The following is a 50907-nucleotide window of genomic DNA, read 5'->3' as shown; positions in this document are numbered from 1 at the left end:
CTTTCAATGAAGTTCCCACGATAAAGAAGCCGCGAAAAATGAACTTGAGCCAGCGAAACTTACTAACGAGGAGACTTGCGTGACGTTGCAGCTAATTAACCGACGTACTTTCTACGTACGATGGTCATTTTGATGGCAACTTTCACGGGACGAACAGGTGTGTAGCTCGAACGCAGAAAAAAGATAAACGGATATTTTAACCCTTTGAATCTTATGCAATATAACGCCGCGTTAAGTGGTGAGCAACGCTACCACCTTACCTAAACCATTGTGCCGTAAACACTAAAACTGAATCAAACCGAAAATGCCGAGCGTTGGGAATCCGTCTTAAACGCTTTGTTAGGGCGAAACTCCTAGCGCTTTTCGAGCATTTGAACCGATAACCGATAGGCAACTTTCAGCATTTTCTCGTAAGCCTGATAACTTTTGAGTGTCAATCGAGCTTGTTTCTACACGAAAAAGCTCATTTGTAAAACTTAATACAGCTTGATAAGAATGATCATCAAGCAAGATTGCACTTGAATGCGCATGCTTTTGCAACTTTATGATTGCTTCGTTAAAGGCTGATTTCTGAGAGTTATATGAAGCACTATCATGCTCAACTCCATCAAGCTCAACATCCAGAACCATATCTGCATAGATTATGACCATGCTAAGCAGTTCTGATATTTCGGTATAGCAATGTAGTTTTTTATCCCACCACTTTTCAGACTTAAACTTCCTCATAGCTAATTTTACCGAAATATACGATGCTGTTATTGCAATAAACAAAGAGGATAGCAAATCCAGTAAAATGCTATCTAAATCACCGAAAGTCATTAATTCTCCTTAGCCCTAACGCTATCTAGACTGAACTTTGCAAGCTTAATTCCTGATACCGCGCCGCATTTCACTAATCAGCCTTAGCGACTCAACCTGTAAATGTTCTGATGCATCAATAGCATAACGCGAACACATTAGCTCATTCTCGTAATTATACTGTTAATATCGTCATAGTTTCGAATATTAGAAATTTTCATTAGGCTGATCATAAACACAGGACCATAATATAGCATTTCTGATACAAAATCTTGGTGGCATTTGGGCTTAATGTTCACTAAGAAACTGCCTCACTAGCGCCCTAGTCCATGTTTTACTATTTGGGCTCTCTCGCCCAAGTTCATTCAACTTTTCAGCAATTTGTTGATGGTATAAGCCCTTCTCATCCCAACGTTTAATCAGTTCAAACGTACTCATATCATTTATGGTTTCTGAGTTGTTATCCGCTTGTGTGCGCACACCTAGCCGAGCATCGTTTTCAAGCTGTGCGCACACATCATCATCGATAGCCTCATTGGCTACTTTTTCGCGACATGCTTGTTTCACCCAACTTGAAAAGTTAACATTTTCTGGCTTCACGCCCTCTATCTCATTCACAAGTTCGTGTTCAAACCGGATGTTTTTCTTGATCGACTTTCTATTGGTGTTTGTATTCAAAACAATGATGATTTTTTGCATGGGCGCACACTTAGAATGAATGACGGGGAAAGTGTGCGCACAAAGCCATGGATTGTGCGCACCGTTTTTTGAGGTCCTAGTGGATGATGGTTTTAATCGACGTGTCGATACGAGATTCAAGTGCAGCGAGGATCCAAATTGAGTCGCGAGCCGACGGATTATTTAAACATTGATGGAGCACACTAATCACACCATCTGCAACGTAGGAAGCAAACTGGTGTTCTCTTTCCTGTTTAGTGGGCATGAGCTTAGCTCTCTCACATATCAAGGCATAAACATCATCTTTGAATTCATCAATATCACGATGAGTTAAGGTTTTAAATGACGAACGCTGCATCACATCAAAACACAAGCTGGTGCAGTGAATGGCTAATGGTGAATACTTCATAACTGTCCTCCATTATTCAAAAATGCGGCAAATGCACTTCCATCTTGCCTTGTCAGGTTTGGAACATAACGGGAGTACACTCGAAACAACATGGTTGTCGTAGTGTGTCCCATTTGGTTAGCAATCCACTCGGGAGACTCTCCAGAGGCAAGCAATAACGTTGCGAAGGTATGCCGAGTCTGATAAGGATTACGATCTCGTAGTTTGGCTTTTTTAAGCGTCGGGTACCAAATGGTCCGTGAGACGACGGCATAATTCAATGGTTTGCGTTTCGCATTGGTAAACACATACTTGTCTTTTAAATAGGCCGTTTTCTTATGTGTTTTTAAAGCATCGACAACGCTATCCGTCAGGCTGATCACTCGGTATGAGCCCTCCGTTTTTAACCCCGACAATTCCCCCCTAACTAAGCTTTGACGAACAGTGACGGTTTTATTGGTCAAATCAACGTCATCCCACATCAACCCATCAATTTCACCTGTACGAAGACCTGTAAAAAATCGGGTAATGTAATAGCTGCGAAAGTTATCAGGGACTTCGCTCAAGAAATGATTCACTTCCACAACCGAAAATGGGTCCACTTCTGTACGCCCTACTTTTAAGGCTTTGATATTCTTCCACGGTGAGGTAAAGTCATATCGATCGGCGGCTTCATTAAGCAATACCCTTAGGGGTGTCATGATGTGATTAATGCGTGATGGGCTAAGAAAGCTACCTTTTCGTCCCGGTACTTTGGCGAGGATGGAACGAAACTGTAGGATTTGCCCCTTATTGATGGCGCTGATCTTCTTATTCCCGAATGAAGGGAGCAAATACTTATTCAGAACGCCTTCTACGTCTTCATAATGACCTTTACTCCATTCTATTTTCATTTCTGCTAACCAAGTTTGAGCGAACTCTTCAAACCTTGGTGAGTCTGGTGCATTGAAGTAAGCTTTAGCACTACCCTCACGATGCTTTATCTCTTCAAATCGTTTAGCTGCCTTACTTTGGGGGAAGTATTTTTTATAGTCGAACGAATCAAGTATAATTTCTGCTTCAATGCGCTTAAGTAACTTTTCTAAACGCTTAGTATTTACCGCATTATTAACCAATTGAGTATGTTCACGACAACGCTGACCTTTATATCTGAATTGCAAAACTAATTTCCCATTTCGCACATTGAGTACACCCATAACAAGCTCCTATTGCCCTAAGATCAATGATTGGCTAGAAATGCCAACAAGCATTTCCTCTTCGACTCGTTCCCATATAAAAAGAATTTTTCTTCCTCCAAATGGACGAATGTAATGAATCCCCTCAAATAAAACCGAATCTTTAAGTTGTTCCCTGATAACTCGCGCGTCATATTTTATTCGCACAGAAAGTTCTGCGGTTGTCAGATAGGTATTATCCATCGTACAATCTCCTATAAACATTATTAACTTACCAATGAACTAAATGTTCTCCTGTAGATTACAATGTAGCATAAAAATGACCTTTTACAACCATTTTTTACCTGCAGCAGGACATTTTAAGCAGGAGAAGAACATGTTGAAGTGCCACCTTTCTAAAATAATGGGAGAAAAGCGGCTTAAAATTGCGGATGTTGCTAGGGATACGGGTGTAAATAGAGGGACAATTACACGCTTATATAATGAAACAGCAACACGTGTAGAACTTGATGTAATAGATAGTCTTTGTGAGTACTTGAATATAGAAGTTGGAGAGTTACTGGAAAGGCAAAAAATTGAAACAGATTAGTTTTTCTCATATTGGGCTGAGGATTTTGGATTTTCAGCTCCATTAAGCGCAATATTAACCAAAAACAAAAGTAGCCACCGTTTTGGCCACAAGATGGCCACCGATGGTTTCTACAAAAGAAAAAATCGGAAAAATAATACGTCAGACACACAAAAACACGCAGCTAAGCGTTTCTTTTTAAAGATTTTTTGGATTGTAAAACAGAAGGGAGCAATTGGAGCGTGCAGCGGGAATCGAACCCGCATCATCAGCTTGGAAGGCTGAGGTAATAGCCATTATACGATGCACGCACATCGCGTTGGAACGAGATAGATAATGCCACATCTAACTGAAAAGAAAACCTTTTTTTTCATATTTATGTTTAAGTGCGCATTTGTTATTCGTAACGTCGTTTTTTTAGACAAAATAGTAACTATTTCTTTAATTACGTATTTCTAGAACGTAGCGATTCTTCCCTTCTTGCTTCGCTTGATACATCAACTTATCAGCAGCATCGATATTAATTACCTTCGGCGCACAAGAATAGAAAGCACAACCAACGCTGATACTAATGTTAAGGTTTTCATTCTCAACCTCGATCGGCATATGAAAAACGTTGTGACACAAAGCGTCAGCGACTATTTCAGCGTCACTGCACGCAATCCCCCTCAGGTATAAGGCAAACTCCTCTCCTCCGATTCTCGCAAATAACGTACCTTCAGGTAATCCGTTACCGCTCCGTCTTGCAACTTCTTTTATCACCTCATCACCGCACATATGGCCATAAGAATCATTAATCACTTTAAAGTTATCAATATCGAAAACCATCACCACAGCACTTTGACCCGTATTTTCGATTTGCTCTAACTGTTGCATAAAATATCTGCGGTTACTGATTCCTGTTAGTGAATCTGTATATGTCATCCTTAACAAGTTCTCATTCGCGGATTCCAATTCGGCTGTCCTAGCCCTAACTGTTTTTCGAAGTTGAACAATATAAACACTCGACATCACGATGATAAACACCGCAATACCTGGAAAAAGATAAGGAGGATAAACGGTTTCTATATGCATCCAATGATTTAATATTTGCTCTTTTGTTTCAATGCCTAATAAGCCATATGAGTTGTTTATCGATTCGAGTAACTCAAGATTTCCTTCGGCAACCGCAGGACGAAGTTGAACTGAATGTATGTGCATCACGGGTGCATATTTTGAAGGCATGCTGGCGGTATGTGTGTAGAAACTTGCCACCTGAAGATCGGTGATAAATGCATCGACCTCTTCGTCAAAAGCTGCGTACATCAAATCTCTGTTTGTAGCAAATTCGACTAATTTAAGCTGTGGAAATTGTTGGGATACGTAATAGCCATAAAAGCCATCCCGTACAACGCCGACACCTCTACCGCCTCCGTTTTCAAGAAAAGCATCAACGCCTTGCTTCAATAAGCTTTGCTTAAGAAAGATTTGACTGTTAACCGTTAAAAACTCATCGCCATAATCAAGGAATTTGTCCCTTGGTTCAGACCAAGCAAGGCCGCCATGAATATCCACCTCTCCATTTTTGACCAGCTCGATAGATCGACTCCAATCAGTCAAAACGAACTCTACTCGACGTCCTGTTTTATTTGAATAGGCTTTCCAAAAATCAATAAGAATACCTTTTGGTTCTCCGTTAGAGTCTAAATATGAAAATGGTTTCCAAGCTTTAGAGTTACTGACAGTAAGGGGAGGTAAATCCGATTGTGAAGGCTCATGCGCATAGATTGCGGATGAAAACGAAAAGAATATGCCTGAAATAGCCCAAAAGATGAATCGGCATGTCGTGTTATTCATAATATTATTGATGCCTTGTCATTTAACAGTACGGATTATTGTTTATTGTTTTGCACATCAGATGGTTATTTTCCATAACATCACTGAAAATATCCAAGTCGCCATTTATTTTCCGGCTAAATATACTCTCATTAGACAAATTCTGATATTGAAAGTCAAAAATTAGACATGGGCATCATTCTACTCCTCGTTTTAACACTTTAGCTCTGTTACATTTGCGCCATTGTTATCCAGCTCATAAATGACCATGCCCTCCCAATATCGAATCAATAAAATCGTGGAGATTGGCGACACACTTCACCGCAGTGGTTGTGCCTCTTATAAGGTAGAAAAATACACTCAGCATTATGCGAAAAAACATGGTGTTGATGTAATGATACAAGCGACACCTACAACGATTAATTACCAGTTTCCAGATGACAATAATGCCGTGGTTCTCAAACGACTAAAGCCTGCATCTATCAATTTGAGTTTGTTAGCAAATACGATCATTCGGATCAATACACCAAGTAACGAGCCGCTTCCTGAACCCACAGGCTATCCTAAATGGATTATTGCACTTGCTAACATGGGGATCCCCCCTGCTTATTTACTTCTAATAGGTAGCACGATGGAAGCCGTAGCTTTTTCTATCGTACTGGGCTTCTTAGTATGGCTTTGCCAGCAAATATGCCACTCCAGAAGAGCTATTGCAGCTGAGTTTATTGCCGCGCTAGTGACGGGGATTTTTGTCGCCTTTTTGGCAAGTACAGGCTTACCCATTCCCATTTGGGCTTTATGTATTGCGTCTGTTGTATTGTTTGTTCCCGGCCTTTCAATCGCGAATGCTTTAGAGTGTCTAGCTTTTAATGATTTAGTATCTGGCACCAGCTTGCTCGGACAGTGCGCGCTTTCCTTGATTAAATTGTTTGTCGGTATCGTCATGGGGCTAAACATTGGCGAAGCAATATGGGGACAAGCCGTATCAATCTCTTATACCAATGCGGTTCCAACTTGGTTGCACGTCTTAGGATTGCCGATTATTTCGATATGTATTGGCATTATTTTTAATGCGAGAACCAAAGATATTGTTCTTGGACTCCCAGTGGCCGTGCTAGGAATGTGGGGGCCATTCTATTTAGGGTTTGATAGCGGTTGGATTGTCGGAACTTGGGTTACAACAGTATTGATCACCCTATATGGCACTTGGATTGCTAAAAAAATGGACCTCACAGGTTCTATTTATATCGTTCAAGGCATTATCATACTTGTCCCTGGTAGCCGAGTTTTGGTGAGCGCAAGTCAATCTGTATTTGAGCAGTCTATCCTGCCAATTCCAAGTATCGGACTCTCTGCACTGTTTATGTTCTCTGCCATTGTTGCCGGACAAATCACAGCTTACTCTATATATTCACCAAAAATAGAACGGTAGCCGCAGCCAAAAACACCTTTTTATTTTATAGACACGATCAAATAAGTAATTACTGTCGATCAACTTCAATAAAAAAGCCCTATTCGAAAATAACATTACGCTACTTTTGAATAGGGCTCTTTGCCACTATGCTTAGCCTTCCTGACAAAACTGCCTTTCCCTTTTTTGGCTTTCACAACTCTTACAGTAAATAGTTTACTCGTTACGATTGCTTTTAATGCATTGTCTTTCACAACACCTCGCTGATGTTCAACCTCAAGATTTGAAGGGTCTATCACCGCTTGCTGCCTGTTATATGATTCTGCTCTTTTTTTCTTTTTCAAAATGAACCTCCATCGGTCATATTTCGGTTCGAATTTTGCTTAAAAAAGACGCAAGTGTCAAACTCAAAATTTCAACTCGATATAATAAAAACTTTGGCTTGTCACAAAACAGTCATTCCATTGCAACATTGAGATAAGTAGATGAATCTAAACGAGACAAAGAGCAAGTAACGATAAAAAACTCGACTCAAAACCAGACTATTTCGTTGACTTAGAGGTAAATTGATTTAGACTTTGACTCGGCTAGAAAGAAAGTTTTTTGTTTATATACATTTCGTTGGATTACTTGTAACTCAACCTCCGTGTTATACGCAATAGCAGCTACTTTTCCACGCTATCGGCGCCATAATCGGCCAAACACATAAATATATTTAGGATTTAACTATGTCTAACACAGTTACTGGTACAGTAAAATGGTTCAACGAAACTAAAGGCTTCGGCTTCATTCAACAAGAAAACGGCCCAGATGTTTTCGCTCACTTCTCTGCAATCACTGGCGACGGTTTCAAAACGCTAATCGAAGGTCAGAAAGTTGAGTTCACTGTATCTCAAGGTCAAAAAGGCCCTCAAGCTGACAGCATTAAAGTACTTTAATTCGTACTCTAATTATTCTAAATAGCTGGCTATATGCTGGCTATTTTTTTGCCCGCTAAACACTGATTTCATGTACTATCCCCTTCTATTCTCTCATTAAGACAAACACATGGCGCTAAAACCGACGATTTACAAATTCCGCGTATCACTCACCGATATGAACCGTGACTATTACGACTCGCTCAACATGACCATAGCTCAGCATCCATCTGAAAATGATGAGCGAATGATGGCTCGAGTTCTCGCATTTTGTCTCAATGCATCTCCTGATCTACAGTTTACTAAAGGATTATCAAGCGTTGAGGAGCCTGATTTATGGGAGAAAACACTCGACGGCCAAACCGCCGTATGGATTGACGTAGGCGAACCCGATCCTGAACGCATCAAGAAATCAACTCGCCAAGCCAAAGCAGTAAAAATCTATAGCTTTAATACAAAATCTAATGTTTGGTGGGAACAGAACAAAGGCAAGATTTCACAATATGATGCTAATGTTACTCGTTTTGACAATGCTGGTATCGTTGATATGGCAAAAATGATTGAACGTACATTAGACATTTCCGTCATGCTTTCTGGAAATTCAGCATTTATTAACAGTGATAAAGGCGCGGCCGAAGTAACATGGGAAGATCTTCAAGATAATGAGTAGCCTACTCTCTGAACTGGATAATGCTGGTGCACTAAACGTCAGCAACATATCTGCACAAAAAAAAGAGTTGCAGCTACTTTGTGAAGCCAATGAGTCTCTCTTTGCAAAAGTTTGTGAGAGGAAACCTGAAACTTCACCCCTTCAGCATGCCCTTGGTGTCTTAACGAAAGCTCAAATTGAAGCGACTTCACGCCTTCAAACTCAATCTTCTGCCAGTTCTGCAATGCTTGAAGCAATTAGCAGTACTGTGGGCTCTGAGCATCTTCAAAAGTTTTCGTCAAAAGAAGGACAAGAATTATTGCTCATCACTCACCTTTGGATCTATCTACTCGGAAGGCTAAATATGGATTTTAGCTATGCGAATGATCATGCATTGCAAACTTCAAACCTTCTTAGCCCACTCGTATATAAACCAATTGAAGGGCTAAGGTGCCAGTTTATGGAGACGTTCTATCAAGGTTTACAGCAACATAAGCATTACAACCCAAGTAGAAGCATTTTTCATTCAATTAAGTCCTTCGTCAGTCGTATATATAATTGCAATAAGAGCATTTAAATGAATAAAGAGTCGCCAATTAAGGTGAGTCACACGACTTAACTTTTCATGTGACTCAATTTATTCATTATTGGTTTATCTATAAGGCGTTATACTCAATCCATATTTACAAGTTTGCATGAGGCCCAAACACTTCATAATGCACTCGGTCACGTGGCACATTTAACTCATCAAGCTGCTTAACAACAAAATCCATAAATGGTACAGGGCCGCAGACATAGAAATCACCATTATCCAACGGCAATTCACTCGTAATCGAGTCAAGATTCATCTCACCAAAATGTTGGTGACTCGCGGCTATTTTCTCATTACCACAGCGGTACCATGTCTTTTGATTCCAATCATTGATTGAAATCAGATCATTCACGTCTTCGATAAAGGAATGCTGTTCTTGAGTCTCACAAGCATGTAAATATGTCACTTGTTTATCTTCAATGCCAGATAAGCTCTGCAGCATGGCTTGCATTGGCGTCACACCTACACCGGCAGAAATCAAAACTACCGGCTTCTCACGTTCCACATAGTAAAAATCACCAGCAGGTGCATAAAGCTTTACACTATCTCCGACTTCAACATTATCGTGTAAATGATTGGATACCAATCCAACATTGTCAGTGTTAACACCTTCACGCTTAACCGAAATACGATAGGTCTTTCCGTTCGGTTTTTGTGATAGTGAATATTGGCGTATTTCTTTGTAATCACCGTTTTCTGGCTTCACTTCAATACCAATATATTGACCGGGGTAAAAATCCAACACTGTGTTGTTATCTTTGGGCTCAAATACAAAACTGGTCACGAGCTGTGATTCCATCGTTTTATCTTTCACAATAAACTCACGGGCAGCAGACCAACCGCCAATCGCTTGTTTGCGCTGAAGGTATAGCTCTCCTTCTCTATCAATAAAGATTTGTGCCAAAAATAGGTATGCAGCTGTCCATGCCTCTTCGACTTCTTGCGTGAATGCCTCAGTCGCTAGCTCTCGCAATGTTTCAATTAAGTGATGGCCTACTATTTGATAGTGCTCAGGCTGAATATTGAAACTCGTGTGCTTTTGCGCGATTCTTTCTACCGCAGATGTTAAAGCCGCTAGGTTATCGATATTTTTTGCGTATGCCGCAATCGCTTCAAACAGAGCAACACCTTGACGGCCTGTTTTTTGGTGAGTCATGTTAAAAATATCTTTCAACTCAGGGTTGTGAGAAAACATGCGCTGATAGAAATGTTGCGTTAATGCAGGTCCTGCGTTTTCAAGCAGTGGAATGGTACTCTTAACAATATTGATATGTTGTTCATTAAGCATGAAATGCTCCATCTTTGGGGTATATGGCTTCGCCACACCGAACTTCACCTGTTGAGCAAGTGAAAGTTAGAATTAAAACAAGCCCAAAACGGTTACATTGTTCAATGTGAACTCGAATTGAGGCGGACTTTAGATTTAGTGTTAGTGAACACTTAACGGTGAATTTTCTTCACTCTGTTATTAACGAAGAATCATTATCACTTCGTTATCCCCACATTGCATTTTCAGTGCCAATAGCAAAAAACCTTTATCTACTTGTGTTTAGCCGCCAAATTAAAGAAAAACAAGTCAAGATGACCGCTTTCATTTGAGTCGAAATGACTCTACTATAGCAAAATGTCTTTTTGAGAATGATTAACATGCAAGATATTACAGCATCCACGCTGATGGAAATGACCATAGGGTTAGCAAGCGGCTTAAATGATCAAGATAGGTTTAACAAGCTTATCGATGCTATACGCAAAACAATTCATTGTGACTGTGTTGCTCTCCTTTCATTGCAAGGTGATTACCTCGTCCCATTGGCCATGCAGGGCCTCAGCAGAGACACATTGGGCCGCCATTTTGCCATCAGTGAACACCCTCGCTTTAATGAAATATGCGAATCAAAAACACCGATCATTTTTGATTCAGACAGCCCACTTCCCGATCCATTTGATGGCCTTCTTATTGATCATGAAGGCGATCTTCCCATGCATGCGTGTATGGGACTGCCGCTTATCTTCAGTGATAAACTGCTTGGCGTTTTGACTCTCGATAGCCTCACCCCTGATGTTTTCAATGCTATCCCTGCGCGCAGTCTAGAAGTCCTTTCTGCCATTGCCGCTTCAACTGTAAAAATGGCCTTCACTTTCTCCCAGCTTGAAACACAAGCAAAGCAATCTCGTCAGCTTCTAGAAGAGCTTAACGAAGAAGCGTGGGAAAGAGATGGCGGTGAAATGATTGGCCACAGTTCAAGTATGGTGGCGTTGAAAAATGATATCGAAGTCGTCGCGCCTTCCCATTTCAATATCTTGATCCATGGTGAAACGGGAGTCGGAAAAGAGCTTGTTGCAAGAACCCTTCATCACCAGTCACAAAGAAAACGCAAACCTCTGGTTTATGTAAACTGCGCAGCTTTGCCAGAAAATTTAGTAGAAAGTGAATTGTTCGGCCATGTCCGTGGCGCATTTACTGGGGCTGACAAAAATCGCCAAGGAAAGTTTGCATTAGCTGATGGCGGGACTCTTTTCCTTGATGAAATAGGTGAACTGCCCCTTGCTGCACAGAGCAAACTTCTGCGTGCATTGCAAAATAACGAAATCCAACCGGTTGGCCAAGATAACATCCAAACGATTGATGTCCGTGTGCTTGCAGCCACCAATCGAGATCTCAAGAAAGAGGTCGAACAAGGCCGATTTAGAGCGGACTTATACCACCGCTTAAGTGTCTACCCTATTGCCATCCCCCCGCTTCGTGAGCGCGATGGTGATATTACCCTTTTAGCTGGTTTCTTTTTAGAGCAAGCGAGACGAAAACTTGGAATTGCGCAGATCAAATTTGGCCCCGCAGTACTGCCTCATCTTATGAGTTATTCATGGCCCGGAAACGTGCGTGAACTTGAACACGTCATAAACCGAGCGGCTTTAAAAGCTAAAGCAAGGCACTATAACAAGAAAGTAACGGTCATTAATGCCGATGATTGTGGTCACTTTGATGAAGTCATGACCAAACCGACGCATGTTGATAGCTCACCCACTCAGCCGGAAGTAGACTTATCACAAGGATTGAGAGAGGTGACAGATGAGTTTCAGCGTCACATTATCATCGCAGCTTTAGAGCAAGCCAATTACAACTGGGCACAGGCAGCAAGGCAATTACAAACCGATCGAGCCAACCTCACCCGACTCGCAAAACGTTTGGGGCTTAACCTATCTAAAACGCACAAGATAGAACGTTTATAGATCATGATGCTGAAACATATATAAATAGTTTTGTTGATAAAGTAAGACTGGTACAATGTTGCCAAATTGTATGCAATATGTATTTAAACTAGGTAAAGGTAATTATGAAGTTTATCCGTTGGTTTCTAGGCAGAATTATTCTGGTACTCAATTTCGTTTTCACACCAAAAGGAATGAAGCGAGATCCAGAAGATCAAAAACAACTTGATGCCAAAGCTCAAGGGCTATCTCTGTACCAATTTGAAGCTTGCCCTTTTTGTGTAAAAGTTCGTCGTGCAATGAAACGTCAATCTATCAATATTGACCTTCGTGATGCAAAGAATGATGATGCGCATAAGCAAGCGTTGTTAGAGGGTGGTGGTCGCGTGAAAGTGCCTTGTCTTCGTATTGAAAGTAATGGTGAAACTCAATGGATGTATGAATCTTCAGACATCATTGCTTACCTTCAGAAAGAGTTTGCTTAAGCCGTAGAGTTCGACTGCCATCTAGATGACGAGTATTTCAAATGAAATCACTAGGTGGCGAAAATGAAGCACTAGAAAATAAAACACTAGGTGACGCAAAATGAAAAAAGCCCCAGCATTTCTGCTAGGGCTTTTAATCAATAATGGAGGCGCCTCCCGGAGTCGAACCGAGGTCCACGGATTTGCAATCCGCTGCATAGCGGACTTGAACCGGCACAGCGCGAACGCCGAGGGATTTTAAATCCCTTGTGTCTACCAATTCCACCACCAGGGCACGCAATTCTTGATTGCGATAATCGGCACCACTGTCAATAATGACAATTCCAATTTTCGTAAAATTCTTTTACTCAACAAGCTAACTGTGCTTTGCTCCCTGAGAACGAGGTGTACTTTAACTGATTAAGAAAATGAGTCAACAATAAATTATATTGATTTGATTCAAATGGTTAAAAACCAAGCTCAACGAACATTTTAACACCAAAACGCAGTAAAAAAGGGGCTCAAACTTTACTATTTAAGCTTTAGAGTTCTTGTTCAGAATTTGAAAACTTCAATATCTCAATATCTTTCACCGTCACTTTGCCATCCCTTCCCGCTTGATTGTCTTCGATAACATAATGATTCGCGTCAGTTTTGGTTATTGTATAATCACTTTCTACTCCTGAAAATATAACGCTATTATTTCCTGAGTTACCAGTAATCACATTATCGAGTTGGTTAACGATCACATTAGAATCATTGGTACCTGTTAGGGTAATATCTTTTAAATAACGAGAATGATTCGTGTATGGTTTTGACACATCATATTTCAAGCTGAAAGTGCCATCAAAACTCGCATCAATTCGAGCATTATAGGTGATGTAAGGGTGGAAAAATTTAGTCATTAGTTCAGCACCAAGAGGATCTTCTGTCAGAATTTCCGCCCTAGTCTTTGCCAAATAAATTCCCCACATTCCTTTTTGGCTATCTGCTGTATTCAAAGCAGCGTTTCCTGAAGCATCCGAATTCCATGCCCCCCATAGTCCATAATACGAATCAACAACAGCGGCTAAATATTCTTGAGAGAGACTATTTTCTTGGGTTAGCTCCGTGATCCAGTCCTTATTTTCGTCCCCAAGTCCCCATATGCTCTGAGTTAATGCTGTAACTTGAGCACTTCGAATTTCGGCCTGATACTCAGGTAGTACACCATCAAATGATTGGTTTTGATCCACACCAATACCGTAATCATGAACCAAGTGCAGAATCTCTTCATATGTCGCATCTCGGTGATTATAGTCTTGTTTGATGTACCACTCTCCCCCTTCAACTTGGATTTCATTCTTGTATAAAGGCTGACCATCAAGTTCTGACGCTGAGTTACTTCCGTCATCACTGCCATTCAACAACATCAATAATGCACCGTTATCTGCCATCTTATTAATGACACCCGTTTTATCATCCCCAAATTCAGATGAAGTGTAATCCGTTAAATAATGGCTTAACACAGAGCGTACTCGGATGATTTGATTATCGGTTATCTGATCTTGCGACACGATATGAATCGGTTTTCCATTTGGTGCAACAAGCGAAGTATAGCGGTCAAATTTCAGTGCCAGACTATACGTTGCCGAAAGAGAAGCTGGAACCGGAGTAATCCCGAGGTTTTCGACTTTGGTGATCAGTTGATATTGTTCAATCTCATTGCTGGTCATATAGTGCATCTCATCTGACGCAGCGACATTAAGCGTAAACCAATAGAAACTCGCAGGAATCCCCATTTCTTGATAGTAATCTAAGTATGGCTTATGCACAGGGCTTGATGTAGGAAAGGTCCCACCATCATTAACGCCATCACTCCACGAATGCACTCCCACTCTAGCACCTTCTACGAGTCTTCTCTTTGTTCCAGCGAGAAACAGATCGGTACCACCAGACGCAACATGCCCAGTTTTCCCAATTGACGTTGTAACTCCACTTTGTCTAATAAGCCTGCCTAACTGTAGGTTCGCATCATCGTCCGCTGAGCCATCAATATTAATGAGTGATAATGTTTTTATATTGGAGTTCGCTGCCAACATCTTACTAAATGCGGATGGTGTCCCGTCACAAACAACCCCAGTCACTTTTGCGATATCCCCTTCCACTGTGAATGACAGAGGCTGATCACCATCCATAGGAATTGAGCAGCTTGATTCAAATACTCCGGAGTTAGGAGAGACCGCTGTTGATGTTGAAGATGTTGAATTACAACCAACAAGAGATGAAACAACCATTGTGGTTAAAAGCGCAAGTTTTATATTCATTGCAATAAGCCCTATTTCGAGAAACGATGTGTTTACTTGAAATCACTTTAACAACATCAATACTGTAATTCTGGGCATGACACTTAGTACGACATACTGATACAAAGTGATACACAACAGCACAAATGAAAAGCGTCAGCTCATGTTCATAATTACGCCAAGGGATCAACTTCGTTCCCTATATTTGGGTAACTTGTTCAAAAAATTCGGCTAGTGAGGCGCTTTTGCACTTTCCATTAGATGAAACTTATATACAATATCGAGATTGCTCGCACATAACTAAAAATTTATATAATTAATACCAATACTACTGGGCAAAATTGCCCTATCTTGGTAGATAGTAGAATTATTGCTCTATCCAGTTATAAGAATAAATAAGGAGCAAATCTGGTGCTTCAGGAAGTAAATTTATCCGATCTAGAAATTGGAATGTACATCGTAGAAATCGCGCAACAAAAAAGTAACTCGCGTTTGCGTGATCCCGACTGGGTAAAAAGACAGTCAACCATTAAAAAGCTCGCAGAAAATGGCGTAATAAGTGTCATGGTTAATCCAGAAAAACGTAAATACGTTAAATCTGAAAACCATATAAAACACTTGCAGCATAAGAGTGCGTTTGAAGATCTTGATGAAGCAAGTGAGCTTTTTATCGAGTCTAAATCTGTACAAAGGAAAGTTTTTGAAAACATACAAAACGGATTACAAATTGATGTGGAACTTGTGAAAGCAGCCACTGATAAGTCCATAGATATGTTATTCAAAAACCCTAACGCTATCAGCTGTATGCTGAATATTCGTGAAAAAGATGAGTATTTGTTAGAGCACTCGCTAGGTGTTGCTATTCTCACGGCCATGTTTGCTCGTTACCTCAATCTCAAGAAAGAAGTTATTCAGCACATGACTGTCGGTGCAATTTTGCATGATGTCGGTAAAATTGATATTCCAGACAATATTCTGCACAAGCCAGCGCGGTTAACTCATCCAGAGTTCGATATTATGAAAAAACATATCGACCACTCAATCACTAGGTTAGAAAAAACACCAGGGTTATCCAAACTAGCGTTAAGCACTGCCGCTCTGCACCATGAAAAAATCAATGGTAAAGGCTACCCATACGGTTTATCTGGAGAGGATATTCCACTCAATGGCCGAATAATTGGTATTTGTGACGTATTTGACGCATTAACAGCAACACGTTGCTATAAGCAAGGATTTACTCATACTAAAGCATTCACTATTGTGCGCAAAATGGCAGCTGAAGGTGATCTAGACGAAGTGTTAGTTAAAAAATTCATTGATTGCGTGGGCTCATACCCTGTTGGTGCAATGGTTGAATTAACATCTGACAAGCTTGCGATTGTTGACACTCGCAACATAGATGATTCAACGAAGCCGAAAGTCTACACCTTCTATGACTTGAGCTCTCGTAAATACAGTGATGTGGTTCGCGTTGATCTAGCTGAAAAAGAAAATGTACAAATTGTTAAATGCATTCGAGCGGAAGAATATGGCTTAAATTTCCGTGAAGCGATTGAGCATATCAACACAAATAAAATTTAATCTTGATAATAAAAATCGCTACAACTAAATACTTAGCTGTAGCGATTTTTAATGAAATCAAACACTATCGAATATTTATTAATAACATTTGCTTAAGTACTAATAATTATCGTTTTTCAAACTCAGATATAATCTTATTTATCTCAGAGGATTTTGGCATGGTATATAGGTTCTGATTGTATGCCAAACTCCCCCATAATGCGTTAGCTTTTGCAATATCAATGACTTCAGAATTAACTTCCATCGGTTGCTGAGTTTTTGTGCCGAAGTCATATGAGTAAGCATAAGGTGTATTACCCGGTGTCAATACAACTAAATTGTCTCTAGTAAGATAACCAAAGTTATTCGCAAACTGCATCATTGCTCGTTCATCTTCTTTCAATAGTGGTTTCGTTAAATCGTGTCCAAGCATAGGTGAAACTGATGAAACTCCAATCAAAGACATCAGTGTTGATGGCATATCTATATTGCTCGCCAAGCGATCATCATTTCGTGGTTGAATATCTTTCCCCACGATCACTGCTGGGATATGGAATCTGTCGACAGGAATCAAATCTGTCGCGCTTACTCTTGAATCATGGTCAGCAATAACCACAAAAATCGTATTATCCCAATACTCAGATTGTTTAGCTTTTTCGAAAAACTTACCAAGTGCATAATCTGAATATTTAACAGTGTTATTACGAGTATGTTTCTCAGCATCGTATTGCTCAATTTTCCCATCAGGGTATTCAAACGGACTATGATTTGATGAAGTGAAAACTAAGCTGAAAAAAGGTCTATCTTCCTTGTTCATTTTCGTAAATTGTTGGTCTGCCATGTTGTACAAATCTTCATCAGACACCCCCCATGAACCAGTAAATATCGGTTGTTTATAATCACTCTCATCAACGATATTTTGAAAACCATTACCTAGAAAAAAGCTTTTCATATTATCAAAGTGACTTTCTCCACCATATATGAATTGAGTCATATAGCCATAATCAGAAAGTAAAGCTGCTATATTAAAAAATCCATTCTGGCTTTTGCTTAGCTTAACGACTGCACGAGATGGCGTTGGCGGAAACCCCGTTGTCATCGCTTCAATACCTCTAACAGAGCGAGTACCGGTTGCGTACATCTGGTTAAAACTCCAACCTTCCTTAATTAATACATCCAAATTAGGGGTTAAAGGTAAGCCACCCAATCCACCGACAAATCTCGCCCCCAAGCTTTCTTGCAACAAGATAACCAAATTTTTTTTTGGCCCTTCATAACTCGATGAATTATAATTTAATGTTGTAGTTTCATTCAAAAAACGTCCAGATATAGCTGAAGATTTTCTCACTAAGTCTACTATTCTATCCTTAGCCATCATGCCATACATAGAGGTTGCATTTTTTTCTGAGCCCATATTTTTTAAGGCGAAAATGACCGAGTACGCAGAATTCAAAACTAAATCATTCATTAATGGATCGGTAGAGAAAGACACCGCTGCAGGGTTTATTGGACGATGACCGAGAGATGAACGAGCTCCCCCAACACCAACAAGTACAACTAAAACCGCCATAATGATTCTTATATGTAACTTTGGCATGGTAATGTTTTTCGTCGCATAACCACTAAATTTCCAACCATAATAAAAAGTTATTAACGACCCAACTAGCCCAATAAATAATTCTGTTTTATAGCCAGTAAAGAGCATTCCAAAAACTTCTTTTGGATAAACTAAGTATTCAATGAATAACCTATTTGGCCTTAAGTCGTATTCTAGGATAAATGGAACGGTAGCAAGTTCCATATAAACAAAGATCCAAAGCCCTATTACGAGCCAAATTCTCTGAACACAAACCCATACTCTACCTACAGCTTTTTCTGTAGGTAGAAGAGCCGCAAGCAATGCCGGAATTAAAAAAAACCAGCATATACTAGCTATATCAATTCTTACACCTTGTAATAGAATAAAAAACCAGCCCGAAGAGTCTGTCACTCTTTCATTGAGCCATAGAGAAAGCAAAAATCGACTTGTAGTTAATATTAGTAAAGTTAAGGCACTAAACATCACTACTGGTTTCAATCCATAAAAACCAAACTTTTTCATACTACACCCTTGAATAATAAGTTAACTTCTGCAGGAGTTGAATATATCCATGTTTTCATTATAGATATTAGTATTTACATCCATTACACCAAGAATAGAATGAAATATATTATCCTGAGAATACTTGTTACTGCTCGCTTCACCTTTAATACACGAAGTGTTGATCTTTTTAGTCTGCTTGAAACCATCAGACATCCAAAGCATCAGGGGAACTTTGGTTTGATATTCTGGAGCTAATCCATACGGCATTCCATGTAAGAACATACCGTTTTCTCCAAGAGATTCACCATGGTCAGAAATATATACCAGCGCGGTATTATATTTATCATTCAGATCTTTTAGCTTTTGTATCGCTTGGCTGATGACATAGTCAGTGTAAAGAATCGTATTGTCATATGTGTTAACTATCTCTTCAACGCTGCAGTTCTCAATATCGCTTCGTGGGCAATCGGGTAAGAATTTCCTCGCCTCTTTAGGGTAGCGCTTATAATACGTTGGTCCATGACTGCCAATTAAGTGCAATGCAATCATTCTATTACCATCTAATGACTCGACATCTTGCTCAAAGCCTTCCAACAGAGCCATGTCATAGCATGTACTCCCATCACAGAGTTCATTCACTTTACTACGATCTACCACTTTTTTTGTAATGCGTTCGGCGACATTTTTATCCCCTCCATCATTCTCTTTCCAAAGCACTGACACCTTCGCTCTATTTAAAATATCGAGTAAGTTATCTTGATTATCGGCAACCTTACGGTCGAAATTATTTCGAGTTAATGAAGAGAACATACATGGAACAGAAACGGCGGTTGCGGTTCCACAAGAGCTAACATTTTGAAATGAAACCACATCTAAATCGCGAGTAAACGCATTCGTAGGTTTAGAGTAACCGTTTAATTCATAATTTTGTGAACGAGCAGTTTCGCCGACCACAAATACAAGCAGAGTGGGCTTAGATTTTGAATCCTGCAGTGCTTCATCACTTTGTTTTGCATCAGTCCCTATATATTTATATTTAAGTGGTGTTGTGAGGTATTTATCCTTAATAAAACCTGTCGCGCTGTATATAAACTGAGTTGGAATGATTGCTTTTTTAAGTGCGCTATTATTTCTGCCTACTGATGCATAATCTTGATAATACATCATTGCAATTAAAGCAATCACTATAACGGAAGCTAGCATCGAACCGAGTTTAGATAAAACCATTTTGATAATATTTTGGTTCGCACTCAGCTTCGTCATCATTAGCATTAAAGCGGGCACTACACCCATTAAGAGAGTCCACACAACTGAGTAAACACTCAAATAGGAGCCAGCTTCACTGGTATCTGTTTCTATAACGTTTGCGATCATATTATAGTCAAACAGAGTCCCATAGTTATAACCCGCATAACTTACGACACTAGATAAAATTAAGACTATTACAAAAAATGGCTTTGTAATCATCGGCCAACTAAACAGATTGAAAATTAGATTTAATGCTGCCAAAAAGAAAATTGGGATTGATATTACAAACCCGACTTTAACGCCATTGATATCATTCAATATTGAACTAAGCTCGCTGTAAACAGGGATATTAACCACTACCGCAAAATACAAAGCGAGTATAAAGGTGACACAAGTATATGAAACCTTTCTTTTAAAGAGAGGCATAATTAAATAATTCATTTTATTACCAATAGAGATTAAAGCAGGATAATAGCCCATGTTAAAGCGGCAAAAACAAGCGAAACAAATACTGCGGCTGAGCCGATATCTTTTGCTCGACCACTCAACTCGTGCCATTCAGACCCAATTCTGTCAACCACAGCTTCAATTGCAGAGTTAAGTAATTCGGCTAATAGGATTAAAACTAAGCTACCAATTAATACAACCCTTTCTACGTCAGTAATTGTAAAAACAAATGTAGCTATTGTTAATAAAAAGCAAAGCACCACTTCTTGTCGGAATGCGGCTTCATTTATCCATGCCGCTTTTAAACCTTTCATTGAATATCCGGTTGCATCATATATTCTAGCAATTCCGGTTTTACCTGGTTTCATAATACATCCAAATATGAAAATCATTTCGAGGTCATACTAATCTTGTACGCGTGAATTTTATGTGTACAACTGAGTTATTTCCTCTTACTTTTTATAAATTAGGGAAAAATATAGTCCATCGATTCCTAAATTCAATTCAATATTATTAAATTAGTTGCTTAATCTTCCGCATCATATACGGTGTATCCTTTCTTCACTAAACAACGTCTCAACACTTTGCTTTGCACTGCGGTCGCATCATTTGCTCCGGTTGCTGCTCCTGCTCCGGCACCAACAGCACCTCCGGCAACGGCACCAACAGCTGCCCCACCGACACCATCTTCAAGTACACCGACAAGAGCACCCACTACTGCTCCTGTCACTGCGCTATTCTTCGCTTCCGTTTTAGCCGCTTCTGCTTTATCAACTTGCTCTGCGTAAGACTGGCAATACTTAAAATCTTGGTCATATTGATTTGCATCGACACCTGTCATATCTACGACAGGTTTTTGGTTGTAAGCGCACGCTGATAGAGTGCTTGTCACTGCGAGTAACCAGATAATTTTTTTCATAACGGTACCTTATTGATTAAATTTAAAGTAACGTAAATGTACAGCGTTTTATTGGATATGACTGTCCTAATTTGTCTCGCTTTTGTCATACTCTGTCAGACACAAAAAAAGCGGTGCAAATGCACCGCTATATTTTTATAGAACACCGTTAATTATCTGACTATAAAGATTAATCAAACATCGTTCGGTATTTTTATAACAAAACAAGCTCCGCCTAAATAACTATGGGAAATGCTCACGTTTCCGCGATGACGATCGGTAATTTGCTTGACTATCGCCAGCCCTAAACCATGCCCTGATTTCTTTTTGTTTCGAGCTGAATCTGCACTATAAAATGCATCAAACAAATATGGCCAGTGCTTCTCATTGACTCCTTCACCGTCATCATGAACTTCAATACAGATATAGCCCTCATCTTTTGATAGAACAAGATGTATGTTCTGCTGTGCGAATTTACAGCCATTTCTAACTAAATTGTCCAACGCTCTTTTCAGTAGATGTGAGTCTGCTGTAAGGTAAGTTTCGGCCGCAAACAAATCCGACTTAATATTGATCTTTGTATCTTTCCTCCAACGAATAATTTGATCTGTTATCCATTCATTGATTGAAATCGACTGTAGATTTAAATCTGTATCTGGCCTCTCGACACGAGCATAATACAGAAGTTCATCAACCATCGTCTCCATCTCTTCTGTATCTTCAATGATGCTTGCAATCGTCGTCTGCTGTTCTTTATCCAAATTCGTATCAGATAATATTTCAGCCTGCCACTGCACTCTAAAAATAGGGGTTCTTAGCTCATGTGCAACCGCATTAGTTAACGCTCGGTTACTGGTAATCAAACCTGAAATTTTATCAGCCATGTGGTTAAAGCTTTGATTTAAAGTTCCAACTTTTTTTGAACCTTTTAAAGGTGCTCGCGCATTAAAATCACCATCAGCAAAAGCCAAGGTGACTCTTTCTAATTCACGTATTCTGCGACTTAAAAACCAGATAAGAAGCACACAATAAAGAGCAAATCCAAAAATAAAAAATATCCAAACGATATTGTCATCAAAATCTATTTTCCGAATTAACGGAGCATCAGCATCAACATCCATTGTATAGATGTCATTACTATTGTTTATCGTAAACCATAAAATGCGTTCATCATCATAATAAAATCGCTGATCCACATGAGCAGCGATTCCATCTCGAACTTCTTTTGACTCACTACCTGAAGGTATAGTGGTTAGTATTTGGCGTGTTTTACTGGTGAAGTTATGCAGGGCTTCTAACGCAGCTTCTTTTCCTTGCCCATCAGATATTGTATCAATGGTGTCTAGGTAAGCCTCAGCTTCGTACTCTTGTAAAATATAATCGTAATCAGTATTAATTTGATAAATAACGATTTCATAGCCCACTAAACTCATAAAAAAAAGTAATATAAGCCCAAAGAATGACTCTAAATATATTCTTCGCATCTCACCCCTACCATATAACCGTCATTATCGAATCTAGTTTTCCCATGCATCAGGGATAAACAGATACCCTTTACCGCGAACAGTGATGATTTTCTTTGGTGGCACGCTGACATCACCCAGCTTTTTTCTTAGAGCGACGATCTTATTATCGACGGTTCGATCAATACCATCATACTCGATGCCTCTTAGTAACTTAGTGAGCACATCCCGAGACAACACCTCTTCCGCTGATGATGCGAGTAAAAGTAGCAGGTCAAATTCGCTGTCTGTCATCACGATGTTCTGAGCACCAAGTTCACAACTACGATGCGCTTTATTTAACTTCAGTTGTCCAAAATGTAATTCATTCTTGTTTTCGACTACAGAAGTACTCTCTGCCCTACGTAACAACATACGGATACGAGCTAAGAGAACCCTTGGCTTGACCGGTTTACTCACAAAATCATCCATTCCAGTCTCTAGAGCTGCCACATGATCAAAATCATCATCACTTGCAGTAAGCATCAAAATCTTACCTCGATAGTCATTTCTGATCTGTCTACAAATTGTCAGTCCATCTTGGCCAGGCAACATGAGATCGAGTAACACAAGATCTGGATTTTCATTGAGGATAACCTGCGGGGCTTCGTTTCCATCCCCCACAGTAATTACGTTAAACCCTTGTTTTAAAAAGTAATCATTGAGCATTGACTGAAGTTTTAAATCATCTTCAACGATAACGAGTTTTTGAACGGACATAATTGATTCTCTGTACTTCAACTAGCGATTATGAATTGTCAGAGTTCGCCTGACACATGATTACAATGTTATAGAATTTCAGGTCATATGTATTTATAAATTGCGGCTGCAACCATAAATATCGCATATTTAGAAAACCGAAGTATCAATAAGTTCAATACGTTACTTACAAAAAAAGAGGCACCAAAATGATGCCTCTTTAAGAGAAAGTAATTATCAGTTAAGCGATGAGCTAATAGCTCACGATTATGGTTTGTTGATGCGATACATTTTGAGCATCAATAGCCAGTTCAAGTGTATTCCCCTGCATTTTCCATGATGTGATTTTTTCACCGTTCAATTCGACTTTTGTTGCTGAGAGCCCATCAAGTTGCCACTCAACCAATATTGGTCTTAATTGAGGAGCGCCTTTATAAGTCCCACTCGTCGTGAGCGTCAGTTTTGCCTCAGATTTTTTCGTATCTAGTTTGATTAATGTACGTCTTAAATCACCATCCAAATACTCGTTAGTGACGCCATCATCTTCATAGAGTGTAAATTCACTGTGTTGAGGTAAACCAAATACTTTCAGCGCTATAGTTTCAGGAACGTCACTGGTTAACTTACCGCTAGCAGCAGGGTTAAATGGCACAATGGCCCCCTCTTTCGCGTAAAGTGGTAGTTGGAACAGTGCTTCACCTTTCAGCTCAGAATAGAGCGGTTGTTCTTTCAACTCGATGCCCGTATCACTGCTAAATGATTCGCCTGTTCTAAAATCAAACCACTTCCCTTTCGGTAAATACACATCCACATTTTTTTGGCCTAATTTTGCTACAGCAACACTGAGTAATGATTCTCCCATCATTTTGTGATTGCTTAGCGTTACTGCTTTTGGATCGTTTCCGAACTCAAAACCAAGACTTGGGAACACAGGAGCGTTGGTTAAATGTGCCGTATGAGCATTTGAGTAAATATAAGGAATTAGCTGATACCTCAGTTCTAGGTTCGACTTATTACTCTCTAGATCACCGACTCTGTCCGGCGCTGTTTCTTTACAATTACATAAGTTCTCAGTGTGCGGACGAACAGGCACGTAAAACAATGAACTGTATGCGAACCACTGTGTGTAGGTTTCAGCTAGCGCTGCGTCTTTATCCTTACTCGGCACACCTAAACCCGCGCGATGGAAACCACCGATATCTGAACCATAATAATCCATACCCGATAACATCATATTGGTCTGCATACCCAGTTGAACCGACAAGCTGGTAAGATTCGAACCAATATCACCCGACCACATTGAAGCACCAAAACGTTGAATACCTGGCGAACCTGAACGTGACATCATGAACGGACGCTGGCTGACATCATTACGCTGATAGCCTTGGTATATACTTTCTAACCATTTGTAATTGAAAATATTGTGTATTTCATTGTGTCCTTGGTCGCCAGCATAAATACCATTGCTATTGTACATTTCGGGCTCGCCAAGATCCGTCCAATGACCAATTACGCCCATATCAATCAGCGGTTGGCGTTTCCAATCATGCCACTTAATACCCGCCTCTTTATTGGTCCAGTCAATCATTCCGCCTTTACCCCACCAGTAGCCACCGCCGTCTGAGTTGGTATTGATCGCTTTACCTGTTTTAGGGTCTCTGGCTAAGAATCCAGACTCTTCCATTATGCTATGCTCTTCGAGATCACGGCTCACGTATGACTCTTCAATCAACATCATGCCAATGCCGTCGTCTTTTAACTGAGCAATTTTCTGTTTCGGTTTTGGAAAATTATCTTCATCCCAAGTCAAAGTGCCCATATGGCTCATTGGATCGTAAGGCTGAACATTCCCAAACCACTGCAAATCCATCACGACGCCATCGATCGGAAATTCATTTGACGCTAACGTTTCAAGCTTGCTGTCCATCTCTTTCCAATTATCAAAGCCGTACTCCGATAACCACATACCAAACATCTTTCTTGGTGGAACAAGTGGGTTACCAACCATCGACATATAGGACTGGCGCAATTCAGGGAGATTCTCGGCTGCGAAATAGAATAAGTTCACATCGCCTTGCGCAGACTTAATTTTCCACGGGGACTGGCTGAAATCCCACTGTGTTGAGTACATATTGTCTAAATAGACGGCAAAATCCGTTTGATTTGGTGATGATGCATATAAAATTGGGAACATGGTATTGCCTGTTCCACCGCCATTAAACCCTTCCATACGGTTATTGGAGTGTCTCACTTTGCCATTCCAACTAGAGTCGACAATGCCTGGGTTCTGAAACTCTTGCCCTAAACCATTAAGTCGATACTGCTCATCCGCTGAAACGGTAAAGGCGGTGTTTGTGTCCGGGCAAATTTCACTTAATTGGTTATCTTTCTGATTTTCCACCGAAATACATAAGGTTTGCTCATCAACAGACACATCCAAGGCTGGCGTATTAAAGCCGTGTTTCGTTTTCTTAACCTTTGATGGTGCTTTAAATTTCGATAGATCAATCAGATCTGAGTGTTTAAACGATGCCTTTTCATCAGCGTCTTGGTAGGTGATTTGTAGAGCATTATCTGAATGAACAAAAATAGACAACTGCTTACTCTTTTGCGTCGCTCTCGCTTTGATGTTCGAGTATATTTTCTCGACAGTCGCGCTATCTAACTGCGTAGAGAGCGCGGATTTGAACGTATCTTCTGTATAAAACACTTCACCAAAAATAGGCCTCAGTGCCTTAGTCACATTCTCTTCTGGGAAGTCTTTTCTAAGACGAAAAACATCAACAGCCGTCACCTTGTAGGTATCTTGACCAGAGAAATGAAAGGATTGAGGCGCAGACGCCAATGCATGGCCGCTTAAGCCACTAAGAATACATGCGGTTAGGATATTAACGGGTAGTTTTTTGATAAGCACAACATCACCTAGAGATTGATTTTAAAACACATTCACTTAAGAGGAATGTTGTAATAGAGTCCTTGAAACTTTATCCCATAGTAATAAAAGTGTTCACCGCTGAAAAATAGCCAAACTTAAACAAGATATAGATAAAAGCTATACCTCTGGTGCAACATAACGAGTTATCAGAATTTCGAGCAAGAAACAGAGAATTTATAGATGTTAAATATGTGACTTTACGACTGATATTGATCTCAAGGCGAATTGATAGTGTTCTGGTGCGCAGAAAAAATGAGTGAGCATGAATACCAAATGCTCACTCATTTGTTAAGAATAAAAGGCAGAACGTGCTGCCTTCGATATTAAAGTAGCGTTATCTTTTTCACCATCCCTTGCTCTGCATGTTCAGGAATATTACATGCAAATTCAACATTGCTATCCCCATGAAAGTGCCAGAGTAACTGTTTTGCTTTGCCAGGTTTGACTGTAACGGTACTGCCCGAATCATGGTTATGATGCGGCATAGACTTCATCATCTTACGATGTGCTAACTGCTCTTTCGCTGAACCAATCGAAAATTCATGATCTTGCTTACCAAGGTTCATCACAACAAACTGAACCACATCATTTGGTTGTATCTTCACCTCTTTCTTAAACTTAATCGTCATATCATCGTTGAGTAGAACATGAACAACTTTGTCTGGTTTTGCTCCTTTTGCTGGCATACCCACTTCTGACATACCTTCCATATTCATCATCGAATGGTCCATCTTGCTGTGGTTCATCTCGGTACTGTTCACTTTGGTACTGTTCATTTCTTCGTGGTTCATGGCTCCGTGATCCATTGTAGAGTGGTCAGTATCAGCCAATGCGTATGTTGTTGTGATCGTAAGCAGTGCTGCTAGTAGAGTCTTTTTCATGCGATTTTCCTTAATAACTCATCTAATCTTTTTGATTTTCTATGTAGAGAGGGGCAGAAACCAATGGCTTCTACCCACTTAGCTTTAATCGTTTACCTTGCTCAGTTCTCGTTGCTTCCAAAGCTTAAAGATGGCTGGGAGTACCAGTAAAGTAAGCAGTAACGCTGATGCCATACCGCCAATCATAGGAGCTGCAATACGCTGCATCACCTCAGAGCCCGTACCTTCACCATACATAATTGGAATAAGGCCAATAATGACGGTGAGTACCGTCATCATGACCGGACGCACTCGAAGTCCTGCCCCCTCTCGAATCGAATGAGTTAGGTCTCTCTCTTGTAGTGTTAAACCTTTTTCTTTTGCATCGAGTTTGGTGTAATGCCAAGCTTGGTTGAGGTACACCAGCATAATGACTCCAATTTCTACCGCGACACCTGCAAGCGCAATGAAACCCACACCAACAGCAATAGAGAAGTTGTAGCCAAGGTAGTGCATTAGCCACAACCCTCCAACCATCGCTAGTGGCAACGTGAGCATGATGATCATCACTTCACCGACTCGTCTAAAACTCAGGTAAAGGAGTAGCATAATGATAGCGATGGTGATTGGCACAACGACACCTAAGCGCTCCTTTGCTCGCTCCATGTATTCGTATTGACCTGACCAAGCAATTGAATAGCCCGCAGGTAAATCAAGCTGATCACCCACCGTTTTCCGCGCATCTTCTACGTAAGAACCAAGGTCTCGACCATCAATATCCACAAACACCCAACCATTAGGGCGAGCATTCTCTGTCTTTATCATCGGAGGGCCATCTTCATAGCGAATATCGGCTACGTCTGCCAAGGCTATACGCGCACCATTTGGTGTAATCAGGGGTAAATTTTGCAGTTTTTCAACCGAATCACGATATTCTTGCGGGTAGCGAACATTAATTGGGTATCGCTCAAGACCTTCAATCGTTTCACCCATGTTCATACCACCGACTGCGGTCGAAACAACTTGTTGGATCTCTTTAATGCTCAGCCCATAACGAGCCGCAGCTCGGCGGTTTATGTCAATCGTGACATAACGGCCACCAGCAACACGCTCTGCATAAACCGATGCAGTGCCTGTAATGCTATTCAATATTGGCTCTAGCTCAGACCCAATCTGCTCAATGATTTTAAGATCAGGTCCCGCAATCTTGATACCGATTGGCGTTTTAATGCCAGTCGCAAGCATGTCGATCCGGGTTTTAATTGGCATTACCCAAGCATTGGTTAAACTTGGAAACTGAACTAAATCATCAAACTCTTTACGTAAAGACTCTGAAGTCACCCCGTCTCGCCATTGGCCTTTTGGTTTCAGTTGAATAACAGTCTCAATCATGGTCAGTGGGGCAGGATCGGTTGCGGTTTCAGCGCGACCTATCTTGCCCCATGCAGTCTTCACCTCTGGTACTGTCATAATCAGCTTATTTGTTTGCTGAAGTAGTTCTCTCGCTTTACCAATCGATATACCTGTGTATGTGGTTGGCATGTACATAAGATCGCCCTCATCTAGCGGTGGAATAAACTCACTGCCGAGTTGGGTGGTTGGGTAATAAGCTGAGCCCATCAGCGCAAGCGCAAGTAGGATTATGCTCTTTGGATACTTAAGGCTAAGGCTAAGTAGCGGTTTATACAGAGCTATCAGCCCTTTATTGATTGGGTTCTTATGCTCTGACAATATGTTTCCTCGAATGAAATAACCCATCAATACAGGAACTAAGGTAATCGCCAATCCCGCAGAAGCCGCCATTGCATAAGTCTTAGTAAATGCCAGTGGTGAGAACATTTTTCCTTCTTGGCCTTCCAAAGCAAATACGGGTACAAAGCTTAACGTAATGATCAGCAAAGAAAAAAATAGTGGAGCCCCTACCTCTTGAGCCGCATCACCTATCACTTGCCAACGGTTCTTATCGTTCAGTGGCGTTCGTTCGATATGCTTGTGAACATTCTCGATCATTACAATAGCCCCATCTACCATGGCACCAATGGCAATAGCAATACCGCCTAAAGACATGATGTTGGCATTGATACCTTGCCAATGCATGACGATGAACGCCGAAAGGATACCAACAGGCAAACTCAAAGCGATGACCAATGATGAGCGGATGTGGAATAAGAACAACGCACATACAATCGCAACCACCATGAATTCCTCTGCTAACTTTTTCCAAAGGTTCTCAACGGCAGCATCAATTAATGTGGAGCGGTCGTAAGTCGGAACAATTTCGACGCCTTCAGGTAAACTTCGTTGAAGTTCGGACAGCTTTGCCTTTACCTTAGTAATCACTTCACTGGCATTTTCACCAAATCGCATAACAATCACACCACCAGTAGCTTCTCCCTCGCCATTGAGTTCTGAAATACCACGTCTTATTTGCGGTCCAAAGTTGATATCAGCAATATCACCCAGTAACAAAGCTGTACCTTGTTGAGTGACTTTTAACGGCAGCGCTTCAATATCTTCAATGCTAGACAAATAACCCGTAGTGCGTACCATGTGTTCCGCTTCAGCCACCTCAACAACAGAAGCTCCACTCTCTTGGTTGCCATTTTGAATAGCCAAATTGACTTGTTGTAAAGTCAGGTCATAAGCGCGTAATTTAGCCGGGTCGATTTTCACTTGGTACTGCTTAACCATGCCACCAACCGTTGCCACCTCTGACACACCTTCAACCGTTTGAAGCTCATACTTTAAGAACCAATCTTGCAAGCTACGGAGTTCCGCAAGGTCATGCTGTCCCGTTTTGTCTTGTAACACATAGCTGTATACCCAACCGACACCTGTCGCATCGGGACCCAAGGTTGGTTTTGCACTTGGCGGAAGCTTTGGTGCCACTTGGCTTAGATATTCAAGAACACGAGATCTTGCCCAATACATATCAGTATCATCGTTGAAGATAATGTAGACGTAAGAATCTCCAAAAAATGAGTATCCACGCACCGTCTCGGCACCAGGTACAGCAAGCATCGCAGTCGTCAGCGGATAGGTGACTTGGTCTTCAACAACCTGAGGAGCCTGCCCCGGATAGCTTGTTTTTATGATCACTTGAACATCAGAAAGATCGGGGATCGCATCGACAGGAGTATTCTTTACGCTGTATAACCCGCCCAAAATAAGTGCGATTGTTGCCACCAGAACCAAAAATCGGTTACTGATAGACCAACGAATGATGGCATTTATCATTGTTCACCCTCGCTTATTTCTAGTCCTTTCAATAGATACTCTGAACCTTGATTTTCAACTAAAAAACGAACGCTTTGACCTTCTTCAAAATCAACTAAATTCACCTCATCTCCAACAGAGAAGTTCATCTCTCCAGCGTCCCAATCCCATTCTGGTACTGGTTGATGATTAAGGATGATCATGCCGAAATCAGCCATCAGCATGGTAATGTCACCGTTAATCCAAACTTCAGAAGCCATTAAAGATTCACTGATCTTGTAATCGACTATTTCATACTGACCCGATGCGGCCTTTTGCATCTCAAACTCCAAATGCTGCCCTGCAACAAATGAATCAAACGCTACGCTATCTGCTACGTTAAAGTTCATCACCATTCCGGGCCAGTCCCAATCAGGTACAGGTTGATGATTGATAGTAAGCATGCGATGACCCGCCATCACATCGGTGATTGTCCCTTTTGCCCAAGCCGTTTCAGCAGGAACTTCCACACCATTGATGCGTGATAATTCCGCAGACTGGCTAGACTCTGAATCCAGCATGAAGTGTGCAGAGGTAACGATGCTGTCCCCCGCAGCTAAGCCTTGTAAGACTTCTATTTTGTCCGACGCTTCTCTTCCCACTTCGATTCGTACAGATCGATACTTGCCATCCCCTTCCGCTAACACCACTCGGGCCATGCCGCCAGACCGAATAACAGATGAACGAGGAATCGTTAAGACTGCATCGCTAGTAACCGGTTTTAGGACCACGTTTGCAAACATATTGGGTTTTAGCTTACCTTCTGAATTACTAAAGCGCAGACGTACACGTAAAGTACGAGTGCTTGGATCTAAGATCGGGTAGACATAATCCACTTCCCCACTCCACTCACCTCCAGGTAATGCATCAAGGTTCATTGACGCTTGGCTGCCCTGCTTAATCCAATGGGATTGACGCTCGAAAACTTCCGCGTTGACCCACACTTCATCCAATGGCCCAGCACTAATGACGGCTTGTGCCGGAGAAAGATAACCCCCTTCTCGAATGTTCAAGCTTGCTATAACACCATCGGCAGGTGCTTTTACCTCAATGGTTTGAGAAGCTTCCCCCTTACGAACTATCGACTTAATTTGGTTCCGATCCACACCTAACGTAATTAAGCGCTCTGTCGCTCCTTTAACCATGCCTTTTCGGTTTGTTTTGTATGCACTGATAAGCTCTTCTTGGGCTTTAACCAATTCAGGCGAGTAGAGTGTAAATAGCACTTCACCCTGTTTTACTCTCTCACCTACCGCATTAATAAAGAGCTTCTCTACCCAACCAGATACACGAACATTGGTTTGCCATAATTGACTGTCATCAAAAGCGATATAACCCACCGTTTCGATACGAGGGGCTAATACTTCACGCTGGACTCTTGCCGTCTTAACACCGAGGTTATTCTCAACCGCAGGATCAATCCTCACTGTTCCTGGTTTATCATTCTCACCATTAAGGGCCTCTGCATATACTGGTATAAGGTCCATCCCCATCGGTGACTTACCAGGCTTATCTCGTCTGTAATTTGGATCCATCGGAGCTGCCCAATATAACGGTTCATCACTACCAGTAACGTCTTCTGAACTCGCCATTTTGTCGTTCATTCCTGAGTGAAAGAGGCTTGCGCCGTAGCCTAATACGCCACCAATGAGTAACGCCATGCTTGCAACTTTAATCGTTTTCATTTTCTTTCCCTTTTTATTCTTCTAGATATTGGGTATTTGGCGTGCTGACTTGGTACTCGAAAGCACCAAGTAAAGAAGCAAGCTTGCTACTGGTTTGATTAAAATCGGTAACTAAGCGACTCAGCTCGATCTTCAAGGCTAATTCATCAGTCGAAGCTGTAATCACATCACCAAACTGAGCTGTATTATTTTGATAACCTCGCTCAACGGCTTCGATTCGATCAGTGACTTGTGGCAATAGACGGTCTTGATAACGCTTGATTCGTTCCTCTAAGTTCACTCTATCGGTCACGAGTGTATTGACTTGTGCGTTCAACTGAGCGAGAAGAGTATCCTTCTGATATTGGGCAGCCCCGACTTGATACTGAGCTGAGGAAAGGTTCTTATCTTGTCGATTATCGGTGAACAAAGGGATGTCCATCGTGAAATAGGCGCTAAGTAAATCAGAAGCGGGATCGCCCATCATGTTGTCAGCTTGGCGATAGGCATACATCACTTCCACACCAAATTGAGGACGATAAGCCTGTTCCGCAACCTCAACTTGAGTACGAATTGCCGAGATATTTGCGTCTGCCATTCGAGCCATTGGGTGGGCATTAAGCAAAGCGTAATACTGATTATTAGTAGGATGAGCCTTTAAGGTTGAACTCAAACGTTGCCAATTTAACTGGAAGCTCGCTTGCTTTGACGTTTCTGCACTCAGCCAATCCGCTCCTAACCATTCTGAAAGTTGGGCCATCACTCTGGCTTGCATTTGCTGATTTGAGTGAAGTTTTTCATCAAGCTTGCTCACCTGGAGCTGAGTATTCAGTAGGTCTTGAGCTTCGCTTTTTCCAATAGAATAGTTGGTTTGGACATACTGCTCCATCTCTGCCATCAGACTTCGAATCTCTTTAACCAAAACTTCAACATGCTGGAGGTAACCCAGCTCTAACCATAGCTGAGTGACGTTATTTGCCACATCACGTTCACGTACTTGGATTTGATAAGCGGCACCGTCAGCCTGCTGGTTGGCTTTACGTTGTTTGAGTTCGAGAGTCGACCCGCGTTCAAACTGCTGCATCAACCCAACTGAGATATTGGTCATTGGATCATCATCAAACTTAAACGATTCAACAGGCAAACCACCAAATCCGACTTTAAGTTTTGGATCCATTAAGGTAGCACTGGCAATGCCTGATGCTCGAATGGCTTGTGACTGCGCTGCATATTGCGACCGACGGGGATCATTAGCCAATGCCGTCTCAATCAGCCAATTGAGTTGCTTAGTTGATACAACTTTAGATGGCGAAACCGTTTGTGTTGCCGCATTAGAAATAGCCGGAATTGCAGATACAGCAACGACGATCGTTAAGCAGCAGGTTTTAGGTAAACCTAATCTATAAAATTCAATATTCACTATGTTATCCACGATATAGTGTTATGGATACCCCAAGTAACCAAGCAAAGTAATGGTTAGACTTGAGAGCTAAATGTACTGATATTGAATTAAGCGGAAGGTGGGCGGAGCAAGCCTTGGATACGCGTCACTTTATCACCAATCTTGAAAGTATGGTGTAGTGCCAGAGATGATGACACGATTTTAACGCCATAAGACGGATCGATGGGATAAGACACACTCGAACAGACCGACACACAGCAATCATCAACATTCGATTCTGAATCTCCGCAATGCATCATGGTTGAAGATGCTTCTGCGCCTGCATCAACTGTCGGAGTATTGCTACTCATCGAATGACAATTTGTTTTAATCGGATTGGTGTGATGATTGGTTGAGGTAGTTTCGGTACTTGTTCGCGTTTGAGCATGGTGCGTAGGTTGAACAAGCGTGGTCATCGCTTGGCTTTTCATATCACTCATCGTCATGACTGGCGCACTCGACACATAGTTAGACATCAGCATCGCAAAGATACTGAACATCGTGATCCATATGTGTTTAAGTGAGTGTTTCATATCATACCTATCAGAGTAATAAGTGGATTTTAAACATTCCCCCTAGGGTAAGGTCAATGCTTTATCACAAATTACTCAATAGAAAGTCTCGATTGCCATAAATGAAAGGCAACCTCATCTCGCTGAAGCAATGATCAACCGAGCCTACCATTACAACCAAACCTTAGCGTTTATTAATAACCCACCTCAAGATTGCACCATTAATGTTATAACTCCAGATGATAACTTTGCTGTAGGAAGATTAACGACAAATAACAACAAACTTGAAGCTGGGTATCAGATGGGTCTAAGGGCGGCTAAAAATGCATCCATTTCAGCTTTAGGGATAAATTGAGTAATTCGGTAACCATCGCTCAGATGATTGAGAATGAGATCATTGATGGGAAACTTATACCGATACGATAATGACGCATTTGGTCAAAAACCGTCTAGCGCTATCATTATGTACTTGAACGTCCAAAACAAAAAAAACGAGCACTAGGCTCGCTTTTCACTATCATTTTTTAAGCTCTATTACAGCAATTCAATCGATTGTTGAGCAATCACGAATTCTTCGTTGGTTGGAATCACCATTGCGACAGCACCTAGCATCTCAGACTTGCCGACGATACCAGCCGCACCGAATCGAGCCGCTTCGTTGCCTTTCTCATCTTCTGTAAAGCCTAGTAATTTAAGGCTATTAAGAATTTCACGACGAATTGGCAGTGAGTTCTCACCAATGCCACCTGTGAAGATGATGCCATCAATAGAATCCAAAGCGACCATGTAAGAAGCAATGTATTTTGCTACACGGTAAGTGAATACTTGGAATGCAAGCTTAGCGCCTTCATGACCTTCTTCCATCGCTTCAAGAATGCCACGAGCGTCACTTGTTAAACCAGACACGCCTAAGAAACCAGATTTCTTGTTCAACGCTTCAAAGACTTTCTCTTGAGACCAGCCTTTCTTCATCAAGTACTCAATGATGCCTGGGTCTAAATCACCACAGCGAGTTCCCATCATTAGACCAGACAGAGGAGTGAAGCCCATGCTGGTATCAACACTTTGACCATCTTTAATTGCACAAACAGAAGCACCATTACCTAGGTGAACAGAAACAAAGCTGCTCTCTTCAACTGGTTTATTAAGCATTTTTGCTGCTTCACGGCTTACGTAGTAGTGGCTAGTACCGTGGAAACCGTAACGACGAATACCGAAATCTGTGTAAAGCTCTTTCGCAATAGCACCAGTGTACGCTTTTGCAGGCATAGTTTGGTGGAAAGCAGTATCAAACACAGCAAACTGAGGGAGCTCTGGGAATGCAGCCATAGAAGCACGCATACCAATTGCATGAGCAAGGTTATGTAGAGGGGCTAAATCACTTAGAGCTTCTACGTCTGCAACAATAGACTCATCTAAACGAACGGTTTTAGTAAACTTCTCACCGCCGTGAACCACTCGGTGGCCTACAGCAACAACATCTTCAATTAATTTGTACTCTTTTACTAACTCAACTAATTTTGCGACTGCAAGTTGATGGTGATTCTCTGTGCCTTGAATAGCGAATTCAAATTTTTCACCTTGGAATTTCCAGTTCATGCGAGCACCTTCTAGCCCGAAACACTCACCAAGTCCACTTAATACAGCATCACCCGAAGCTGAATCAATAACGGCAAATTTCAGAGACGAACTACCTGAGTTTATAACCAGAACAAACGAATTAGACATTTGTATATGCACCCTGTTTTAGACTGAATTGTGAAGCAATTGCTTCATGTTTGTATGAATCCATTATTCAATAATTTTTTAATCTTTCAACTTTCTTTTAGAGAGAACGGCATGCGAAACGCTTTTTTGTTGATCTAGGACAACTTTCCATTTTATTCGAGCTTAAAAATATAATTAACCTGATTCATATAGTTGAATCTTGCAGATTTTTTTGAATTCCCCACCTAAACTAATGTTGCAACTAACAACTTTATAACAAGATTAAATTTTAACGAAAAATGGCTGCTAATCTGCTTTTAATTAGGATGGAGTATAACTTTGCCCTTTTTTTCTATGTTACTGGTTACTATTGGGATCGCTCTTTTGATTTGGGCACTAACACCTGCACAACAGATAAAAGAGACCACCAATCAACATGGTTGGAATCTACTCTGTAATTTGATCAGAGCATTTATCATTGGCTACTCTCTGTTCTTGTACAGTTTACTAAATCAAGCTCCCACCCTACTCATCACCGGACTTTCACTTATTCTTTTCGGCGGCAGCATTTTTGTAGTGATGGTCATCCACTTCAGTTCGACAACGATCAAAGAACTTGATTCTTTAGTCGAGCGCGAGCGATTTAATGCACTACACGACTCTCTGACCTCTTTGCCAAATCGACAATACTGCATGGAAACAATTAATAGGAAGATTAAAGTACAAACAGGGTTTACCACGTTACTGCTCGATGTGGTCAACTTTAAACAAGTGAACGATGCGATGGGACATGCTTGTGGCGATAGGTTACTGATTAAAATAGGCCAACGAATTTCTGAACTACTTTCTGATGATGATTTCATGGCAAGGATAGGTGGAGATGAATTTGTCCTTGTGATCAATAAAATGTCACACAATGAAATTTTAACTTTAATCAATTTAATTGATATGAATTTGCGTCGCCCTTTCAGTATTGATGGTTTTGAAATCGCCTCAAGTGCGGTATTTGGGGCAAGCCAATATCCTAAAGATGGCGAGACTCCAGATACTCTCATCAATCATGCAGACATCGCAATGTACCATGCAAAACAGGCAGGAAAACTACTTTCAAACTACACAGCCGAAATGAGTCATGGCGCTAAACGTAAGCTGCAGATCGCCAGCCAATTGCAGCTTGCTTTAGATCATGATGAGTTCGTTCTATTTTACCAGCCAATCATTTCAACAGAAACTGGGCTAGTAGCCAGTTACGAAGCCTTAATCCGTTGGAATCAACCTAATGGCGAACAAATAAATTCTTCAGTTTTTATTCATATTGCAGAACAAAGTAACAAGATCACTCAAATTACCCAGTGGGTATTAAAGCAAGTTGAATTAGATATTATCAAATTTCAAAATCAAGGGCTGTATTACCCAGTTAATGTCAATTTATCGGGTAAAGACGTACTAGGTAATACAATCACCAAACTATTAACCGACCTTGTTCAACGTACACCAACGATTGCCCAATATTTAGTTTTAGAAATAACGGAGAGTACGGCAATAAGTAAAATGGCGAATTTAGAACTTATTATTTCTCAAATAAAAGAACTTGGTTTTAGCATTAGTCTAGATGATTTTGGCACAGGCTATTCATCACTTTCACTACTAAAAGATTTACCCATCGATCAAATTAAAATAGATCGCTCCTTTATACAAAAGATCATAACAAATAAACGTAACCAGTCTATCGTTGTTAATACGATTGCACTTGCTCATGGTCTTGGTTACAGCGTGGTTGCTGAAGGGATAGAACATCCAGATACCTTACATTTACTGACCGCATTCAAATGCGACTATATTCAAGGACACTACTATTCCGCAGCACTATCCATTCAAGATGCGATTAACTGGTCACAACAGCACAATGCGGAAGCGGAATATGGCAAAACCTTATCGACCGCAGTAAAAAGCAATTAATTGAAAGCCCTTCTTTTAAATACAAAAAAACCGAGCACTAGGCTCGGTTTTTCTTACTCAGGTTAAATTAACCTTCGTTATTGCGGCGACCGCGGTGACCAGCACCACCATTGCCTGAATTTCCATGACCACGTTCGCCACGGTAGTTACCACGGTTGTCACCACCACGGTTACGGTCAAAACGACGTTCGCCATCACGAGAAGATGAACCACCTTCACGGTTACCACGGTAGCCGCCGCCTTCACGGTTTCCGCCATTACCACCTTCACGATTACCACGGTAACCGCCGCCATCACGACGTTGACCACCGCCATCGCGACGTTGACCGCCATCACGGCGAGGAGGACGACTGAAGTCAGTGAAATCTACAACAACAGCACCCACATCTTTTTGACGGATGCGTAGTTTGCGTAGTTTACCAGCAGTGTCAGAGTTCATTGCTTTAGGAAGCTGAACGTAAGTTTGACCTTGGTCTAGCTTGATAGCACCGATAGAACCTTTAGTTAAGCCAAGTTCGTTTGCTAGTGCGCCAACGATATCTTTAACTTGAACGCCTTGCTCACGGCCAACTTGTAATTGGTAAGTATCCCAATCAGCAGTGTTGCCACCGAAGTCACGACCACCGTCACGTCCGCCATCACGGCTATCACGTGGATTGTCACGACGCTCTTTACGGCGGTTTTTATCACGCTCGATTGCAGCAATCATAGGATCTGGGCCAGTGTAGAACAATGGCTGTTTACCTTGTTGACGCTTAAGAAGCATTGCAGCAAGCGTTGTTGAATCAATTTCAAGAGACGCTTGTAGTTTCTCTACTAGTTCAACAAAGTTTACTAGTGCAGTGCTTTCTTTATCAGCTTCAAGCTCAGTACCTAGCTTAGCAAGACGAGACGCTGCAACTGCATCACGTTCTGGAAGTTGAATCTCTTCCATTTGTGATTTAGTAACACGTTCGATAGTGCGAAGCATACGAATTTGGTTTGTGCGAACAAGAAGAATCGCTTTACCTTTACGTCCAGCACGGCCAGTACGACCAATACGGTGGATGTAAGATTCAACATCGAATGGAATATCGTAGTTGAATACGTGAGTAATACGCGGAACATCAAGACCACGAGCGACAACGTCAGTTGCAACTAGGATATCGATAACACCTTTTTTGATATGATCAACAGTACGCTCACGTAGAGACTGAGGAATATCGCCGTGTAGTGCTGCAGCTTTAAAGCCACGAGCAGATAACCAATCCGCTAGACGTTCAGTATCTTGACGAGTACGAACGAATACGATTGATGCATCAGTTTCTTCAGTTTCAAGAAGACGAGCCATTGCTTCATCTTTCTCTACGCCTTTCACTACCCAGTAGTTTTGCGCCACTTTATCAACAGTGTGGTTTGTACCAGCAACGTCAACTCGAGCAGGGTTACGTAGGTAACGGTCAACAATAGTTTTAACCATTGGAGGCATAGTTGCAGAGAATAGTACGCGCTGTGCTGATTCAGGAGCTTGCTCTAAAATCCAAGTAACGTCATCAACGAAACCCATTTTTAGCATTTCATCTGCTTCATCAAGAACAAATGTATGCGCTTCATCTAGGTGTAGACGGTCACGAGTTAGTAAGTCTTTAACACGACCTGGAGTACCAACAACAATGTGAGCACCGCGGCTTAGAGCACGCATTTGGTCAACAATTGAAGCACCACCGTAGATTTCAAGAACTTTAAGACCTTTAATGTCACGGCCAAGGTTTTTGATTTCTGCAGCAACTTGAATCGCTAGCTCACGAGTAGGAGCCATGATGATTGCTTGTGGTTTGTGTTGGTTAAGATTAATTTTGTTAAGGATTGGTAAAGAGAATGCAGCTGTTTTACCAGTACCTGTTTGTGCTTTACCTAACGCATCACGGCCTTCTAGAAGAAGAGGAATAGCAGCCGCTTGGATTGGTGTAGGAGAAACGAAACCCATGCTGTTTAGAGCTGAAAGGACATTTTCGTTAAGAGCTAATTCATTAAATTGAATTACAGATTCGGACATTGGGATCCCACTATATAAATTAAAACAAAAGGTCCCAGGTGCTCTACCAATTCAATACTGATCCAATCAGATACTGATTCCGTTCAGTTGCGAAACAGTAATAAAAACGCATCAAGCCATTAGGGACGTCTAAGGGAGGCGGATTATTCCTTAAACGCATAAAAAAAGCCAGAAAAAATTGAAATACATCACAATTTTTTCTCATTAACGAATAAAGTGATCATCTATTCGACATATTTAGTCGAATATTTAGACATCAGCCTAGCTTTGTATGAAATCTAAGCTCTACTTTATTCATCTCCCAAGCTTGCTTTAAGTAGTAATCATTCCTCGCAATGATTATAGTGTGCTTAATCACATTCGTTTGAAAAAAGACAGTATGTTTCAAGATAATCCTCTATTAGCTCAGCTAAAGCAGCAAATCCAAGAGACCCTTCCTAAAAAAGAGGGGACAATTAAAGCAACAGAAAAAGGTTTCGGCTTTTTAGAAGTCGACAGCAAAACAAGCTTTTTTATTCCGCCGCCATATATGAAAAAGTGTACTCATGGCGACAAAGTTGTTGCGATCATTCGTACCGAGAAAGAGCGTGAAGTTGCAGAGCCTGAAGAACTAATAGAGCAAAGACTGACACGTTTCATTGCTCGCGTGAAACTATTCAAAGGGCGTTTAAACTTAATTCCAGATCACCCTCAGCTGAAAAAGCTTCAATTAAAAGCAAAAGCAAAGAAAGGGCTGAATCCTGAACTATTGAAAGAAGGCGACTGGGTCGTTGCTCACCTTATTCATCACCCTTTAAAGGGAAACGATAACTTCCTAGCTGAAATTTCAGAAAAAATCACAGATGCGGATGATAAAATCGCACCATGGTGGGTCACTCTTGCACAGAATGATCTTCCAAATAGCGAGCCTGAAGGTATCGACAACTGGCAAGTCAATGATGATGCCGATCTAGAACGCGTTGACCTCACCGATTTGCCTTTAGTGACCATCGATGGTGCTTCTACTAAAGATATGGATGATGCGCTATACGCAAAGAAAACAGAATCTGGCGATTTTGAACTGACTATTGCGATCGCCGATCCAACCGCCTATATATCACCAGAAGATGAGATGGATAAAGTTGCCCGTGAACGCGGCTTCACTATCTACTTACCTGGTCGTAATATCCCGATGTTACCGCGCGATCTTGCTGATGACTTATGTTCACTGATCGAGAACGAAATTCGCCCTGCCCTCTGTTGTACCGTCACGGTAAGTAAAGATGGCGTTATCGGTGACGATATCAAATTCTTCGCTGCGAACATCAAATCTCATGCTCGTCTTGTATATGATCATGTATCGAACTGGCTTGAAAACGGGAAATCAGAGGAATGGCAACCTGAAGAGCAAATCGCTACCGTTGTTAAAGATCTTTATGATTTCTCACTTGCACGTGCAGATTGGCGTAAGAACAATGCTGTCGTATTCCCAGATCGCCCGGATTACCGCTTTGAATTGAGTGAAGACAACGATGTGATTGCGATTCATGCCGATATGCGTCGCTCTGCAAATCGATTAGTTGAAGAGTCGATGATCACCGCCAATATTTGTGCGGGGACTATCCTTAAGAACACTTTTGGCAATGGCGTATTTAACACTCATGCTGGTTTCAAGCCGGAAAAGCTAAAGGATGTATTAGAGCTAGTCAATCCTCAATCTGAAGACGCATACACAGAAGAATCGATAACAACATTAGAAGGATTTGCAAGCTTACGTCGTTGGTTAGGCACGTTAGACACCAACTATTACGATAACCGTATCCGTAAGTACCAAGCATACAGTGAAATTGGCAATCAACCTCTTCCTCACTATGCCATGGGCCTAGACATTTACGCGACGTGGACATCACCAATACGTAAATATGGTGACATGATCAACCATCGAATGTTGAAAGCGCACATTCTAGGTAAAGACCCAATACAGACGGCAGATGAGTCGGTCGGTGAAGAGCTAGCGTTACACCGTCGCCATCATAATATGGCAGAGCGAAATGTGGGTGATTGGCTATATGCACGTACTTTATGTGATGAGCCAGCTAAGGAAACGCGTTTCAAAGCAGAAATTTTTGACATTAACCGAGCAGGCATGAGAATCCGCCTTATCGAAAATGGAGCCGCCGCTTTCATACCTGGCTCTCTTATTATTGATAATAAAGAAAGAATTAGCTGTAATAGTGACGACGGTACTATTTGTATTGATAAAGAAGTGGTATATAGAACAGGTGACGAATTAGAAGTTGTTTTAACAGAAGTCAACCTAGAGAATAGAAACCTGGTCGCAAAACCAACTCAAGTTTTTGCAGAGCAGCCCTCAGAGACTGATGAAACTAAAGCATAATTAATTCAACCTCTTAGATAGGCGCTCACATTATGAGCGCCTTTTTTTGTCACAATTAAACGCAAAATCTGTTTTATATTGACAATCGCGGCTTAGGTCTGCATTTGAGGTAATCAATGCCCATCATCGATATCATAAAGTTATCAAATTTAGAACAAAGGAAAACGGAGCGTTACCCCGCGCCCAGAAATGGCATTTTTATCGTCAGACAAGGAACAATGCATTTTAGCTACCCAAACGGGAAGAAAGGGAAACTTGAGGCTGGGGAATTTGTGCTATACAGCTCGGGGGAGTTTTATAGTGCGAATAAAGAGATAAATGGAGACAACTTCGTCGCAGAATCAATCAATTTTGATATCAGTCTATTTCAAGAGTTTAGGCAACATTATGATGATATCAACTTTATCTCTAACTCTAATAAACTGTACAAGTTCGATCAATCCGACACAAAAATTTATAAACTACTCACTTTTTTGATCGATACTCACAACAGTGCTTCATTTAATAGATTTGCTCAATCACATATCGCGTTTGCGCTTCTCGCGATGATGTTAGAGAAGTACCCATCACTATTCAGTACTGTGGTCACGGCTTCAGAGCTCACTGTCACTCAAAAGGTCATCAACTACATAGACAACAATATAGAGAATGATATCTCACTTGATTCTCTTGCTTTACATATTGGAATGTCAACGGCCACATTAAAACGCAGGCTCGCAGCCGAAGAGCTTTCATTTTCAAATTTACTCAAAATAAAGAGAATTAATCACGCCTCTAACCAACTAAGAAACTGTTCAAAATCGATCACTCAAATTGCGTATGATTCTGGCTTTAAAAGCGCAGCCCACTTTAGTACTGTATTCAAGAGCTTACAAGAATGCACCCCAAAAGAGTTTAGGGCAAAAGCAGCCGTAGAGGCCTAACCCTACACGGTTTACCAAATATAAGCTTTAGGATCCCTTTCTATCTCTTTCAACACTGCCACCAAGTCAGTACTTGAAGGCAAATAAGGGTAAGGGATCCATATCAGTGTTTCTCCACTATGCTGTGGAACAAAAATAGACCACCTTCGGGTTTGGTTATCAAATTCAATTTTGGCAACAGAACTTATATATTCACAGTGGCTAGAGTCGAGTAAGTAATGCGCTTTAGAGAACTGTACTCCATTCTCACATGTTTCAAATAGAGACTTCCCTAACTCCACAGGATGATTACTATTACGCTCATGACAGAGTTGTGTCGCACTTCGTTCGAGCCGATGCTTATCCATCTCAATAACTGCCATTCAAACCTCCTTAGGCAATAAAACATTTCTTGAAGCGGTGAATAAGAACCCAAGTAGACCTCCCTAGCACAAGTCTAGGCTCTCAATCTTTATAATACCATTTATCCTATTCACAAAACTGTAACCAGAACCTCATATGATGCTGTGAGCTTAAACATACCATATGGAGTTATTTATGTTACGAGTTGCAATTGCCACTCTCCTGTCTGCTTGCCTACTCACTTCTAATGCGTTTGCACAAGAAACGAATATATCAGGATCAACGTCTGTTGCACGATTGATGGACGTACTTGCCGAGAAATATAACGCAAGCCACCCAGATTCTTATATCGCGGTTCAAGGGATTGGTTCGACTGCTGGAATTACAATGGTTAAAAAAGAGGTCACCGATATTGGGATGAGCTCCCGTTACCTTACCGAACGTGAACAAGAAGCGGATATGGACGTGTTTCCCATTGCTTATGATGGGCTTGCATTGGTCGTGAATCGTACTAACTCGATTGGCAATCTTACCAGGGAGCAGTTATACGATATTTACAAAGGAAAAATTACAAATTGGAAAGAAGTCGGTGGGGAGAATAAGCCAATTGCAGTGGTCACTCGTGAGCCTTCATCCGGTTCAAGATACAGTTTTGAGAGCCTTTTAGGTTTAACAAAAATCGTCAACCATCGTTTAGTATCTGATATAAATCCAAACAATTTAGTCGTGAACAGCAACAGTATGGTTAAAACAATCGTTAACCATAACCCGCACGCGATTGGTTTTATTTCAAAAGGGTCCATTGATCAATCCGTAAAAACGATCAACTTTGCAGGTGTTAAGCCTACTTCTCAGAACATCGCAAAGGCCCATTACGGACTATCGCGACCTTTTTTGTTATTACATAAAAAAGACTCATTAACGAAAGAGTCCTCTCAATTTATTGAGTTCATAAAGTCGCCTCGCGGACAGGCGTTAATCAAAGAGTATGGATACACTCCTGTTAAGCATTAACAAAAAGAGAGAGCAAATGCTCTCTCTTTTTTTATTCAAAACATCACGGTTTAGAAGTGCAATTGAATCACTGAGGTCACTACACAACCAGGTCTACGAATTCCTTCAATCTCAACGCGAATTTCACGTTCAATCTCAAGACCTTTTTTAATCGGTGTCACTTTTAGTAGTGTGCTCTTCGCTCGAACATTATTTCCAGATTTTACCGGATATGGAAAACGTACTTGATTCAACCCTATGTTTACGACCATTTTTGCCGTTGGGAACATTGAATTTGATTCGTCTACACTATCAGTCAGCTTAGGGAGTAACGCTAAAGTGAGAAAGCCGTGTGCAATAGTGGTTTTAAATGGTGAATCTGTCGCTGCTTTTTCTGGATCCGTATGGATCCACTGATTATCTTCAGTTATCTGACCAAACTGATTAATACGGTTTTGGTCCACTGGCAACCAGTTACCCACATGGATAACTTCACCAACCTGAGTTAATAGTTGATCATATACTTCTTGGGCTTCTGGTTTTAACTCAATAGGCTCAGGAGCCGGAGCTTCTTCATTAACAGCAGGTAGCTGATGATCTCTCACCCATGAGAAAAAATGACTGTTTTGAGTTTTATTCAGAAACTCTCCCCAGTACTCACGTAATGCAGGGGACATCCATTGCATGAATTCAGAGTGCTGTGCAGACCAGCTCTCTCCACGATGTTTAAAAATATTTGCGACTTTCATAAAAAACCTCAGTCTCACCCAAGAACACTAACTATTACTCTTTAATTTTGAAACACTTCACAGTTTCGTGCAAACACTTTCGAGCTAACACGCGTACTCTTAACATCATAAAACCAATAATTTCAATAGCTTGCCAATAAAACATTATTTTATTAGATTTCACCAAGCGGAGCATTTACTCAAAAAACCATTGATATGATGAATAAAATAGGCAAGCACCATAAAAATCAGCCTTAATGCATCTAACGGCTAAAATAACAGCAAATAAATAATTTTCTTCATTTTTTTCTTTACAAGGTTCGTGCCAATACATATTATACGCCACGAAACGGAGGGATGGCTGAGTGGTCGAAAGCACCGGTCTTGAAAACCGGCAACCGTTAATAGCGGTTCTAGGGTTCAAATCCCTATCCCTCCACCACATTTCGAAAAAAGCCTTTGATTATCAAAGGCTTTTTTTATATCTGCAAGACACGTAACTAATCACCAAGAATAATCGACACCACTCCCTTTTCTTGAATTCAGTTTAAATTATTCCACCGATCTATTTCTGTAGTACTACACAGCGGACGGCAATTCACTTCCTCCTTATTCTAGTTATACAAACACTGGTAACGAACCATTGCCTTTTACTTGCCGTATAGCCAGGTGAGTATGGATATCTTTTACATTGGTTAAACGCTGTAATTTCCTCGTAAACGCTTCGTAGCCCACAAGATCTTTACTCACCACCTCTAGCAAATAGTCATAAGCTCCCGAGACAACATGACAGTTCACTACTTCTTCCATATCCACAATGGCATGTTCAAATTCATCAATAGAGCTCTCTTGATGGTTATTCAAACTCACTTCGACAAACACAGTCATCGCGATTCCAACGGACTTCCTATCTAAAGTTGCTCTGTATCCGTTGATCACGCCCTGCTCTTCTAACCTTTTCAAGCGTCTCGCGCACGGTGAAGCAGACAACCCCACCAGATCGGCAAGTTCAGCCGTCGTTAAACGTCCATCACTTTGAAGTAGATGCAACAAATGACGATCAATCCTATCCACGCGCACTTTCCTTTCATGTTTATAGAAAATTGAGTGGAAACCATTAAAACTAGTCCACCTCTTAGCGGAACCCACCATTTACACCTTACTATAACTGCAAGTTTGCCAAATTCCACCCGTAAAATTGATACATAATTCCAACATCCACCTAAAAAGATAATAACATCATATGAATTACGGCTACCCTGCAATCATTGCGACTCTTTTACTTTGGTCTGGTTTCTTTTTGTCACTAAAAGGAGGAGCGAATTCAAATCTTACTCCGGCAGATATTGCAATGATGCGATTTGCGTTACCTGCTTTGATATTACTTCCTTTAGTGGTAAAAGCGAGAATCGAGATAATGAAGGTTCCTCTGCGTTATTTGATAGGAATGTTTATTGGATGTGGCCTACCCTATCTACTCATTGCAAGTACAGCCATGCACTTCGTTCCTGTTGCCCATGCCAGTGCTTTAGTCCCGGGGACGCTTCCGCTTTTTGTTTCTGCAATTGCGGTTGTTTTATTTAAGCAACCTCTTAGCCAACATAGAAAGTTAGGTCTTGCATTTGTGTTTCTAGGGATCCTGTTATTTTTAACGAGTAGCTTAGCTGAGTATGATGGAAACCAACTGACTGGGCACCTACTGTTTCTAATGGGAAGTATGATGTGGGCGATGTTTACCATTTGCGCTCGTGTGGCTAACTTAGATGCTCTCGTAAGCGCAGGGCTAATTTCATTGTTATCCGTGATCGCTTTGTTTGCACTGGTGAGCACTGGCACGCTCGATAGCCACTTAACATCTATACCGTTTAACTCTTGGCCATGGCAAGAGCTCGCTGGGCATTTGATGCTACAGGGCTTAGGGGCCGGCTTACTTGCAGCATTTACCTATTTATATGCTATCAACAAGTTGGGGGCAGAACGCTCAGCAGCCTTTGGATCCGCAACTCCGGCAGTCGCTACTCTGCTGGCTATACCTATTTTCGATGAAGTTCCAGACTTGACCACATGGGCGGCACTAGGATTTATCTGTGTTGGCAGTATTATCGCGAGTAACGTATTCCTTAAAAATGACGCTTCGCTTCAATATCGCCCTCCCACACGTGAGCAATAGACTGATTTCAATCGCCTCTGATTCAAGCGGGGATTATTTCGATTGTGGGGGAAAGTCGACTACGTTACATTATCTTTTTTGTAAGGCTCTCGGAGCAAATTATGATCACTCCTATCGCTATTCGCCTCACTCAAGGTCGAGATTTGAAACAAGCTATAGCTGAACTCGTACTAGACAACAAAATCAGTGCAGGCTCTATTGCTTCTTGTGCAGGGTGCATTTCACAGTTAAATATTCGACTGGCTAACGCAGATAATACGTTGAATGTCTGTGCGCCTTTCGAGATTGTATCTTTGACTGGCACGCTCACGCCAAACCACCAGCACATTCACATATCCGTTGCCGACAGCGAAGGAAAGGTATGGGGTGGGCACCTATTAGAAGGCACTATTGTTTCGCACACCGCAGAACTTATCGTTCACCACTACCCTGATCTGATGTTTTCGCGAGAACACGACGCTAGTACAGGTTACACTGAACTGTTGGTTTCCTCATCACAATAGTAAAGTCCTCTTCAGCATAGTCATCGATTAATGACACATCATCACACTGAAGTTTGCAGTAACGATAAATAGCCTGTTTGTTATAGCTCACAAGTAATGGCTGAGGTGGGAAAACATCTGCATTTAAAAGGTTGAAAATAAGTACTTTGTCCGCAGCTTGATACATCTGATTTATGACTGAAGATAAGTAATCGTCATTACGCGAACGATAATTTAACGAGCCAGAAGCGACAACAATATCATGCGGCTTAAGGGTCATCTGGCTAAAATCACCCCATATAAAGTGACTTGCTGTTTTGGTGCTCGGATCGAGATGGTGTTGAGCAAACCTCTTTTTCGTGGTTTGAATAAATGGGCGATGCTGATCTATCCCTGTGTATGAATCGAGAGTGTATATCTCATCAAGATAACGAAACAAATCACCGAACCCACATCCCAGATCTAAAACGCTCCGATCATTAAAATTCGTCGCCGTGGCAATAGCTTGAAAGCGTTTACTCTGAGCAGTTTCATCTGACCATCCTAATATTTTTGCGTTTCTTCCTCGCCATTTTTTCAAACGAGTACGATGAAACAAATAGATCTCTAATCGGTCCAAAAGGTGCATAATCTTATCCGCTTTATTCGTCGCGTTTTGATCTATTCAATAGAAAAATTGACGAGTATTAATTAATGGTCGCATATCGAGAAGTATGTAACAATCCCACCTCTTATTTACCCGTTAAAGTCATACCAATGAAATTTCAAGCCGCTATTTTCGACATGGATGGACTCCTCCTCGATACAGAACGTGTCTGCATGAGAGTCTTTAAACAAGCCTGTGAAGTCCAAAATCTTCCATTTTATGATGATGTCTACCTTTCTATCATCGGCCGTAATTCAGCAGGAATTGAAGTCATTTTTCGCAACGCTTATGGGGAGTCTTATGAACGACTTAATGCAGAATGGCGTGAACGCTACGGTGCGATAGTTAAACACCAAGCAATTCCAATAAAAAATGGCGTGATTGAGCTACTCGAATGGTTGAAGGAAAATAAATACCCTATTGCTGTCGCCACCTCAACCCAAAAAGACATTGCTGAAATTAAACTTCGGCTCGCCGGGTTAGATCAGTATGTGGATAGCTTAACCACGGGTTGCGAAGTCAGCAAAGGTAAACCAGATCCAGAAATCTATCTGCTTGCGGCCAATCGCCTACAAGTACAACCTGAATTGTGTTTAGCATTTGAAGATTCCAATAACGGAGTTCGTTCTGCTATCTCTGCCAATATGATCGCTTATCAAATACCAGACTTGGTTGAGCCTTGCGAAGAAGTATTGGCTCTGGGGCACTGCATTTTGCCTTCGCTCTCGCATGTATTAGCGTCATTAAAAGAGTAAACATACGATAGCAGTAGCAATAACATTTAAGTTCGAGTTCAATCGCTGGTTAATTACACTCCCTCACTCGCATTTGAGTCGATGTGGGGGAATGTGCCAGCCCCTTGAATCAAGCTCTAAGAGTTTGAGCTCGTACTTTCGAATCCAAGTCGAACAGAAACTTTGCAGCTTCAATATGTTGCGGATATTCGATAAATTTCTGACGACAAGCTTCTGTCATCATGTGAAGCTCTTCTGCCAACATTAATTCCCAGTAGAGTGATGTTGTATGCAACATCGCTAAAAGTGGCTTAAACACCTCTTTTTCATACGCCAACATTAAATCTTCTAAGATTATGTCACGTTCATCTTCACTGCTGATCGGTAATTCAATCGCTGCTTTTGCTTTAAGGTAATGTTCGTTACCAAGCAGATTATTCATGACGGGTTGATTGTCTTGAGCTAATTCAATGAGTTCTATCTTGATAGCTTCTCGCCAGTTCTCTTGGCTAAGATCATCTTCAGCAACAGTGTCAAACTCATCATAGATCCTACGCTCTGTTGCTCGTTGCACCTTCATCAGCACCGAGCGAACTGTTTGAAAGGGTAATTGATACTCTTTACAAAGCTCAATGATTAATGAGTGGAAACCGCCATGAGGGAGATGAAGATTTGTTTTGAAAATAGCAAGAGCGGCTTCTTGCTGTGGCGTAAGATCGCGCATGATGGTTATGGTCCTTTGTTCTAGTTTACTCTTTATTTAGACGGCTAGCTTTCTAGGAAAAGCTAGCGGCGTAAACCATATACCAACCATAGGCTTGAAGATAGCTTTATAGTGAAAAGAAGCCCAACAATCAGGCCAATCAACCCAACAGTTCCATCAAAACCTTTAGATTTTTATTAGATAGCGATATTCGTTTGATGCCAATAAATATTTAGCAAAATCACGATCGTTCTCTTCTGCCATAATGTGCTCAATAAGCCAATTTGCCATGAAGAGTATTACCGTCTTCAACTCACAATGGTTATTGATAAATTGAGAGCATTGATTTTTAAGCTGCTTAAGTAACATATTATGAACATTAGTATGTTTTTCATAGCCGTCATAACGAGAAAGCACCATAAGGTTCTCTTCACTTATGAAATGATATTCCGCATAAGCGATAACTTCGTTGATCAAACGCTGCATTATGCCTCTCGATTCGTTTTGATTAACCAATAACTTATTAATCATCGCGAGCAAATTCTTATGTTGCAAATCTATAACTTCGATACCAAGATCATAGCTATCTAGCCAATTGTAAGTATGCATTCCTACCCTACCGCAATTTGTCATTAATAACACAGGACCATGAAAAGATGTTCGTGTTGTAATCTATCTCTTCATGTCACTCCGTATATCGTACCAATAAGCGAACACTTTTGGAACGTAAACAAGCGGCATACGGTAAATTGGTGGCATATTTTATACCCTAATTTCAAAAACTTTTTGAACTGTCGCCACTTTGTCGCCATTTACGATTTTTAAGCATAAAAAAAGAGCCACTAAAAAGTGACTCAATTCTTAAAAATTTAAACAAGTATTTTAAACGCTACTCTTTACCGAAGACGTTGTTCTCTTGCTCTTGCACACGAATGAAAGTCGTACGCTTGCTTAGCTCTTTAAGCTTTGCTGCGCCTACGTATGTGCACGTTGAACGTACGCCACCAAGGATGTCAGAAATCGTATCATGAACAGAACCACGGAACGGAAGTAA

At 41.1% G+C, this 50907-nt stretch carries 45 protein-coding genes, 2 tRNA genes and 1 pseudogene; 17 read left to right on the top strand and 31 right to left on the bottom strand.

The features are described from left to right. Positions 1-339 precede the first annotated feature (339 nt). The 5 genes from F0249_RS18225 to F0249_RS18205 form a co-directional block, all read right to left on the bottom strand. The gene (locus F0249_RS18225; protein WP_171757417.1) at positions 340-819 is read right to left on the bottom strand and encodes a hypothetical protein; all 480 of its coding nucleotides are present in this window, start codon (positions 817-819) and stop codon (positions 340-342) included. Between the two features lie 267 nt (positions 820-1086). Next, entirely contained in the window at positions 1087-1497 is a 411-nt protein-coding gene (locus tag F0249_RS18220; protein WP_171757416.1) for a YlcI/YnfO family protein, read from the bottom strand. 76 nt (positions 1498-1573) lie between these two features. Next, positions 1574-1885, bottom strand: coding sequence for a hypothetical protein (locus F0249_RS18215; RefSeq protein WP_171757415.1), 312 nt, complete (start codon positions 1883-1885; stop codon positions 1574-1576). After that, positions 1882-3060: a DUF3596 domain-containing protein gene (locus tag F0249_RS18210; protein ID WP_171757414.1), complete on the bottom strand. Its 1179-nt coding sequence runs from the start codon at positions 3058-3060 to the stop codon at positions 1882-1884. Before F0249_RS18210 ends, F0249_RS18215 begins: the two co-directional genes overlap by 4 nt. 9 nt (positions 3061-3069) lie before the next feature. After that, on the bottom strand, positions 3070-3282 hold the full coding sequence (locus F0249_RS18205; RefSeq protein WP_017051841.1) for a hypothetical protein: 213 nt from the start codon (positions 3280-3282) through the stop codon (positions 3070-3072). Positions 3283-3415: 133 nt separating this feature from the next. Here F0249_RS18205 and F0249_RS18200 point away from each other — a divergent pair, with 133 nt between their 5' ends. After that, positions 3416-3628: a helix-turn-helix transcriptional regulator gene (locus F0249_RS18200; protein ID WP_029203279.1), complete on the top strand. Its 213-nt coding sequence runs from the start codon at positions 3416-3418 to the stop codon at positions 3626-3628. Positions 3629-3843: 215 nt separating this feature from the next. Here the strand turns inward: F0249_RS18200 and F0249_RS18195 are convergent. Beyond that, positions 3844-3918 (bottom strand) — tRNA-Gly (locus tag F0249_RS18195). A 130-nt stretch (positions 3919-4048) separates the two neighbouring features. Beyond that, positions 4049-5443 (bottom strand): diguanylate cyclase, encoded by a 1395-nt coding sequence (locus F0249_RS18190; RefSeq protein WP_171757413.1) that lies wholly within the window; start codon positions 5441-5443, stop codon positions 4049-4051. A gap of 247 nt (positions 5444-5690) precedes the next feature. Between F0249_RS18190 and F0249_RS18185 the strand changes: the two genes are divergently transcribed. Then, positions 5691-6854, top strand: coding sequence for a threonine/serine exporter ThrE family protein (locus tag F0249_RS18185; protein WP_029203281.1), 1164 nt, complete (start codon positions 5691-5693; stop codon positions 6852-6854). Positions 6855-6949: 95 nt separating this feature from the next. On the opposite strand, the gene F0249_RS18180 is transcribed toward F0249_RS18185, so the two are convergent. Then, positions 6950-7177 (bottom strand): alternative ribosome-rescue factor A, encoded by a 228-nt coding sequence (locus tag F0249_RS18180; protein ID WP_216599657.1) that lies wholly within the window; start codon positions 7175-7177, stop codon positions 6950-6952. A gap of 384 nt (positions 7178-7561) precedes the next feature. Here F0249_RS18180 and F0249_RS18175 point away from each other — a divergent pair, with 384 nt between their 5' ends. The 3 genes from F0249_RS18175 (at position 7562) to F0249_RS18165 (ending at position 8976) form a co-directional block, all read left to right on the top strand. Then, positions 7562-7771 (top strand): cold-shock protein, encoded by a 210-nt coding sequence (locus F0249_RS18175; RefSeq protein WP_017051846.1) that lies wholly within the window; start codon positions 7562-7564, stop codon positions 7769-7771. A gap of 109 nt (positions 7772-7880) precedes the next feature. After that, the gene (locus F0249_RS18170) at positions 7881-8420 is read left to right on the top strand and encodes a YaeQ family protein (protein WP_171757412.1); all 540 of its coding nucleotides are present in this window, start codon (positions 7881-7883) and stop codon (positions 8418-8420) included. Then, positions 8413-8976 (top strand): hypothetical protein, encoded by a 564-nt coding sequence (locus F0249_RS18165; RefSeq protein ID WP_171757411.1) that lies wholly within the window; start codon positions 8413-8415, stop codon positions 8974-8976. Before F0249_RS18170 ends, F0249_RS18165 begins: the two co-directional genes overlap by 8 nt. Positions 8977-9082: 106 nt before the next feature. Here F0249_RS18165 and hmpA read toward each other — a convergent pair whose 3' ends face one another. Then, a complete protein-coding gene (hmpA, locus tag F0249_RS18160) occupies positions 9083-10279 on the bottom strand; it encodes an NO-inducible flavohemoprotein (protein WP_171757410.1) in 1197 nt (398 codons plus the stop codon). A gap of 359 nt (positions 10280-10638) precedes the next feature. Between hmpA and norR the strand changes: the two genes are divergently transcribed. Further along, the gene (gene norR / locus F0249_RS18155; RefSeq protein WP_171757409.1) at positions 10639-12222 is read left to right on the top strand and encodes a nitric oxide reductase transcriptional regulator NorR; all 1584 of its coding nucleotides are present in this window, start codon (positions 10639-10641) and stop codon (positions 12220-12222) included. Between the two features lie 104 nt (positions 12223-12326). Further along, on the top strand, positions 12327-12686 hold the full coding sequence (locus F0249_RS18150) for a glutathione S-transferase N-terminal domain-containing protein (RefSeq protein ID WP_171757408.1): 360 nt from the start codon (positions 12327-12329) through the stop codon (positions 12684-12686). A gap of 521 nt (positions 12687-13207) precedes the next feature. Here the strand turns inward: F0249_RS18150 and F0249_RS20140 are convergent. Further along, positions 13208-14971, bottom strand: a complete 1764-nt coding sequence (locus tag F0249_RS20140) for a hypothetical protein (RefSeq protein ID WP_216599656.1) — start codon at positions 14969-14971, stop codon at positions 13208-13210. A gap of 390 nt (positions 14972-15361) precedes the next feature. Between F0249_RS20140 and F0249_RS18140 the strand changes: the two genes are divergently transcribed. Then, complete coding sequence (locus F0249_RS18140) at positions 15362-16531, top strand: HD-GYP domain-containing protein (protein WP_171757407.1); 1170 nt, start codon at positions 15362-15364, stop codon at positions 16529-16531. 106 nt (positions 16532-16637) lie between these two features. Here F0249_RS18140 and F0249_RS18135 read toward each other — a convergent pair whose 3' ends face one another. The 12 genes from F0249_RS18135 to F0249_RS18080 form a co-directional block, all read right to left on the bottom strand. Then, positions 16638-18611, bottom strand: coding sequence for an LTA synthase family protein (locus F0249_RS18135; protein ID WP_171757406.1), 1974 nt, complete (start codon positions 18609-18611; stop codon positions 16638-16640). 21 nt (positions 18612-18632) lie between these two features. After that, entirely contained in the window at positions 18633-20282 is a 1650-nt protein-coding gene (locus F0249_RS18130; protein WP_171757405.1) for a phosphoethanolamine transferase, read from the bottom strand. A gap of 17 nt (positions 20283-20299) precedes the next feature. After that, positions 20300-20656: a diacylglycerol kinase gene (locus tag F0249_RS18125; RefSeq protein WP_113799692.1), complete on the bottom strand. Its 357-nt coding sequence runs from the start codon at positions 20654-20656 to the stop codon at positions 20300-20302. 158 nt (positions 20657-20814) lie between these two features. Next, on the bottom strand, positions 20815-21207 hold the full coding sequence (locus F0249_RS18120) for a glycine zipper family protein (protein WP_136995303.1): 393 nt from the start codon (positions 21205-21207) through the stop codon (positions 20815-20817). Between the two features lie 173 nt (positions 21208-21380). Beyond that, positions 21381-22670, bottom strand: a complete 1290-nt coding sequence (locus tag F0249_RS18115) for an ATP-binding protein (RefSeq protein WP_171757404.1) — start codon at positions 22668-22670, stop codon at positions 21381-21383. A gap of 33 nt (positions 22671-22703) precedes the next feature. Next, positions 22704-23408, bottom strand: coding sequence for a response regulator (locus F0249_RS18110; RefSeq protein ID WP_017051895.1), 705 nt, complete (start codon positions 23406-23408; stop codon positions 22704-22706). Between the two features lie 232 nt (positions 23409-23640). After that, entirely contained in the window at positions 23641-26301 is a 2661-nt protein-coding gene (locus F0249_RS18105; RefSeq protein ID WP_171757403.1) for a TIM-barrel domain-containing protein, read from the bottom strand. Between the two features lie 344 nt (positions 26302-26645). Continuing rightward, complete coding sequence (locus F0249_RS18100; RefSeq protein WP_017051893.1) at positions 26646-27203, bottom strand: cupredoxin family protein; 558 nt, start codon at positions 27201-27203, stop codon at positions 26646-26648. 84 nt (positions 27204-27287) lie between these two features. After that, complete coding sequence (locus tag F0249_RS18095; RefSeq protein ID WP_171757402.1) at positions 27288-30419, bottom strand: efflux RND transporter permease subunit; 3132 nt, start codon at positions 30417-30419, stop codon at positions 27288-27290. Beyond that, positions 30416-32122: an efflux RND transporter periplasmic adaptor subunit gene (locus tag F0249_RS18090; protein WP_171757401.1), complete on the bottom strand. Its 1707-nt coding sequence runs from the start codon at positions 32120-32122 to the stop codon at positions 30416-30418. Before F0249_RS18090 ends, F0249_RS18095 begins: the two co-directional genes overlap by 4 nt. Before the next feature lie 13 nt (positions 32123-32135). Continuing rightward, a complete protein-coding gene (locus tag F0249_RS18085) occupies positions 32136-33449 on the bottom strand; it encodes a TolC family protein (RefSeq protein WP_367613444.1) in 1314 nt (437 codons plus the stop codon). Between the two features lie 161 nt (positions 33450-33610). Further along, positions 33611-34075 (bottom strand): hypothetical protein, encoded by a 465-nt coding sequence (locus F0249_RS18080; protein ID WP_171757399.1) that lies wholly within the window; start codon positions 34073-34075, stop codon positions 33611-33613. Positions 34076-34166: 91 nt separating this feature from the next. Here F0249_RS18080 and F0249_RS20275 point away from each other — a divergent pair, with 91 nt between their 5' ends. Next, positions 34167-34409 carry a DUF6363 domain-containing protein gene (locus tag F0249_RS20275; protein ID WP_367613443.1) on the top strand — a complete coding sequence of 81 codons (243 nt, stop codon included), beginning with the start codon at positions 34167-34169 and terminating at the stop codon, positions 34407-34409. A gap of 179 nt (positions 34410-34588) precedes the next feature. On the opposite strand, the gene F0249_RS18075 is transcribed toward F0249_RS20275, so the two are convergent. After that, positions 34589-35782, bottom strand: a complete 1194-nt coding sequence (locus tag F0249_RS18075) for an acetate/propionate family kinase (protein ID WP_171757398.1) — start codon at positions 35780-35782, stop codon at positions 34589-34591. Between the two features lie 318 nt (positions 35783-36100). Between F0249_RS18075 and F0249_RS18070 the strand changes: the two genes are divergently transcribed. Then, on the top strand, positions 36101-37720 hold the full coding sequence (locus F0249_RS18070; RefSeq protein ID WP_367613442.1) for a putative bifunctional diguanylate cyclase/phosphodiesterase: 1620 nt from the start codon (positions 36101-36103) through the stop codon (positions 37718-37720). Positions 37721-37787: 67 nt separating this feature from the next. Here the strand turns inward: F0249_RS18070 and F0249_RS18065 are convergent. Next, a pseudogene (locus F0249_RS18065) lies at positions 37788-39817 on the bottom strand (DEAD/DEAH box helicase). Positions 39818-40134: 317 nt separating this feature from the next. On the opposite strand from F0249_RS18065, the gene rnb reads away from it, so the two are divergent. After that, complete coding sequence (rnb, locus tag F0249_RS18060) at positions 40135-42132, top strand: exoribonuclease II (RefSeq protein WP_171757396.1); 1998 nt, start codon at positions 40135-40137, stop codon at positions 42130-42132. A gap of 116 nt (positions 42133-42248) precedes the next feature. Further along, on the top strand, positions 42249-43055 hold the full coding sequence (locus F0249_RS18055; protein WP_171757395.1) for an AraC family transcriptional regulator: 807 nt from the start codon (positions 42249-42251) through the stop codon (positions 43053-43055). Positions 43056-43066: 11 nt separating this feature from the next. Here F0249_RS18055 and F0249_RS18050 read toward each other — a convergent pair whose 3' ends face one another. After that, positions 43067-43417 (bottom strand): DUF3024 domain-containing protein, encoded by a 351-nt coding sequence (locus F0249_RS18050; RefSeq protein WP_171757394.1) that lies wholly within the window; start codon positions 43415-43417, stop codon positions 43067-43069. Between the two features lie 175 nt (positions 43418-43592). On the opposite strand from F0249_RS18050, the gene F0249_RS18045 reads away from it, so the two are divergent. Beyond that, on the top strand, positions 43593-44411 hold the full coding sequence (locus F0249_RS18045; protein ID WP_017053598.1) for a phosphate ABC transporter substrate-binding protein: 819 nt from the start codon (positions 43593-43595) through the stop codon (positions 44409-44411). Between the two features lie 50 nt (positions 44412-44461). Here F0249_RS18045 and F0249_RS18040 read toward each other — a convergent pair whose 3' ends face one another. After that, positions 44462-45139: a MaoC family dehydratase gene (locus F0249_RS18040; RefSeq protein ID WP_136995294.1), complete on the bottom strand. Its 678-nt coding sequence runs from the start codon at positions 45137-45139 to the stop codon at positions 44462-44464. 330 nt (positions 45140-45469) lie between these two features. On the opposite strand from F0249_RS18040, the gene F0249_RS18035 reads away from it, so the two are divergent. Then, positions 45470-45560: transfer RNA gene (locus tag F0249_RS18035), tRNA-Ser, on the top strand. Positions 45561-45736: 176 nt separating this feature from the next. On the opposite strand, the gene F0249_RS18030 is transcribed toward F0249_RS18035, so the two are convergent. Then, the gene (locus F0249_RS18030) at positions 45737-46192 is read right to left on the bottom strand and encodes an Lrp/AsnC family transcriptional regulator (RefSeq protein ID WP_017053596.1); all 456 of its coding nucleotides are present in this window, start codon (positions 46190-46192) and stop codon (positions 45737-45739) included. A 169-nt stretch (positions 46193-46361) separates the two neighbouring features. Between F0249_RS18030 and F0249_RS18025 the strand changes: the two genes are divergently transcribed. Next, entirely contained in the window at positions 46362-47288 is a 927-nt protein-coding gene (locus tag F0249_RS18025) for a DMT family transporter (protein WP_171757393.1), read from the top strand. 101 nt (positions 47289-47389) lie between these two features. After that, positions 47390-47791 (top strand): PPC domain-containing DNA-binding protein, encoded by a 402-nt coding sequence (locus F0249_RS18020; protein ID WP_017053594.1) that lies wholly within the window; start codon positions 47390-47392, stop codon positions 47789-47791. Here the strand turns inward: F0249_RS18020 and F0249_RS18015 are convergent. After that, positions 47748-48398 carry a class I SAM-dependent methyltransferase gene (locus F0249_RS18015; protein ID WP_171757392.1) on the bottom strand — a complete coding sequence of 217 codons (651 nt, stop codon included), beginning with the start codon at positions 48396-48398 and terminating at the stop codon, positions 47748-47750. The two genes, F0249_RS18020 and F0249_RS18015, sit on opposite strands and share 44 nt — an antisense overlap. A gap of 128 nt (positions 48399-48526) precedes the next feature. On the opposite strand from F0249_RS18015, the gene F0249_RS18010 reads away from it, so the two are divergent. Continuing rightward, positions 48527-49171, top strand: a complete 645-nt coding sequence (locus F0249_RS18010) for an HAD family phosphatase (protein WP_171757391.1) — start codon at positions 48527-48529, stop codon at positions 49169-49171. Between the two features lie 109 nt (positions 49172-49280). On the opposite strand, the gene F0249_RS18005 is transcribed toward F0249_RS18010, so the two are convergent. The 3 genes from F0249_RS18005 to F0249_RS17995 all read right to left on the bottom strand — a co-directional run. Next, positions 49281-49874 carry a hypothetical protein gene (locus F0249_RS18005; RefSeq protein ID WP_113799733.1) on the bottom strand — a complete coding sequence of 198 codons (594 nt, stop codon included), beginning with the start codon at positions 49872-49874 and terminating at the stop codon, positions 49281-49283. 165 nt (positions 49875-50039) lie between these two features. Beyond that, positions 50040-50462 (bottom strand): bacteriohemerythrin, encoded by a 423-nt coding sequence (locus tag F0249_RS18000; RefSeq protein ID WP_017053590.1) that lies wholly within the window; start codon positions 50460-50462, stop codon positions 50040-50042. A 280-nt stretch (positions 50463-50742) separates the two neighbouring features. Beyond that, positions 50743-50907 (bottom strand): IMP dehydrogenase (locus F0249_RS17995; protein ID WP_171757390.1); only part of this gene is annotated, 165 nt, incomplete at its 5' end.

The sequence above is a fragment of the Vibrio sp. 03-59-1 genome (genome assembly GCF_013114135.1).
GTDB classification, from domain to species: Bacteria; Pseudomonadota; Gammaproteobacteria; order Enterobacterales; family Vibrionaceae; genus Vibrio; species Vibrio cortegadensis.
The sequence above is the reverse complement of the archived record's forward strand: the minus strand, read 5'-3'. Positions and strand labels throughout refer to the sequence as shown.

What these genes read in the sequence shown, in the direction of transcription:
- F0249_RS18080 (WP_171757399.1), bottom strand. Translation starts at nt 34,075, where the DNA reads ATGAAACACTCACTTAAACACATATGGATCACGATGTTCAGTATCTTT.
- F0249_RS18190 (WP_171757413.1), bottom strand. Translation starts at nt 5,443, where the DNA reads ATGAATAACACGACATGCCGATTCATCTTTTGGGCTATTTCAGGCATA.
- F0249_RS18015 (WP_171757392.1), bottom strand. Translation starts at nt 48,398, where the DNA reads ATGCACCTTTTGGACCGATTAGAGATCTATTTGTTTCATCGTACTCGT.
- F0249_RS18175 (WP_017051846.1), top strand. Translation starts at nt 7,562, where the DNA reads ATGTCTAACACAGTTACTGGTACAGTAAAATGGTTCAACGAAACTAAA.
- F0249_RS18185 (WP_029203281.1), top strand. Translation starts at nt 5,691, where the DNA reads ATGCCCTCCCAATATCGAATCAATAAAATCGTGGAGATTGGCGACACA.
- F0249_RS18005 (WP_113799733.1), bottom strand. Translation starts at nt 49,874, where the DNA reads ATGCGCGATCTTACGCCACAGCAAGAAGCCGCTCTTGCTATTTTCAAA.
- hmpA (WP_171757410.1), bottom strand. Translation starts at nt 10,279, where the DNA reads ATGCTTAATGAACAACATATCAATATTGTTAAGAGTACCATTCCACTG.
- F0249_RS18040 (WP_136995294.1), bottom strand. Translation starts at nt 45,139, where the DNA reads ATGAAAGTCGCAAATATTTTTAAACATCGTGGAGAGAGCTGGTCTGCA.
- F0249_RS18010 (WP_171757391.1), top strand. Translation starts at nt 48,527, where the DNA reads ATGAAATTTCAAGCCGCTATTTTCGACATGGATGGACTCCTCCTCGAT.
- F0249_RS18205 (WP_017051841.1), bottom strand. Translation starts at nt 3,282, where the DNA reads ATGGATAATACCTATCTGACAACCGCAGAACTTTCTGTGCGAATAAAA.
- F0249_RS18215 (WP_171757415.1), bottom strand. Translation starts at nt 1,885, where the DNA reads ATGAAGTATTCACCATTAGCCATTCACTGCACCAGCTTGTGTTTTGAT.
- F0249_RS18120 (WP_136995303.1), bottom strand. Translation starts at nt 21,207, where the DNA reads ATGAAAAAAATTATCTGGTTACTCGCAGTGACAAGCACTCTATCAGCG.
- F0249_RS18075 (WP_171757398.1), bottom strand. Translation starts at nt 35,782, where the DNA reads ATGTCTAATTCGTTTGTTCTGGTTATAAACTCAGGTAGTTCGTCTCTG.
- norR (WP_171757409.1), top strand. Translation starts at nt 10,639, where the DNA reads ATGCAAGATATTACAGCATCCACGCTGATGGAAATGACCATAGGGTTA.
- F0249_RS18170 (WP_171757412.1), top strand. Translation starts at nt 7,881, where the DNA reads ATGGCGCTAAAACCGACGATTTACAAATTCCGCGTATCACTCACCGAT.
- F0249_RS18045 (WP_017053598.1), top strand. Translation starts at nt 43,593, where the DNA reads ATGTTACGAGTTGCAATTGCCACTCTCCTGTCTGCTTGCCTACTCACT.
- F0249_RS18090 (WP_171757401.1), bottom strand. Translation starts at nt 32,122, where the DNA reads ATGAAAACGATTAAAGTTGCAAGCATGGCGTTACTCATTGGTGGCGTA.
- F0249_RS18150 (WP_171757408.1), top strand. Translation starts at nt 12,327, where the DNA reads ATGAAGTTTATCCGTTGGTTTCTAGGCAGAATTATTCTGGTACTCAAT.
- F0249_RS18095 (WP_171757402.1), bottom strand. Translation starts at nt 30,419, where the DNA reads ATGATAAATGCCATCATTCGTTGGTCTATCAGTAACCGATTTTTGGTT.
- F0249_RS18020 (WP_017053594.1), top strand. Translation starts at nt 47,390, where the DNA reads ATGATCACTCCTATCGCTATTCGCCTCACTCAAGGTCGAGATTTGAAA.
- rnb (WP_171757396.1), top strand. Translation starts at nt 40,135, where the DNA reads ATGTTTCAAGATAATCCTCTATTAGCTCAGCTAAAGCAGCAAATCCAA.
- F0249_RS18125 (WP_113799692.1), bottom strand. Translation starts at nt 20,656, where the DNA reads ATGAAACCAGGTAAAACCGGAATTGCTAGAATATATGATGCAACCGGA.
- F0249_RS18210 (WP_171757414.1), bottom strand. Translation starts at nt 3,060, where the DNA reads ATGGGTGTACTCAATGTGCGAAATGGGAAATTAGTTTTGCAATTCAGA.
- F0249_RS18025 (WP_171757393.1), top strand. Translation starts at nt 46,362, where the DNA reads ATGAATTACGGCTACCCTGCAATCATTGCGACTCTTTTACTTTGGTCT.
- F0249_RS18220 (WP_171757416.1), bottom strand. Translation starts at nt 1,497, where the DNA reads ATGCAAAAAATCATCATTGTTTTGAATACAAACACCAATAGAAAGTCG.
- F0249_RS18225 (WP_171757417.1), bottom strand. Translation starts at nt 819, where the DNA reads ATGACTTTCGGTGATTTAGATAGCATTTTACTGGATTTGCTATCCTCT.
- F0249_RS18135 (WP_171757406.1), bottom strand. Translation starts at nt 18,611, where the DNA reads ATGAAAAAGTTTGGTTTTTATGGATTGAAACCAGTAGTGATGTTTAGT.
- F0249_RS18130 (WP_171757405.1), bottom strand. Translation starts at nt 20,282, where the DNA reads ATGAATTATTTAATTATGCCTCTCTTTAAAAGAAAGGTTTCATATACT.
- F0249_RS20140 (WP_216599656.1), bottom strand. Translation starts at nt 14,971, where the DNA reads ATGAATATAAAACTTGCGCTTTTAACCACAATGGTTGTTTCATCTCTT.
- F0249_RS18050 (WP_171757394.1), bottom strand. Translation starts at nt 43,417, where the DNA reads ATGGCAGTTATTGAGATGGATAAGCATCGGCTCGAACGAAGTGCGACA.
- F0249_RS18100 (WP_017051893.1), bottom strand. Translation starts at nt 27,203, where the DNA reads ATGAAAAAGACTCTACTAGCAGCACTGCTTACGATCACAACAACATAC.
- F0249_RS18110 (WP_017051895.1), bottom strand. Translation starts at nt 23,408, where the DNA reads ATGTCCGTTCAAAAACTCGTTATCGTTGAAGATGATTTAAAACTTCAG.
- F0249_RS18200 (WP_029203279.1), top strand. Translation starts at nt 3,416, where the DNA reads ATGTTGAAGTGCCACCTTTCTAAAATAATGGGAGAAAAGCGGCTTAAA.
- F0249_RS18000 (WP_017053590.1), bottom strand. Translation starts at nt 50,462, where the DNA reads ATGCATACTTACAATTGGCTAGATAGCTATGATCTTGGTATCGAAGTT.
- F0249_RS18115 (WP_171757404.1), bottom strand. Translation starts at nt 22,670, where the DNA reads ATGCGAAGAATATATTTAGAGTCATTCTTTGGGCTTATATTACTTTTT.
- F0249_RS18055 (WP_171757395.1), top strand. Translation starts at nt 42,249, where the DNA reads ATGCCCATCATCGATATCATAAAGTTATCAAATTTAGAACAAAGGAAA.
- F0249_RS18165 (WP_171757411.1), top strand. Translation starts at nt 8,413, where the DNA reads ATGAGTAGCCTACTCTCTGAACTGGATAATGCTGGTGCACTAAACGTC.